A 57,671-nucleotide genomic window follows, 5' to 3' on the forward strand; every position below is an offset into this window, starting at 1 on the left:
CCGGTCGCCATGATCGCGACCGAAACGGTCTGGATGGTCAAATTGAATATGTTGCGCGGCGTCAGAAACCGGCCATCCGTGAACACATTGAAAACCAGACACAGGACGATGAACGCCCCGATCATGCCCAACAGCCGTGTGTCGAGCTGTAAGGCGGCAAAGATGTTTCGTGCTGCCGGGCTCTTTGGCCCAGACAGTGCGGTGTCGGACATCGGGGTTACTCCTGCTTGGAGACCATTTTGCGTAAACGCCGGGTGGCCTGCCCCTCGGGAGACGGCCACACCAGCCTCCCTGATCTAACGGCCCTGGTGAACCACCAGGGCCGCGTTTTTATCGTTATCGGGATCAGTTACAAGGAGCCGGGCCGTTTTCAACGCCCTGGCAAAGATCCGCTTGGGAGATCCAGCCAGCGTCAACGACGGCGGTGAGGTTGTCCTTCGTGACCGGGAGCGGTGCCAGGAACTTCGCCGTCAGTTCGGTGCCGGACGGGGATGTCCATGAACCAGCACCGTCAACGGCACTCATCTCATCGCCGTTCGCCAAAGCGACTGCAATTTCACCAGCTGCCTTACCGAGTTCACGGGCATCTTTCCAAACCGAAACAGTCTGAGTTCCCTTGGCAACACGGTTCAGGGCCGCATGGTCACCGTCCTGACCGGACACCGGAATACCTTCCATGCCCTGCGCTGTCAGCGCCGCAACAACACCGCCGGCAGTGCCGTCGTTGGAGGCGACAACGGCGTCGACATTGTTGTCATTGGCGGTCAGAATCTGTTCCATGTTCCGCTGCGCGTTAGCCGGCAACCAGCCGTCCGTATAGGCTTCACCAACGATCTTGATGTCACCAGAGTCGATGGCTGCCTGCAGGACTTCCTGCTGACCACCGCGCAGGAAGTCGGCATTCGGGTCGGTCGCAGACCCCTTGATCATCACATAGTTGCCTTTTGGCGCTGCCGCGAACACTTCGGCAGCCTGCATCCGGCCAACTTCAACGTTGTCGAACGTGAGATAGAACGCGCGCTCGTCATCGATCAGGCGGTCATAGCCAACAACGGGGATGCCTTCATCAGCAGCAGCTTGAACAGCCGGGCCGATTGCCTGGGCGTCCTGCGCCAGGATGATCAATGCGTTTGCGCCTTGAGCGATCAAGGCCTCAACATCGGACAGCTGTTTTGCAGACGAGGATTGAGCGTCAGCTGAAATATACTGGGCACCGGCTGCCTCAAGGGCGCCTTTGATGGCTGCCTCATCGGTCTTCCAGCGTTCTTCCTGGAAATTGGACCAGCTTACGCCAACAACAATGTCATCCGCATTGGCTGCTGTAAGCGCGGTTGCGGACAGCAGGGCGCCCGCCAGCAAAGTGGTAATCTTACGCATCGTGATGTTTCCTCCAATTGGCGAACCTCTTCTTTGAGTAGGTGCGCCGCAAAATGCGTCTATGTTGCAGGCGCTCACTCCTGCGCCTCGATTAGGACAACCATATTGTTATTTTTTTTGGATCCCGAAAAAAAGTTGCTCTAAAGCGCCGCTCCTGTCAACATGGTTTTATAAATCTCTGTCTCACAGACCGAAAAAACCGGCAATCAGGCAGGAAAACCGGGAGAAACCCGGTGCGGAGGAACCCATAGGAAGAGCTGAGCCAGCATGACACGCAAGGCAGACCGGGATCAGATCCGGCGGCAGAACAGAAGTATTGTTCTACAAGCGCTGCGACGCAAAGGCCCGATGGCGCGGATCGACTTGGGCCAGCTCACGAGACTGAGTCCGGCCACGGTCACGGCCATTACATCCGACCTTCTCGACCAGCGCCTGATCGTCAGTCTTGAAACAGACGAACCCAAAACACCGCAGACACGGGGACGGCCTCGGACCCTGCTGCAATTGAACCCTGATGCCGTTTACACGATCGGGATCCGCCTATCGGTCAATAACATCGACCTCTCCCTGGTCAATTTCGCCGGCGATGTCACCTACGGACAACGAACCCATTTTGACAGCGCAACGGAAAATGCAGCCACCTTTCCCGCTCTGCTGATCTCTGCCATCCAAGCTTTTCTTGAAGAAGCCGACATCGATGCGGAGCGGGTGCGCGAGATCGGCGTTGCAGCCCAGGGGGTTGTAGAGACCGAAACAGGACTGGTGTCTTGGAGCCCAGCTTTTGCCGGGCGGAAAATTCCAATCGTTTCCCCCCTTCAAAAGGCGTTTTCAGCAGAGTGTTATGTCTCCAACGACACCAACATGATCACCGAAGCTCTGCATTGGTCCGACCCGGCACGCTATAGCGGAACGTTTGCCGTAATCATGCTCGACTACGGCGTCGGGATGGGTCTTTACCTGAACAACAGGCTGTTTTCCGGAGCCAGCGGAACAGCCGCCGAATTCGGTCATGCCAACCACCTGCCCGGCGGCGCGCTTTGCCGTTGCGGCAAGCGTGGGTGTCTGGAAGCCTATCTGTCGGACTATGCCCTGGTCCGCGCCGCCTTGCATTTGCCGGATACCACTGATCCTGCCTCGATCAAAGCGGGTGTGGAAGGTCTGGCGCGCCTGATCGCGGCGGCCGGAAGCGGGGATGAAAATGCGCTGAAGGCTTTTTATGAAGCCGGCAGGGTTCTTGGGTACGGCCTTGCCCGTGTTGTTGCAATGATAGACCCCAAACGGGTCGTCTTGACCGGAGCTGCGATGCGCGCGTTCTCCTTCATGGAGAAGGGGATGTGGGAAGGTCTAGAAGAAGCGCTCGTGGAAGATCTGCGCAGCAATTTCTCCCTGGATGTCATGCCCTGGAACGAGGACTTCATCAGAACGGGCTTGATTGCCCAGTCGATGGAACGCCTTGACAAGGATTTCATGGGGCACGGCAGCGACGTGACCGAAAGGGCCGCACGCCCTGATGAAGCGGAGGAGCTATCCGCATGAACAACCAAACCTTGCTTTACTGCGTCGCTGGAGCCGTGTCCGGTCTGATGGTGACCACCGCCATTGCAAGCCCGGATCTTCCCCCCTGGAGCGAAAAGGCGATTGTTGAGGATGTCGATATCCAGGCGCTGGCTGCCTCTGGTGACGATCCGATTGCCGTGCTCCAGCCAATTGGAGAAGATCTCTTCACCGCCAAATTTACAGTTCTCGATGGGGCCGGGCGGCCCGATGCAACGGGAGCGATCCTGCCGACAAAAGTCCGCCGCCAATCCCATCTGACATTCCAAAGGCTCGCCGGTCTGGACGCGAATGCCTGCTCATCCTGCCACAATGAACCGGTTGTGGGCGGGGCGGGCTCCTTTACTGCGAATGTATTCGTGTCCGAAGGGTTCGAGAGCGCCGATTTTGATACGATCGATCCGCAGTTTTCCAATGAGCGCAACACCAATGCGCTTCAGGGCGCGGGCCTGATCGAGCTTCTCGCCCGTGAAATGACCGCTGACCTGCGAAAACAGCGCCAATCTGCGCTGGCCGGAGCGCGACAGTCCGGCGAACCGGAGACCGTTGCGCTGGTCACAAAGGGTGTGTCTTTCGGGCATTTGACAGCCTTTGCGGACGGGACCCTAGACGTGTCCCGGATTGAAGGTGTGGACCATGATCTGACGATCCGCCCCTTCAGCCAGAAAGGTGTTTTTACATCCCTGCGCCAATTCACTGTCAATGCAATGAACGCCCACCACGGCATTCAACCGGCGGAACGGTTTGGATCGGACTGGACTGGCACGGCCGATTTTGATGGAGATGGCTACCTCGACGAAATGAGCACTGGCCAAGTATCCGCCCTTGTCGCCTGGCAAGCAACGCTCCCTGCACCGGGCCGGAAGGACGATTTGCCGGAGGTCTGGCAAGACGCAGCGGACCACGGAGAGGATCTTTTCGCTGCAACCGGCTGCGCCTCCTGCCATCTGCCATCCTTGCCGCTGGACAGCCTAGTTTTCCTTGACCCCGGCCCATATGACACAGCGGGCACGCTGCGGCAGAGCGATGTGGAAACACCCTTGGTGCTCGATCTTGAGACGCTGGTTTGGGTCCAGTCCCTGCCACGTGACGAAAGCGGCCGCGTCCTCGTTCCCCTTTTCGGCGATTTGAAACGCCACAAGATCGCCGATGCAGCCAATGATACGCTTGGCAACGAGCTGCTGGCGCAGCGATTTGTTGCAAGGGATGTCTTCATCACCGCTGAGCTCTGGGGTGTCGGCAGTACGGCACCCTATGGACACCGCGGCGATCTGACGACCCTGCACGAGGTCATCATGGCGCATGGCGGCGATGCTGCGGACAGTCAAAAGGCCTATGCCGCGCTTGAAGAGGACGAACGCCAATATGTTCTGGCCTTTTTGCGCAGTCTGGAGATTTCCCAATGATTCGACGCACATTGGCGGCCGCGACGTGTCTCCTTCTCTCCGGATCACCCTCTTCACTCGCGGCAGACAGCTCGAAACCACCTGAGGCCCTGGCACCAATTCCATCTTTCACGGAGGAAGCGCAACAAGCCGACGTGACCCATGTCTACGACGGCGCGTGGGAGTTTTTTGTTGGCGGCGGCACGGCCATTTTCGACTGCAATGACGACCGCAGGCCTGACCTGTTTCTGGCTGGCGGCAGCAACCAGGCCCGGCTTTTTCAAAATGAAAGCATCACCGCTGGTCCGCTCAAGTTCAAAGAAGTCGATACAGGCGTTTCCGACCGCAGTCTCGGACGCGTGCTTGGTGCCTATCCGATTGATATTGATAACGACGATCATCTGGATCTCGTCGTGCTGCGTCTGGGTGAAAACCTCCTCCTCAAGGGTTTGGGAGATTGCCGCTTTGAAGTGATGAACCGAAGCCTTGCCTTTGAAGGCGGGCGGGAATGGACAACAGCGTTTTCGGCAACCTGGGAGGAAGGCAGCACCTATCCCACACTCGCTTTCGGAAATTATGTCGACAGGTCGGCGCCCGGATCACCGTGGGGGACCTGTCACAACAACTTTCTCTTCCGCCCGGACGCCGATAGTGAAGCGCTGCTCTATCGCGAACCAACACGCCTTTCGCCAGGGTACTGCAGCCTGTCGATCCTCTTCACCGACTGGAACCGTTCAGGCGAGGCTTCCCTGCGGATTTCCAATGACCGGCACTATTACCGGGGCGGCCAGGAGCAGCTCTGGGCCGTTCCGGCGAACCGGCCGCCGCGCCCCTATCGCCGTAGCGATGGCTGGCAGCATCTGAAAATCTGGGGCATGGGCATCGCCTCCATTGATCTCAATGTAGACGGCTTTCCCGAATATGCGCTGACAAGCATGGGCGATACGAAACTGCAGACCCTCGATCTGGAAAGCGATGATACGCTGCCGGTCTTCGAGGATATCGCCTTCAATCTGGGGGTCACCGCGCACCGCCCCTACACGGGTGACGACCTAAAACCCTCCACCGGATGGCACTCGGAGTTCCAGGACGTCAACAATGATGGGCTTTGGGATCTCTTCATTGCAAAAGGCAATGTCGAGGCCATGCCGGATTTTGCCGCCTATGACCCCGATAACCTCCTGCTCGGCCAATGGTCGCGGACTTTCGCCGAAGCTGGAAAAGATGCCGGAATTGCGCTCGACCGCCGGGGCCGCGGCGGTGGCCTTGCGGATTTCAACGCTGACGGGCTGCTCGACCTCATCGTTGTGAACCGCAGTTCCCCGGTCAGCCTCTTCCGTAACACCGGCGCAGGAACGGCCGCAGACCCGCGCCCGCTTGGCAATTGGCTCGCAATTGATGTGAGGCAGCCTGCGCGGTTTAACGGGCGGGCTGTTGGCGCAAAGATCAGTGTGAAAACGGGAAACCGTACCCTGGTCAAAGACATTCAGGTTGGCGGCGGCCACGCATCGGGACAACTGGGGTTTGTGCATTTCGGCCTTGGCGTGGCCGAACGGGCAAATGTTCGCATTAAATGGCCGGATGGCGACTGGAGCCACGGCTACCGGGTTTTCGCAAACAGCCATGTTGTCATTGAGCGGGGCACAGAGAAGGCCAAGCTCTGGTACCCGCCAGGGGCGTCCAACCCATAGATCCCCGGGCAGCACTTCGCTGCGATGAGGCCAATTGTGGCGGAAGAAACGGGCTGACAGCAGCACCCTTGGGACTGCGGCAAGCACCGAATAACCCTTGTTGGGCCAAGGCTGAACGCCCGCCCCGCGTAGGCACTGCCCGTTCAATTTTCTTCTAGAAAGCCACGTTCTATCCGGTGAATAGCGCCATTTTGGCTGATTGAGCCGTTACGCCAAAAATTTAAGCACGCCCAAAATATAGACTAAACCACTGATGTTTCAGCAATATTATTGCTGAGTTTTTCCCTCCAGTTTTTAATTGTTCTAAAAATATTTGACTAACTGTTCAAATTTTTGCCCAATACCGGCACGAGCACCCTCAAACAACGAAGGATGCCGTTCCCAAAAACGATCGCCAACCTTCCGGAGATCTTCATGACCCAGACCAAAGCCGGCCCGGATATTGCCGCCGGACGCTTGCCTCAGGAAGCCTACGCTGACAACTTCAGCGACCTGCATCCGCTCCTGGAACCGCACGAGGCACAGGTCGAGGCAGACCGGTGCTACTTCTGTTACGATGCGCCTTGCATGCAAGCATGCCCGACCAGCATCGACATCCCCCAGTTTATCCGCCAGATCTCGACGGGCAATCCGACCGGATCGGCGAAGACCATCTTTGACCAGAACATTCTCGGCGGCATGTGCGCCCGGGTTTGCCCAACAGAAACCTTATGCGAGCAGGTCTGCGTGCGCGAAGTCGCGGAAGGCAAACCGGTAAAAATCGGTCAGCTGCAGCGCTATGCGACCGATCATTACATGGCCGAAAATGAAACGCAGCCCTATCAGCGGGCAGCCAGCACAGGCAAGAAGGTTGCCGTGGCGGGCGCCGGCCCGGCTGGTCTCGCCTGCGCACACCGCCTCGCCATGCACGGTCATGACGTGACCCTGTTCGATGCGCGCGAAAAGCCGGGCGGCCTGAACGAGTTCGGCATTGCGTCCTATAAATCAGTCGACAATTTCGCAGCCCGTGAAGTCGAGTTCGTCCTCTCGATCGGCGGAATTGACCTTAAGACCGGCATGCGCCTTGGTGACAATCTGAACCTCGCCGATCTGCGCGCGTCCTACGATGCCGTGTTCCTCGGCATTGGCCTGGGCGGCGTGAATGCGCTTGGCCTCGACGGCGAAGACAAGGGCGGCTCTCTGGATGCTGTCGACTATATCGCCAACCTGCGCCAGGCCGACGATCTCGGGAAACTTCCGGTTGGCAGGCGTGTCGTCGTCATCGGCGGCGGAATGACCGCGGTTGATATTGCTGTTCAGACCAAACTTCTTGGCGCCGAAGACGTGACCATTGCCTATCGGCGCGGTCAGGACCGGATGAACGCATCCGAATATGAGCAACATCTCGCTCAGACAAATGGCGTCAAAATCATGACCTGGGCACAGCCGAAGGCACTTGTGGCTGCAAACGGCTCGGTCACGGGGATTGAACTGGAACGGACACGGGATCAAGATGGCTCCCTCACCGGAACCGGTGAAACCGTAACGCTCGAAGCTGACATGGTCTTCAAGGCCATCGGCCAGACCCTGGTGGACACGGATCTCGGTGGCGCCCTGACCCTCGAAAAGGGCCGGATTGTGGTGGACGCGGACCGCAAGACCAGCCTCGACGATGTGTGGGCGGGCGGCGACTGCGTTGCCGGCGGCGAAGACCTCACGGTCGCAGCCGTCGAAGACGGCAAGATCGCCGCGGAAGCCATCAACGCCGCGCTGAGCGCCTGAACGGCCGAGGGAGAGACACATGGCTGATCTGACGACAAATTTTATCGGCATCAAGTCGCCGAACCCGTTCTGGCTGGCCTCTGCGCCGCCAACAGACAAGGAATACAACGTTGTCCGCGCCTTTAAGGCCGGCTGGGGCGGCGTTGTCTGGAAGACGCTTGGCGATGGCGACCCGGTCGTCAATGTCAACGGCCCGCGCTACGGCGCCATTCACGGCAAGGACCGGCAGCTGATCGGACTCAACAACATCGAGCTGATCACCGACCGTCCGCTGGAGGTGAACCTTCGGGAGATCAAGCAGGTCAAGCGCGATTGGCCTGACCGTGCACTCGTCGTCTCGCTGATGGTCCCCTGCGAAGAGCAGAACTGGATTGACATCCTCAAGGCTGTTGAAGACACCGAAGCGGACGGGGTTGAGCTGAACTTCGGCTGCCCGCACGGCATGAGCGAACGCGGCATGGGTTCCGCTGTCGGCCAGGTGCCGGAATATATCGAGATGGTCACGCGGTGGGTGAAAAAGCACTCCCGAATGCCCTGTATCGTCAAACTGACGCCGAACATTACCGATATCCGCAAACCGGCTCAGGCCGCAAAAGCGGGCGGTGCGGACGCGGTTTCCTTGATCAATACAATCAACTCGATCGTCAGCGTCGATCTGGATGCCATGTCACCGGCCCCCATGGTCGACGGCAAGGGCGCTCATGGCGGCTACTGCGGCCCGGCCGTAAAACCAATCGCACTCAACATGGTTGCGGAAATCGCCCGGGATCCGGAAACACATGGCCTGCCGATCTCCGGTATTGGCGGCGTGACCACATGGCGCGATGCGGCCGAGTTCATGGCGCTTGGTGCCGGGTCCGTTCAGGTCTGCACCGCCGCGATGACCTACGGCTTCAAGGTGGTTGAGGACATGATTGAAGGCCTCAGCGACTGGATGGACCAAAAAGGCTATACGTCGGTTGACCAAATCGTCGGGCGGGCGGTTCCGAACGCGTCCGATTGGCAGCATTTGAACCTCAACTACATCGCCAAGGCCAAGATCAATCAGGATCTGTGTATTGAATGTGGCCGCTGCCACATTGCCTGCGAGGACACCTCGCACCAGGCAATTACCAATATGGTCGACGGCGTGCGCAAGTTCGAGGTGATCGACGAGGAATGCGTCGGCTGTAACCTTTGCGTCAACGTTTGCCCGGTCGAGAACTGCATCACCATGGAGCAGATGGCCCCCGGGACGGTTGACCCGCGCACCAACAAGGTCGTGGAAGAGAAATACGCCAACTGGACAACCCATCCAAACAATCCGATGGCGGTGCAGGAAGCAGCTGAGTAGGGACGTTTCCGTCTCAACCAACTTCGAAAAACCGCAGGTGGTCTCAGCACCTGCGGTTTTTTTGTTCAGCACCTTTTGCAATCGCAAACATGCCCGGTTAGCGTAAGCGAAAAGGGTTCACCGGGCAGGGTTTCATGCGCTCCAATTATTTGCTGTTAGGCTGCTCCATCAGCCTGTGTGCGGTCATCGGTATATGGGGCGTGGCCGATCCCCAAAGCCTTCAGGACACCGCGCAGCGCATTGTCGATCAGTATTTCGTCAGCCGCGGATGGTTCGTGATGCTGTCCGTCACGATCATGCTGCTTTTTTGCCTCGGTCTTGTGTTCACGCGGTTCGGGGATATCCGGCTCGGTGTGGATACCGACCGGCCCGAATACGCGACTCCCACCTGGATCGCCATGCTCTTTGCCGCGGGCATGGGAGTTGGGCTTTTGTTTTGGGCCGTTGCCGAACCCCTAACGCATTTCGCCTTTCTGGAGGGCAAGATATCGGTACCGGAGGCAGCCGACGCGGCGCTTCTGGCAACCAATTTTAATTGGGGCATCCACGCCTGGGCGATCTATGGAACGACTGCCCTTGCCATTGCCTATTTCAGTTATCGCAGGGGCACGCCGATGCTGGTAAGCGCTCCGTTGAAAAACCTGTTTCCCGGTGAGACATGGGCGTCTGTCGTCGGCTGGTTTTCCGACTTCATGGCCATTTCGGCCATCGCAATCGGCGTTGCGGGCTCCGTTGCCATGGGCGTGTTCCAGGTCGCGGATGGCCTGAGCGTCCTGGCCGGGGCAGAACAATCTGCACAGTGGCTGATCTGGGCTGTATTTGCTGTGATGATCGCGGCCTACATTCCCCCGCTGATGGTGGATCTCAGCACAGGAATGGCAAAGCTCTCAAACATTGCCATGAGCCTTGCCATTGCTCTCGTGGCCTACACCGTCATCATGGGTCCAACCGAATTCCTCATGAATTCGGTGATCGGCGGCATCGGCATGTATGTCGCCGATGTGATCCCCGCAGGTCTGCGCACTTTCACATTCTACGGAGATGAAATCGGACGATGGTTCCAGGACTGGACCCTGACCTACATGGTCTGGTGGATTGCCTGGGGGCCATTCGTCGGGGTCTTTGTCGCGCGGATCTCCAAAGGCCGCACGATCCGCGAGTTCGTGCTGGGCGTCTTGTTGGGCCCAACCCTGTTTTCAACCATCTGGTTCGGCGCCTTTGGCGGGGTCGGCATTTTCGAGACGCTTAATGGTCAGGGTACTTTGCTCGCAATGACCCAAACGAATGTCGAACGCATGACCTTTGCGCTCCTTGACCGGCTGCCCTTTGCCACACTCACAACGCTTGCAACGGTCTTCGCAGCGTTCCTGTTTATCGTCACAAGTGTGGTTAGTGCGGCGTTTGTGCTGGGCATGTTCTCAACGGGTGGCAACCAGAACCCGAGTGTGAAGATCAAGGTCGTCTGGGGATGCCTTCTTGGCGTTCTCGGAACGGCCATGATCCTGTCCGGCTCCATGCAGGCCGTACGCACGCTGATCGCACTCGGCGCACTGCCCTTCGTCTTCATTACTGTTCTTTTGCTCGCCTGCCTTATCCGGGCACTGCTCCAAGATACAAAGGAGACTGACACTCATGCTCATCGGTGACCCGGTCGACACGCTCATGAATCTGGGCACATTCGCCTTTATCGGATTTGTATTCTGGGTGCTTTTCCGCGCGGACAAACGGACATGAAAAAGGCCGCGGACGAAGCGCGGCCTAAATCACTCGATTGATCTGGCAGTTCAGACGGTCAGAGCTTGTCGGTCACCGCTGTTGAAGTGGCGCCTTCCGGCTCCTTAGTGATGACCGGATCAGAGCCGCCGGCCAGCAAGGACTTTACGGTGCGCTCATAAGCGTCCATGTCCAGCTTGCCATCGGACCCGTCGACGAGCTTGTTGATTTCACCCACCATCCGGATCTGATGCTTTTCGGTCTGAGCACCAGTTGCATCGTTTTCCAATACGATGTCAGCTGCTTCCTCCGGATTTTCGGCCGCGTAGGCCCAACCTTTCATGGAGGCCCGAACGAAACGCGCCAGCTTGTCGACCATGGCCGGGTCTTCCAGGCTTTCCTCAAGCACATAAAGACCGTCTTCCAGCGTTGCGACGCCCTGGTCCTCGTACTTGAAGACGATCAGGTCTTCAGCTGGAATGCCCGCATCGATGACCTGCCAGTACTCGTTGTAGGTCATCGTAGAAATGCAATCGGCCTGCTTTTGCAGAAGCGGATCAACGTTGAAGCCTTGCTTGAGTACGGTCACACCGTCCTCGCCACCATCTGTCGGGATTCCCAACTGGCTCATCCATGACAGGAACGGGTACTCGTTGCCGAAGAACCAGACGCCAAGCGTCTTGCCCTTGAAGTCTTCCGGCGATGTAATGCCGGTTTCCTTCAGGCAGGTCAGCATCATCCCGGATTTCTGAAACGGCTGGGCAATGTTCACCAGCGGAACACCCTTCTCGCGGGAAGCCAGCGCCGAGGGCATCCAGTCGATGATCACGTCCGCACCACCGCCGGCAATCACCTGCGGCGGAGCAATGTCCGGGCCGCCCGGTTTGATGGTGACGTCAAGATCCTCTTCTTCGTAAAACCCCTTGTCCTTGGCGACATAATAACCAGCGAACTGGCCTTGAGTGACCCACTTCAATTGCAATGTGAGTTCATCGGCCGCCTGTGCCGCACCTGAAGCAAGGCTTGCGCCCAACACGGTTGCAAGGGCGAGACCTTTTATTGCCTTCATTGCCATTCCCCTATTGGTTATGGGCCCGCCCTGGACCGGGCCCGGTTCTGGAAGTTTTTGATCGCGGCGGCACTTCCAAGTGCAGAGGGTCCCAACCCCTGCAGAAGCAACCACATGATCACGGTAAGGCCAAACGGACATATTGTCTTCTGAGAAAGCCCTGACCAATTGGTCAAGAAAAATCTAGGAAGTTGCCGCCTGTCTGGTCAAGGCTATTTTTTAATCAAGAGCGTCAATTTCTTGCTTGACCTGACTGGGTTTTCTTTGGGCCGTAGGTATTTTGCAGCATCGGTCGGCCGAAACGATCTTGCAAAACCATCAGTATTTCTCACAATAAATCTATTCGCCAATGCCTTCTGCTTTAAAGGAAGGAGCACAGACCACTCAAAGGGGAGAAAGACACATGATTGCCAAATCTCAGTTGAGCTACAAAGCACTCCCCATGACGGATCGCCGTTCCTTTTCCGAAGCGGACATGGAAGCGCGCGCCAGTGCATTTTATGAAGATGTCCGCACGCGCCACACCATTCGCGATTTTTCGGACCGTCCCGTACCCCAAAGCGTGATCGAGACCTGTGTCCGCGCCGCGGGAACCGCACCAAGTGGCGCGAACCACCAACCATGGCATTTTGTGGCTATCAGCGACCCGGTAATAAAAAAACAAATCAGGGCAGCGGCGGAGGAAGAAGAACGCAAATTCTACGAGGGCGGCGCAGGAGATGAATGGATCAAGGCATTGGAGCCAATTGGCACCACCGCCCACAAACCGCATCTGGAAATTGCGCCCTGGCTGATTGTGATATTTGCGCAGCGCTGGGGCACATTCGATGATGGCACCCGATACAAGCACTACTACGTCCCGGAAAGCGTCGGGATCGCCACAGGCCTCCTGATCACCGCACTCCATCACGCGGGTCTGAGCACGTTGACCCATACCCCCAATCCGATGAAATTTTTGAACGATATCCTGAGCAGGCCGGATGCAGAGAAACCTGTGATGATCCTGGCGGCCGGCCACGCGTCAGAAACAGCAACCGTGCCCGCCGCCGCCAAGATCAAAAAGCCTCTCAAGGACATCCTGAGCGTGTTTTAACGCATGCGTTTCAGACCGGGCCGAGGATGAGGTTACTGACCTTTTTTAAGAAGGGGCGAAGACGTCGAGGTCCCCTAGTCTCCAGCAGGTTTACCAACCTCAAACGGTCGGTCTCAGAGGCTGGTTTCAAGAAGCGGATGCAGAGAATGTAAACAAGCGCTCCCGCGACAACGGCGACCGGCAACACCGCGGCGCCGGGCACCAGTTGGAGGCTTGCAAAAGCTGCAAGCCCACACGAGATGCCTGCCGCCGCAATCTTCAAGACTGAACGATAGGGGAATGCCGGACCGGCCGCTTGGCGGACACAGTAGACAAGCGCAACGAGAAACAGCAGTTCAGCCAAAGCACGCCCAATTGCAGCACCAAACAGTCCGAATGTGGGTACGAGTGCGAATAGCAGGCCAATAGAGCCCACAGCGACCAGACACATAGTCCTCAGCAGAAGCTGGCTATGCGATTTCGCAGCCAGATAGCTCCACGGTATGACCGCAATCGCTGCCCAGCTTGAGGTAATCATCAAGATCATCGCAGCTGGAACCGCCGGTTCGAAATCGCTCCCGAACACCAGGGGCACAAAGACAGGCATCAAGGCCGCACCACCAAAGGCAATGGGAACAAGCAAGCCCGCGAGTGCCTTTACCGCCGCGGTGTAGCTTTCGGAGACCTCGGCTTGACCCTCATCGGATTGCTGCGATGAAAAGCCGACAATAAAGACGGAGGAAAGCTGCAGCGTAATCTGTCCAATAATTCCGAATAGAGCGATTGCAACGGCAAAATAGCCCGTTGTCTCGGCAGACCAGAAAACGCCAAGGACAACCAGCTCCAACCGGGAAAGAGCCAGAAGGTCGATCATATCCGTCAACCAAATCTGACGGCCGTAGGACCGCATGGCGGGAGACAATTGGATTTTTTTGCGCTTCCACGGCCACTCGAAATAGCCTGGCAACAAGCAGGACTGCGGCACGTACCGCAATGCCATTCCGAGGATCGCACCTGCTGGGCCGAAAAACACCGCACCGGCAATTGCCGCTGGCAGTTGAACAATAGCGCCGATGGCTGACGTAACCGTCGTCTGAGGAAACCGTCCAGCTCCTTGGGCCGCAGCTGTTGAAAACACGTACAAGAAATACACGATGAAGAATGCTGAGCCGGCAAAAACCACGGAAGCCTGCGGAAACCAGTCCGCATTTATGGTGAGAAAATGAACTCCCACAGCCCCCACAGCTGCTATACAGGCAATTGGAATAGCTTCGAAAAATGCAGCTGATGCTAGGCTCCGCCTGTGATCACTGACGAAATCGGGGGCGAATTTCAAAACAACCTGCGGACGGCCTAATCCGGTGATTGTAACCGCGGACATAGCCGCCCAGATCCCCAGAGCAACAGCGCCCGCGCCGGACGGCCCCAGTGTCCGGGCAACAAGAGCGGTCACCAAGAAACCGGACACCAAACCGATCATTGTGGTCGCTATGCTCAACAAGGAGTTTCGAAAGAGCTGTGCCATAGATCCGGTCTAGCGGAGAAGGAGTAACGGTAGATTAAGCCCTTGAGGATATTACGGAGGTTGTGTTGTGGGGGCTTAACGGTGCTTAATGTTCACTGGTTTTAAAACAGAAAAGTATTTGTTCGGTGACCCTAACAATAGCGGCAGTTTGGGGATGTTTGCCCGACGGGCCTTTTGGCGGCTTATCAAACCGCTTCCGGACCGGCTCTATATAATACTGAAATACCTGACAATTTTAGGCCGCGTCCCCAACTTGCGATCTCCGGCAAGGTTCACCGAAAAAATTCAAGTGCGGAAACTGGAAGACAGGGACCCGCGTCTTGGTCCTCTCGTTGACAAGCATGATGCCAAAAGGTTCGTTGCCGAAAAAATTGGCGCAAAATACGTCATCCCATCCTTCTGGGTTGGTGATGATCTAAGCAAGATCGATTGGGACACAATCACCTTTCCGGTCATCGTAAAACCGACGCATGCAAGTGCGCTTGGCAGGATCCTGAACGGCATTGAAGATGCAAAAGAGTTTGTGGAAGACAATCCTGTTCCCGTATGGCTTGCAACAGATCATGCATCGATCAACCGGGAATGGGCATATTCTCAAATCAAACCGCGAGTCCTGATCGAAAAACTCTTGGCACACGGCGAGGAATTGCCCCCGACCTATCGCTTCTATGTCTTTAAGGGCCAGGTAGCCTGTGTTGACGTCGATTTCCGGCAAAACGGAACGGACTATACCTCTTTCCGGCGTCCTGACTGGTCTCACATCCCTGTGGTCGATAGAGATTTTTACGGCAAAATGATCGAAGACCTTCCCACTCCGCCGCTCTTAGGTGAAATGTTGGATCTGGCAGCGACGCTGGGCGCGGACTTCGATTTTGTCCGCGTCGATCTTTATGCTTCGGATGACTGGATCAAATTCAGTGAATTGACGTTCTACCCGTCCGGCGGCTTCGCAGTATTCGATCCGCCGTCTTTTGATGAGGAGCTCGGCCGCCAGTGGACCGAAGCTTTGAATGAAAAAAAACAGCCCGGCACCCTTCCCGATCCCGGCGAAACAACAGCGCTCAAGAAAACCGGCTAGCATGCAGCCAGTGCTATGCGCGAGGGACGGCGCTAACCGCACCCACGGCAGCTTCTATTTCCTGAAATAGTCTTGAACGCTCGCTGCTGCCGTCTACGGCATAGTTCATGTTTTTGAAGCGGGATGTTTGTTCGGTAAAGAATTTGCGGACCGCATCCTTGCTGTCGAACGCAAACTCCGCGGTGGCGATCCGGTAGACCAGATCGAATGTTTCCTGCTGCCGGGCCAAAGGCGCGGACACGTCCACATCGTCAAACGCGTCCTGCTGCAGATAGACCATGTCGAGGAACAAAGCCTTTTGCTGAATGACAAAGTCTTCCGTTGAGACGCCCTCTTCGCCGGTTACCTGCATCATTCGGGTGATTTCATCCCCGTGACGCAGCAACTCGATCATTTCATCCACGCGGCCAACCCAATCTGGACCGATGTTTTCCCGGTACCAGCCGTCGAGCTGCGCATGATAACGTGACCAAGACAGAAGCGGGTCAACAGCTGGGTAAAACCGCTTATACGCCCGCTCCGAAGACAGACCCAAGAAGGTCTTCACGGTGCCGAGTGTTGACTGCGTAACCGGCTCTTCGAAGTTGCCGCCCGCTGGCGAAACCGTGCCAATCATCGTCAGACTGCCGGTCGCGCCGGACGCCGTTTTCAAAACACCGGCGCGTTCATATATCCCCTTGATCGAGCTATCGAGATAGGCCGGAAACGCTTCTTCGCCCGGGATCTCCTCAAGCCGTCCGGATGTTTCCCGCATGGCCTGAGCCCAGCGCGATGTGCTGTCGGCAATCAGGAGAACATCGTATCCCATTTGCCGGTAATACTCGCCAAGCGTGATGCCCGTATAAATCGAGGCTTCACGTGCGGCGACCGGCATGGACGACGTGTTGCAAATGATCACGGTCCTGTCCATCAGGGTACCGTCCCCGGACGGGTCCGGCTGATGCGGAAACTCGGTGATGGTCTCGACCACTTCACCGGCGCGCTCGCCGCAAGCAACCACGATCACGATATTGACTGCCGAGAACCGTGAGATCAGAGACTGCAGAACGGTTTTTCCAGCTCCGAACGGCCCTGGGATACAGCCCATGCCGCCCCGCGCGATTGGAAAAAACGTGTCGATCAGCCGCAGTGTGGTGATGAGCGGCTCACTCGGGTAAAGCCGCTCGCTTTGCCCGCCCTTGACAAGACCCTCCGGGATCGCGCGCCGGACGGGCCAATGCTGGACCATTGTCAGGTCGCGCGTTTCCCCGCGCGCGTTTTTCAAGGTAACGACCACCTCGTTCACCGTGAAGCTACCTTCCCGCACGCGCTCTACAGTCCATTCTCCTGAAAAGGAAAAAGGCACCATGATCTTGTGCTCGAAACGGCCTTCCGGAACGGTCCCAAGGGTGTCTCCCGCCTTTACGCCTTGTCCAGAAATGACTTTCGGATCAAAGGCCCATTTCCGGCTTTGGTCCAGCGCGTTTGTCAAAACCCCGCGCGGCAGGAAGAACCCGTGTTCTGCGGCAATATCGGCCAGCGGGTTCTGGAGCCCGTCGAAAACGGTACTGAGAAGGCCCGGGCCAAGGGCAACCGACAGCATCTCGCCGCTCTGGATAACCTTGTCGCCAACGCGGACACCGGCTGTGCTCTCAAACACCTGCGCTTCCGCCGACTGCCCCCGGACACGCAACACCTCAGCCTTTAGATATTCGGCAGGCTTTCCATCGCGCTCGGGTCCATGCGGAAGGATGTAGACTACCTCGTTCTTGATCAACGGCGCATCTGCAATCGGTGCCAGGGTCACAAGATCGTCCTGAACAGCGGTGATCTCCGCGGTCGGTTCCGGAAGCTGAACATGACTGGTCATGAATAGGCCCCTTCTGAAGGCAAAGGCGTTTCGGACATGGAAGCTGGATGGGTTGTGTGTGTGTCGTTCGCGTGCAGCGCGTCTTCGAGAAGGACTTGCAAGCGCTCCCGCGCGTCGGCCTCGTTGTACCTAGACCACCGTTCGACGATCACCCAGCGCAGGACGTAGATTGCAACGGCTTCGAAATCGAATTCGTGATGGTTTCCGTAGTGATCGAGTTCACGCATAACTTCGGTCAACGCCAGCCGTTCCATGGCGATATGGTCTCCGGAGCGCATAAAACGGTCGGCCTCGGCGATCCAGGGAAGAAAATGCGACAGACCGAAGCCGGGGTCCATCCAGTTATCCTTTATGAATGCCAGCCAGCGGCCATAACCCCACTCGCTGATTCTTCCCGCAGTCTCCTGCCCCTCTCTCCGCCGCCTTAATGCGGCAATCAAGGTCCGCGTCTCCATCCGTGCGGCAACCAGATGCTGGAGGTCGGGGTACTCCGCCAGATCGGCAATGACTTCCCTGGCACGCGATATCACGCTTGCATCGCTGTCGTACTTCGCAACGCCCGCCCAGGCCGTCACCTCCACCATTTCTCGCAAGTGCTTCTGATGGCCGGGTGACAGGACGCCAAGCCGCTGTTTCAACCGGAACTGTGAGATCGGCACCTCTTTCCGGGTGAACAATACGCCAAGATGCGGCAGGCTGGTGACCAGCGCGATGTACTGGTGCGGATTTGACATGATCAGCGCAGGACCCCCTCCATCACGGCCCGCAAACGCGGCTGCAAATGCCTTTGCAAAAGCGCGGCAATGGCCTCATCCGTGAGATCGACTGATACATTCTTTTCCGTCAGCTTCACCTTGATCCCGTTAAAACCCGGGGCGGTCGAGAACGTCACACCATCGCGCAAGACATCGCCAGCAAGGGCTATCACGAAGTGGGTCAAAGTTCCCGGCTCAACGGCTTCCGGCGATTGCTTCAGCTCCTCGAAGGTTACGACCTTCTCCGGCAACACGATTTCCATGGAATCGCCGTCACTTACTGAGGCGTTTTCCTTGGCACCCGCGGCCATGGCCAGAATCAGCTTTTGCAAGAATGCCTGGTCAGCCAACGTGGTCGCAACGAGTCTGCCCGCCTCTTGCTGAATGCGATCACCGAGCTCATTGCGCATGTTCAGCACCAGGTCCCGGGCCGCGACTTTCAAGCCGTCTTCCGTTGCAGCTTTTTCGCGGGCCGCCTCTTCCCGGGCTGCGGCCAAAAGAGCATCAGCCTTCGCCTTGGCCTCCGTTACCATTGCGTCGGCCTTCGACTTTGCCTGGGCCAGAATCTCGTACGCCTCTGCCTGACCTGCGGTAACACCTTCCGCCTTGAGCCGGTCAATGAGGGCTTGTACGCCTGCACCCGCGGCATTTTCCAACTGGTTTCCCGGATCCTGTTTGGACATCGCAGCCTCCTAACTCGGGATTGAACCGGCCAGCACAAGTGCAAACACCAGCGCAAAAACGGAAAAGCCCTCAAGCACGGCAGCTGGCGCAAGCGAAATTCCGAAAATTTCCGGCTTGGCTTTGGATGCATGTATGGCCGAGGCAAGCACCTCCCCCTGGCGGATGCCCGTGAACAGCATGGTAAAACCAGACAGAACGCCTATGCCGAACAAGGCTGCACCGTTGGCCGCGTCAACAGTTTGCTGCTGAAGGGAGAACATGATCACAATGCCATAGATCACCTGCGATGAGGGCATGAGCGATACGCCAATGAAACGGCCATATCCGCCGTCGCTGTCGAGCATTGCGCCAATGGCCGCGCTGCCGCCCAAGGCACACCCCCAGGCGCTGCCAATTGCGCCCAGGGCCACTGGCGCGAACAGCCCGAACCATCCAAGAGCCACCACAAATTCGTTCACAAGCGTGTCTCCTCTTTCCTGAACGGACGAAAGGCCTGACCCTCATCCGTCAAACTCCAATTGAAAAATTCAATGACATTCAGGCGCAGACCATGAACACAGCCAGCGATTAACCCAAGGCCAATGTTGATCGCATGTCCGATCACAAGGACAATGAGCGCGATCAATACGCCGATCCCCGGAACCGCCTCATTCAATTGTCCGGACAGGGAGTTGATCGTCTCTGCAAGGGATGCCGCCGCCAGCCCGAGAGCAAAAAGGCGCATGTAGCTCAAGACATCAGAAAAAATGTTCACGACGCGTGCCAAAGCGGCAAATCCGTCGAAAACCCGCAGACCGCCCGTTTTGACGGAATCGACCGGACGGTCACTGCCGAAATAGCCCACAGTCAGAAGACCCAAGACGCTGATCACGGGCCCTATCATCTGCAAGGTCGTGCCCGCCCCGAGATAGGCGGAAAGCCCGCCGATCGCCGCCAGACACCACCCGAGCGGTTGATACTTTCCGCTTGCCGTATGCGCGTTCCGTGATCGCATGAAATTCGCGAGCACGATGTGCAGAACACCAATCGTGAGTGTGATTTTCATCATCGTATCAACATCCTTCAGATGAAGGATCTTGACCTGAGCCAGCAGGCTGCCATCCGGGGGTGAAATGCCGAAATAGCTTCCGGTTGCAACACCAAATGCCGTTGTCGATACCATCAGCCAAACCGACATGCGGAACAGCCTTTGGCCCAGTTCTGATCCGGCAAACCGGCGCCGGAACAGATACAAAAGCCCCAGGAGCAGAAGGCCGTACCCGGCATCTGTCATGATCATGCCGAAGAAGACGACAAAAGAAACATAGACTATCGGCGATGGATCCCAGTCGCGGTATCCGGGCGTTTGGTAAAACTCCACCAGATCTTCGCCCGCGGCCAATGACGGCGGATTTTCAAGCAGTGTGGGCGGTCTATCCCCCTCACCAACATCTTCGAACACGGATGCGATCCGGCGCTCATCCGCCATTACGCGGATCTCTTTTTCCTGATCCTGGCGGGCCCAGGCCTGCAGAACAAAAATGTTGCCGGTGTCAGCTGTCTCCAAGGCCGCGCGCTGACGGGCTGACTGATCCCGCGCCGCAGCGAGATTACGGGCCAGCAGATAACGCCATTTTGTCAGGGCCTGACGCTCCAGATTGAGATCTTCTAGCGTGATTTCAGCGTCTTCATACCGCTGTTGCAGGACCGACAGCGATTCCGAGCCAATATGCGTCCGGGCAACAGGCATGGCGGAAGCCGGAGGTTCTTCCGCGGACAACAAAACAATGTAGGCGCGATACTTGTCCCGGTGAACAATTTCCATCGTCTTGCCGGCCGGATCAATGGCACCGAGCTTCGAAACGGGAACCACGTAGAACCACAGCCGGTTTCCGCCGACGGATTGAAGATCGGAAAAGCTGAACTCCCCCCAGGGCTGCACACTTTGAATTCTCTGGTGCAAATGCGCCAGTTGATCTTCACAGGCTTTCAACGCCTTGCGGTTGGCCAGAGACCTGTCGACCACATCGGACAGTTGAAAGTCATCGGGCTTTGTGACTGGGCGCCGCTGTAAGGGACTGTCCACCAGCCAGCGCAAAGCCTCAGAGGCCTCTCGGCCCTTGCCGTTCGGAACGGCTTCAAGTTCCTTTTGCGCTGACGTCAAAGGGATCAGGTGAAACGCACCAAACGCCTGTGCGGCTTCAAGAACCTGCTCCTTGTCATCCAGGAGGCCAATTAGGCTAACCTTTGTCAGAGGAACAATGCTCATAGGTCCGCCAGTCTCCCGTCGGCTGCCCGCGCCGCGGTCTTGCGTTTGGCAATCTTTGCCCGCACCACCGCATCCCGCTCAGCGTCCGCAAGCGCCATGCGAATTTTCTTGATGTTCTTCTCAGCTCTTGGGATCAGGACCTTTTCAAACAGATTGACCCGCCTGGAAATGACAGCTTCGGCCTCAATCAGCTTTGCGATTCGCTCACGGGCAACCTCCCGCTCCTGGTTGAGCCGCAGAAGCTCCTTCATACCTTCTACATAGGGGTCCACCCAATGAGGCCTCGCCAAGAGGGAATACGGCTCGACGGCAACATCGACGTTCTCCAGGACAGGCAACTTTGTGCCTGACAGGTTCTGCTCACCGTGCGAGACCGACTTAAGCCTTACCAATCCTTCAAGCGGCACATGCTGGTTTGCCAGCATTGGCAAGGACTGGGCTATGTCCGTAAACCGGTCCTCGTAGTCCCGTTCAAGGCGGGCTGCCTGCTCCTTGGCCCGAGCCCGCTCCGCCATGATCTGCAGGCGCTTGAGCTCCAGGGAGGGCAAAAACCGCTTGTACTCTGAAAGCTGCGCATTCTCCTTGGCCAGCGAGGATTTATTCAGCGCAAGCTTTGCCATCAGGCGGCCTCCCCGCCTGCGGCTTCAACGTTTTGACTGGTCTTTTTCGGGTAGTACTTGTCGATAAGCCCCTGCTTCATGAGCAGCTGGTCCGGCTCGAAACACTCCGCAAGCGTTTGCCAGCAAAGATCAAGTGCATCTTCCAAAGGGATTGACACGTCGATGTCCATGAACCGCTCCCGGAAGAGGGTCCCGAATTTCAGCAGCTGCTGGTCATAGTCGGACAATTCGAAGGCCATCGATTGTTTTTGTTCAGCATCACGCGCACCGGAATAGAACCGGATCATCGTGTTCATGATCTGGTTGTGATCCTCACGCGTCACTTTCCCGATCACGTGCTGCTTCAATCGTGACAATGAGCCGAAGGGATCAAGGACACCGCTGTGCAGATAAAACTGGCCCTCGGTGATGTAGCCCGTGTTGTCGGGAACCGGGTGGGTCACGTCATTGCCCGGCATTGTGGTGACGGTCAAAATTGTCACGGATCCCGATCCCTTGAAGTCGCAAGCTTTTTCATAGCGCCGGGCAAGCTGGGAATAGAGGTCCCCAGGATATCCCCGATTGGCCGGGACCCGCTCCATTGCGATGGAGACTTCTTTCATCGCGTCGGCAAACGCAGTCATGTCTGTCAGGAGAACGAGGACGCGCTTGCCTTCCTCGACCGCAAATTTTTCAGCAACCGCCAATGCCATGTCAGGCACCTGAAGCCGCTCGACAACAGGATCGGAAGCTTGGTTGATGAACATCACCGTGCGCGGGAAAACACCAGCATCTTCGAACTGTTTGCGGAAAAACGCGTAATCGTCGAAAATCAGGCCAAGTCCGCCAAAGACGACAATGTCGGCATCCGCTTGAATGCCGATCCGGGCCAGAAATGGATTGTACGGCTCTCCAGAGACCGAGAAAATCGGGATCTTCTGGCTCTCCACGAGACAATTGAAAATATCGATCATCGGCACATCCGTGCGGATCATTCGCGATGCCAATACACGTTTCATGGGATTTGCCGACGGTCCGCCAATCGGAATGGACGGATCGCTCGAAAGGTCCGGCCCCTGATCGATCGAGTGGCCCGCACCGTCAAAAACCCGTCCCAGAATATTGCCCGAGTAGGTGACTTTTGCCGGTTCGCCGAGGAACCTCACTGCAGCATTGTTGGCAAGTCCCTTGGTGCCGGAGTTCACCTGAAGGGACACCATTTCATGATCGATGTTTATGACCTGGGCAAGCGATGTCGTTCCATCGCCTTTCTCCACGACAGCCAAGTCACCAAGACATGGCCGCCCCTCCGATGTGCTCTTGGAGGCCGAAACGCGAATTCGAATGATATCGCCAACGATATCGACAATCCTGGTATGGGAGACCAGCATCGGTTGCCTCCTTATGTGATTCCCTTGGTCAAGATCACAATCATCGGGCATTGCGCCCGCAGTTTCGCCAAAGACATTGAGTGCCCAGCTTAGGCGTGCTTCTCACAATTATGCAACCATCTTGCGGAATTCGCCGGACCCCGGCGGACAAAATCCTCTCAACCGGATTGAAGTTAAGGGAGAGAGCATAACGAACGTATGACTTGGATCATTTGCGCAACGAAATTTGCCGCCGCCCGCACCAAAACTTGCTTCGTGGCAAGAGACACCGCTGAAGGCAGTCTTCATTGGGCCGCCCCCCATAATTACGGCCGCTGCGGGCCGGTCTTCGGAACACTGTAAATTATTCCTTCAAACTCGCCCGAAAATGTGTCAACCTAAATTGACACTCTGACTGGATGGTGCCCTATGTCAAAGCCCTTTCCCTTTTCGGCGATTGTAGCTCAGGACGACATGAAGAAAGCGCTGCTGATGGCGGCGATCGAACCGCTTCTTGGCGGCGTTCTGATATTTGGTGATCGCGGGACAGGCAAATCCACGGCCGTCCGCGCATTGGCGGAATTGCTGCCAAAAATTGAGACACGGGCTGGCTGCCGGTTCAACTGCGAACCTGAAAAGCCTCAGACTGCTTGTCCGGTTTGCACGGCCAGCAACAGCCACCGCCCGGGAAAAGTCATCAAGGTGCGCACGCCCATGGTCGACTTGCCACTTGGGGCCACCGAAGATCGTATTTGCGGCGCGCTTGACCTGGAAAAAGCGCTTGTTGCCGGCGAGAAGCAGTTCGAACCCGGTTTGCTTGCGACCGCCAACAGGGGTTTTCTTTACATTGATGAAGTCAACCTTCTGGAAGATCACCTGGTGGATCTGCTGCTTGATGCGGCCGCATCCGGTGTGAATGTGGTTGAGCGAGAGGGCTTGAGCGTCCGGCATGCGGCACGGTTTGCCCTTGTTGGCAGCGGCAATCCGGAAGAAGGCGACCTGCGTCCGCAACTGCTGGACCGCTTTGGGCTCGCAGTTGACGTCAAAACCATTGGCGACCTGAAACAACGGATCGAGGTCATCCGGCGGCGGGACGCTTATGAAGCCGACCCGGATGCCTTTTGTGAAACATGGGCGCGGAAGGATGCGGCAATCCGGCGAAAAGTCGTCAAAGCCCGAACGATCCTGCGCGATGTCGACATTCCGGACGACATCCTGTCCCGGATGTCCCTGCTCTGCATGCGTCTTGGTATTGATGGAATGCGCGGGGAGTTAACGCTGATGCGCGCCTGCCGTGCTTCGGCGGCACTCGCGGGCAGGCTATCGGTGACTTGGGACGATGTTTCGGAAATTTCCCCGATGGTGCTCTGCCATCGCCTGCGGCGCGATCCCCTTGATGATGCGGGCAGCGCCCCGCGCGTTGAGCGCGCCATAGAAGCCGTCAGCGCCGGAACCGGCCATGGATGATCTGAGCGCCATAAATACTTGTGATGCCGGCGCATCAGAGACCCAGCCGACCGCCTGGCAGGATGCGATCCTTGCAGCTCAAATCCTTAAGGCCGGCGGACCGCGTCTGGGCGGTTTGTGGCTGAAAGCCAGGGCTGGCGGTGTGCGGGACGCTTACCTTAGCTTTCTCAAGTCTTACCTCTCCGCGGACACCCCATGGGCTCGAATGCCTTGTTCGGTGACCTGGTCTGCCTTGCTTGGTAGCCCTGACTTCACAGCAACTGCTCATCAGGGCCGCCTTATGATGCAGCCCGGCCTGTTGGCACGTGCCGACAAGGGGGTTCTCCTATTGCCGATGGCTGAAAGGCTCGAGGCTGGACATGCAGCGGTTATCGGGCAAGCGATGGACACCGGCAAGGTTCCAACGCCCTCTCATGCGGCAGCACCCAATGCGATCCAGACCACACGCTTCATGGCACTTGCCGTTGATGAAAGTGCCGGTCCGGAGGAAGCGCTGCCCCCCATCCTTTCCGACCGGCTCGGATTGATTGTCGATCTGAATGCTGTGCCCTGGCATGATGTGTCCTTTCCACCCGAGAGGCCGTTGGAGCTCAACACAGTTCCGTTCCACGAGACTTTTATCGAAACTGAATTGGCCGGCTTTCTCGCTCAGGTCGCGGAAACGGCGGGCAATACGTCTCTGCGCTCGTTTCAACACCTCATGACCGTAAGCCGGCTCCGGGCCGCGCTCGACAGCCGGAAACGCGTGACGGAAACGGATGCCCTGGACGCGCTGCGGCTGTGCCTCGCGCTAACCTTGCGCATGCCAGAAACCGCTGAACCGCCGCCGCCTGAAACTCGACCGGACAATCCTGCCGACACAAGCGATGCGCCCTTGCCAACGGCATCCCAGCCCGAAAGCGCAGCGGGCGAACCGGACACGTCCGAAATCATAAACAGCGAAGCTCTTCTCGACATGCTGGCTGCCGTTCAAGCTGGAACGATTGCAGGACTTCCGGATATCGCCAATGGGCATCACAAAAACCCGGCCGGTACGCGCGCTGGAAAATCCGGTGCCCTGAAAAAAAATGCCCGGCGCGGCAGGCCTGTCGCGACCTCCAGAACGCCGCCTTATCCAGATGCAAGACCGAATGTGATTGCAACCTTGCGGGCAGCCGCACCTTGGCAAAAAATCCGCAAGGAAAAACGCGCTCTGCTGGCTGCTAGCGCTTCGAAAGACGACCAGGTCCGGTGCGCGCCTCCAAGGACCTTGATTGTGCGGGACGACTACCGGTATCAGCGCTTGCGGCACGAAACACCGTCGACCGCCATCTTCGTCGTTGACGCGTCCGGCTCCACCGCGCTGGAGCGGCTTGGAGAAACAAAAGGGGCAATTGAGCAGCTTCTTGCGCGCTGCTACGTGCGCCGGGACGAGGTGGCCATGATCGCTTTTCGAGGGAAAGGGGCGGACATCGTTCTTGAGCCAACCCGCTCGCTTGTCGCCGCAAAACGAAAATTGGCCGGCCTTCCGGGCGGTGGCGCAACACCGCTCGCCGCGGGTCTGCAACGGGGCGTCGAGATGGCCTTGAACATCCGCCGCCAAGGCAGCACACCGGTGCTGGTTCTGTTGACGGATGGGCGCGGCAACATCGCCCTGAACGGCGAGGCCAACCGGCTGCAAGCCGCGGAAGAACTGAGCGGGCTTGCCGCATGCTGCCGCCAGCAAGATCTCAAATCCATTTGCATCGATATTGCCAGACGCCCACGGGACACTGTGGCGGATCTGGCCGAAAGCATGGGTGCGGATCATCATTTTCTACGCCACGCAGATGCATATGCCCTGTCGGATGTCGTCAACACGTCCCTAGAGGAGGCCCGGAGGTGATGGCGGAGCGCGACTGGCTGGATTGGGACAGGGACGGGCAGGACTGGCCGTACCGGGACGCAAGTACGTTTGTGACCGTGAGCGGATACCGATGGCATGTGCAGCTTTTGGGGCCCAAAACAGCGCCCGTCTTTCTTCTGATCCACGGCACCGGGGCAGCCTCCTTTTCCTGGCACAATTTGATCCCGCTTCTAATGGACCAGTACCAGCTTGTCGTCCTCGACCTTCCCTGCCACGGCTTCACGCGCCCGACCGCAAGTCCTGATCTGTCCCTTGAGGGAATGACAACATCGATCCGCGGCTTGCTGCACCATCTCGGGCTGCGGCCGACGCTTCTGCTCGGACACTCTGCAGGCGCGGTAATTACTGTTTCGCTCATGAATGCAGCACGCATGGAAAAACAAGACGGCAACCATACGCATGTCTTCAGCGTGAATGGCGCCTTGAAACCCATCCGGGGAAACCGCCTGTTGTCTCCAATGGCCAAGGCCCTGTTCGCCAACCCGTTGTCAGCATCCATGTTTTCGCTGCTCGCAAAGACGACACCGCTCGGCAACAATCTGCTGTCCGCAACGGGGTCGCGCATCGATCCACTGGGCAATGCCCTCTACCAGCGGCTGCTGAGTTCATCCGGACATGTGCGCGGCGCTCTCGGCATGATGGCATCCTGGGATCTGTCTCATCTGAACGCCATGCTGAAACGGTTGGCAGTCCCGATTGATTTTTATGCTGCCGAGGACGATCCGATGGTCCCCGCTTCAAGCTCGAAGAAGGCAGCAGGTTATGCCCCGAACAGCCGTCTGACCCTGACATCGAACGGCGGACATTTGGTTCACGAAAGCCATCCGGAACTCGTGGCCGAGTGGATTGAGGCCGCGTTGCAGTCGCGAAACACAAACGGGGCAGACGCAGCATAAGGCCCTGGCGGTAGAACGCGAGGCGGCCGGAACCGGAGAATGGAGAGGTGCCGACGGAAAAGGTCCGAAAAACTGTTTTGCTAACACTTGGACGGCTTCCAAAGGCCTTGGAACTCGCCAGGGCCTTAGACAGTGCTGGCTGCAGGGTCCTGATAGCCGATCCATTCAATTGGCACTTGAGCCGGCCCTCCAATGCCGTCGACGCATGCTACCGGACGCCATCACCTGCGACCCATCAAACGGCTTATCTCGACTGCCTTTTGAACATCATCACGTCAGAGCAGGTGGACCTGGTTATTCCCGTTTCGGAAGAAGCCCTGCATGTCACACTGCTCGCGGAGCGGCTGCCGCCCAGCACACGGCTATTTTCAAATCAACACGGCACTCTTTGGGATCTGCACGACAAATACGGTTTCAATGCCATGGCAGCATCGGCCGGGCTCCCGGCGCCGGAAACGTTTTTGGCGACAGACCCACGGGCCCGGGCATTAGCCGGAACGGCCCCCAGCGTTTTCAAACCCCGCATCGGCTGCTCGGGGCAGAAAATGCAGATGTTGATGCCGGACGATGTCCCGGACAATCTTTTCAATGACCCCGAAGCGATCTTCCAAAAACGTATTTATGGACGGGAAGTCAGCACTCTCAGCCTTTGCCATGAGGGCAAGATCCTGGCGCATGTCACTTACGAGGGACTGGTTTTCTCCGGCACCGTCGCGGTGTGTTTTCAACAAATCGGGGACGTCCCGCAGGTGGCGCAATGGGTCGCCGATTTTGTCAAGGCGGGCAAATACTCCAACTTTCTCGCCTTTGATTTCATTGTCGATAAGGCGGGAACCCCATGGCCGCTTGAGTGCAACCCGCGCCTTACCAGCGGCATTCACTTCATGGAACATGGCGATCTTGCGCGTGCCATTCTGGATCTAAGCGATGCTTCACCGGTCCGGTTAAAATCCAAAAGACGGTATCAAGAAGGACATACAACCCTTCTCCAGGTCTATGGGAGCGTCTTTAAACCCAAGACAATGCTTCGGCGCGCCAAAGCCATGTTCAGTGCGCGCGACGTCTTGTGGTCAGCGCGCGATCCGCTTCCGTTTCCCCTGATGACGTTCTCATCCTGGCCTGTCCTGAAACAGGTTCTGTTCGCAGGAAAAACCTTCGGAGAAGCCGCAACACTGGATATTGCCTGGCCAAAAACCGGGCCCGAAGACACTACAAGCTCTATGCCCGGTCCTGCACAACAGGTGACTGCTCATGGGTCTTGAGGCGCACAAAAATCTGCTCCGCAGGCCGGGTAGTCAGCCTTGCAACCGGCCGGACATTTGCCGCGTCTTCCGGCAGAAAGTCGAATTCACGCGTCAGCCGTGCCAGGATCAGCGCGCTTTCAACAGCCGCAAAACCGGCGCCGACGCAGGTATGCGGCCCCGCACCAAATGGAATGTAAGCGCCCTGAATGATGTCCTGCTCCTGGGGCGGCAAGAAGCGTTCCGGATCGAACCGGTCCGGGTCCGGCCAATAACTCCCGTGGCGCTGCAACGTCCAGGGAGAAATCATCAAGAGGGCCCCCTTGCGAACCTTGTAGCGGCCGATCCGGGTCTTTTGCGTGGCAACGCGCGGCAAGAAGGTGATGGGCGGATAAAGGCGCAGCGTTTCGCGAAAAACCGCGCGCGTGTAGCCCAGCGCGCGGGTCGCCTCAAAGGTCAAATCCTGCCCCCCAGTCGTGTCATTCACTTCCGCGCGCAACCGCCGCAAAACATCCGGGCACATTGCCAGCAAGTAAAACGCCCAAGTCAGGGCACTGGCAGTCGTCTCATGGCCAGCCAGGAAAAAGACACCGAGCTGATCAATCAGCTCCTCCCGTGTGAATGGCTCACCGGTTTCGCTGTCCCGGGCGGCAATGACGGCACTGGCAATGTCATCAAACTGGCCGGCATCATCCCCCATATGGGTGTCGATCAGACTTCCCAGGTGATGGCGGATACGCTTGCAGGCCGCCAGAACATCATCGTTTTGCGGGACATCCGCCCAAGCAGGATCAGTAATCAGCCGCCAGATTTTCACCTGCGCAACACCGCGCTCAAAAACCGCAAAATCATCGAAAACATCACGCGAGATGCCGGTATCCAGCGAGGTGGAAAAGACAGTCCGGCAAATAATGTCCGCGGTCAGTTCGCTCATGACCCGGTCAAGAGACAGGACTTCGTTGCGGGCCGCGCTCTCACGCAGCCGCTTCACATAATCGTCCACCGCTTCGACCATCGCACCGAAGGCATGGGTCAGCCGCATCTTGGAAAAGGCCGGGTCGATCATGGCGCGCTGGCGCCGCCACTTGGCGCCGTCGGACACGAAAATGGAGTCCCCGATCAAGGGCTCCAAGGCACCGACCATGAGATCGCTCTTGGGAAAAATACCCTCCGGATCGAGCAAGATGCGGCGGACCAGCTCCGGATCGTTGAACAACTTGATCGAACGCCTCGAATACCCCAGCTCCCCGGCCGCCATCGAAAAGGCAGCTCCCGGCAGCAAGTTGAGCAGGTCGCCATCGCCATGCCAAACGGTGCGCAACAAAGCCAGGACCGGCGGCAGCCGCGAGGGGCGGGGCGGAACATATGTCTCAACCGCGGCCATGACTATGTCCTTCCATTTGTCCACCGGTTGTCCTTACAGAGGAGCCAGGCGCATGACCGAACATGACCTTTTTGTCGTTTTGATCGCCATTCACATCACGACGGGTGCCCCCGGGCTGATTGGTTTCTGGATCCCCGTGTTTGCGCAAAAAGGCGGCGAACGCCACCGATGGTGGGGCCGGCTGTTCTCCATTCTCATGCTGATCACCGGCACGGTTGCAATGATGATGGCAACGCTGACCCTGATCGCCCCCATGCCGACACATCCGCACCTTGTTGATCATCCGGATTTTTCCGATCCGGTGCTGGTGCGTGGTATTTTCGGATGGATGATGTTTTATCTCGGCCTGTTGACCATCAATCTCACCTGGTATGGCTGGCGCTGTGCGGTAAACAAACGGGACCAGCGAAAAAATCAGACGGCACTGAATTGGGGACTTCAGGCTGCCTTGTTCGCAGCGTCTGCCAATTGCGCGCTGCAAGGCTTTTTGATCGCTCAACCGATGATGATCGGCATTTCGATGGTTGGGTTCGCGACCGTTGCAACCAATGTCTGGTTTCTGACCAAGACAGCCCCTTCCCCCATCGAGTGGCTGCTGGAGCATATCAAGGCCATTATCGGCACGGGTATATCGGTTTACACCGCGTTTTTTGCCTTCGGCGCCGTTCGCTTGATGCCTGAGCTTGCCCTTGCTCCTGGTCTTTGGGCTGTTCCGCTCGTGACTGGCCTCGCACTGATCATTTACCATCGGCATAAGGTTTCCCGGCGCTTCACTCAACGGACGGCCAATCCTCGTACAAGGCCGTCGCTGGACCTGGATGCGGCGGAATAATCCGCCAAGGCCCTTCTCACTTGCGGAGAAAAGTGTAAACTAAATTTTACACAAGTGAAGCTCCAGACTTCACATAGTTGACAGCGGCGATCGACGGATGCGGCTGATCCAAACCAATCCGGCGGCATGATCCGCCCGAAGCTTTGAAAGCACAGGCCAGCAGCAACAGGAGTTCTGGCGTGAACGTAGTCCAGGGATTTGATTTTCCGGCCCCCAAGCCGATCAGTTCCACCAGGCCGCAGGCGGTTGTCGTTGGCGCTGGGGTTGGCGGCCTGGCGGTCGGCGCCTTACTTGGGGCGAAGGGATACGAAGTCACGATCTTCGACCCGCTCGACAAGCCAGGAGGGCGCGCTTACGCCTTTGAACAGGACGGTTTTACCTTTGATGCTGGTCCGACCATCATCACCGCGCCCTGGCTGTTTGAGCAACTCTGGGAAGCTTGCGGGGGGACCCTGTCCGACGACGTCGATATACGCCCGAACGAGCCTTTTTATAAAATCAGGTTTCAAGACGGTACATTCTTCACCTACTCCGCAGACAAAGACGCCATGGAAGCGGAAATTGCGAAGATTGAGCCGGAGGATGTCAAGGGCTACCGGAGCTTCATGGCGGAAAGCAAGGAAATATACGAGTACGCCTTTTTGGAACTCGCCGACCAGCCGTTTCACAGTCTTCCATTCACGCTCAGCACATTCGCAAAACTGATCCGGCTCGGCGGATACCGATCCGTCTACAACGTTGTTTCAAAGCACTTCAAGAACGACAGGCTCAGATCGGTTTTCTCGTTCCATCCGCTCTTGATTGGCGGCAATCCTTTCACCACCACATCCTTTTATTGTTTGATCGCCCATCTGGAGAGCAAGCACGGCGTACACTACGCCATGGGCGGAACAAATGCTCTGGCGCGCGGGATCGCCGGCCTAGTGGACAAAAATGGCGGAACGCTTCGATTCGGCGAAAAAGTCGACAGCATTCTCACATCCGGGCGCCGGGCGACCGGTGTCCGGCTGGCATCGGGAGAAACCGTTTCTGCGGACATCGTGGTCTCAAATGCAGACCCGGCAACGACTTATGCAAAACTCTTGAAAGACCATCCGCGCCGCCGTTGGTCGGATGGGAAACTTGAGCGGCAGGATTATTCCATGGGTCTGTTCGTTTGGTACTTCGGTACGGATCGTCAGTATGACGATGTCGGGCACCATACGATGCTGTTTGGGCCGCGTTATAAGGGATTGCTCCAGGACATCTTCAAAAACAAGGTTCTGGCAGAAGACTTTAGTCTCTATCTGCACCGCCCATCCGCCAATGATCCATCCGTCGCCCCTAAAGGATGTGATGCTTTTTACGTGCTCAGTCCCGTTCCCAATCTGAAAGGGAATGCCGATTGGGACACAACGGCTGAACGCTACCGGGCAAAGATCGAAGCCGAACTTGAAGCGACCCTTCTTCCGGATTTATCGAAACACATTGTCAGCTCGCGCGTGTCCACGCCGCTGGACTTCCGGGACAGGCTCCTGTCCTGGCAAGGGGCAGCGTTCTCCCTTGAGCCGAACCTGTTTCAAAGTGCCTGGTTCCGCCCGCACAACAAGAGCGAGGAACTGGACAACCTCTTCTTGTGCGGCGCAGGCACCCATCCCGGAGCAGGCCTGCCAGGCGTCGTCTGTTCGGCCAAGATTGTTGCTGAACTTGCCCCGGATCCAGCAGACTTAATGGCATCAAAATCAAACTCGGAGGCGCAGGTATGACCGGCGTATTACAAGGCACACTTGATGGGCACGGACCTTTTGCCGTCCATGCGGCCGCCTCCATTTCGCCAGCTGCACAACAGCAGGCATTGGCAAAACACCAAAGTGATTTGAAAGCCTGTGCAGCCGCCATCCGCAAAGGATCGAAATCATTCCATCTGGCTTCGCTGATTTTGCCCGGCGAAACCAGAAAAGCCGCAAGGGCTCTTTATGCGTTTTGCCGCCATTCGGATGATCTCATCGACGATCCACGCTCGGACGGCCGCGCGCTGGATCAATTGCGGGGCCGTTTGAACCTTATCTACGAGGGAAAGCCTGCAGACTATGCCTGCGACCGGGCCTTTCATAGAACCGTTGATGATTATGCGATCCCAAAGTGTATCCCGGATGCATTGCTCGATGGCTTCGCCCTCGATATCGGCGGAGCACGCTACACGACCATTGACGACGTTAAACATTATGCAACCTGCGTCGCGGCGACTGTTGGCCTGATGATGGCGCTGGTCATGCGGACCGGCGACCGCAATGCGCTTGCAAGGGCGGCTGATTTGGGCATTGCCATGCAGCTCACCAACATCGCCAGGGATGTCGGCGAGGACGCCCGGAATGGCCGGATTTACCTGCCGTCGGAGTGGATGCGTGACGAGGGGCTGGACGCCGACGAATTCCTCGCAAATCCCGAATTTTCCCCGGCGCTTGGGCGGGTTGTAAAAAGGTTGCTGAACGAGGCGGACCACCATTACCGGCTCGGCCATGCCGGTATTGAAGCCCTTCCCGCCAATTGCCGGCATGCTATCCGGACCGCCGCCCTTGTTTATGAGGAGATCGGCGCGGAAGTCCGCGCGAGCGGTTATGACAGCGTAACCCGGCGCGCCTTTACGACGAATGCGCGGAAGCTCGCGCTTCTGGTCAAGGCCCGGAGGGCGGCAATCGAACAGGCCAGCGCTGCCAGTGCAATGTTCCACTCCGATGCTGACCCATCGGCGGCGCGGCTTGTCAACGCCGGTGCGCGAGCCTTCAAGATCCGGAGGATTGCACAGCAACAGTGCCCCGAGACTGTGCCAGATGATACGAATCTGGAGCGTTTCCTGACAATCCTGATCCGGTTGCAAAAGGACAGTCAGCAGCAGCTCCGGCACCAGAAACTGGCGGCCCGCCAGCGCGCAGAAAACATTGCATGAAGATGGCGGTGCCGGTCGATAAGGCCACACACGGCATCTGCGCATCCCACTGATTACCTGAAGATCTGCCTGGGCATCCGGAAGGGCAGCATCAGGCGCACCAGCGGGTTTGCAAGACGCCTGCAATCAAGAGATTCATGCATCATGTTCAGGGTCTGCCCTTGCAACTTGGTCTCGACCAGAGACCGCGTATAGAAGGGTGTATCCTCCAGCTTTTTAAGCCGTTTGGGCTGATACCCTTCCTCACAGTGCACGCCGCCGCTCACCCCCCATAAGCCACGCGGTAATGCCGTATTTGGCGGAGGGTCAAACGATTCAATCCCTGCGTACGGCGAAAACGCGAATCCTAGGGTTGTCTGCGCCCCGGACCGGCTCAGCGCATCATAAACGATAAGCGTGGTATCATCTGGCGCGCGCCCACGGGCCCAATCCCAGCGGCTAAAGTCTTTTTCGAGCGGCTGCGTCCCAAAGTTTTGATCGTGATACCCTTCCCCCTGCCAGCCTCCGTCCGGCAGCAGATCGCATTCGAGGGCCGCCCGCGCCTGCGGCACAACAGGCCACCACAAATGTCGTCCTTCAGGATCAAGGACAATCTCCCGGTCATGCGTAACTTCCGGTGTCAGGCGGATCTGACCCGAAAAGGCCTTTGGTACAATCCGTTGTCCGGGCCAAGGCAGTGCCGTTTCCTTGAAATCGAGAACGAGCTCTCCACCCGACCAGGTCAGTCCGCTCGGGCCAATCCGCAAGGATGCCTGATCCCGGTGAAGGCTCGCCGTTCCCCGCTCTGTCATGGCCCAAATGTGCCCGGCCGCCTGATAAAGAGCCACATTGAACGCAATATGGTTTTCCGGCTGGCGGCGTCCGGACCAATGATAATAGGGTGAAAAGACAGATCCGATGAAGGCGATTACCGTGAGGGCGTGACGGCCGCAGTCGCTGATCGCGTCGACGTACCACCATTGATAGCCACCGGACGGGACCGGCCGGTCAAAGCCAAATCCGCGATGAGACACTCCGCTGCGATTTTGCCCGACAGGGCCGCCATGGGAGCTCCGGGCCCCGGATGCACGCTGCCCCCCGCCAGATACAGGCCCTTGAGCTTGCTCCGGTTGCCTGGGCGGGTGAACGATGCCATCCATCCGTGAGATGCCTGGCCGTAAAGGGCCCCGCCGGTCGCCGGAAACAGACTGTTGAAACGATCCGGAGGCGTCAGGACCTCCGCCTTGCGGTCGCCGTGCAGTAGGAGGCCGTTGGCCGCCAAACGGCGGTGCATTGCTGTTAGGCATTGGTCCAATTCACCGGATGTGTAGCTGTGCCGGTCCCCATCGGCCGGCAGATTCATGAGGCAATAGATGCGCTCAGCCTCGTTTGGCGGGGCGGTTCCATGAAGGTTTCCCTCGGCCGAACGGTCCTGCGCACAGATATAGACCGTCGGGTCTTCGGGGGCCGCCCGGTGTTTGAAGACCGCACGAAACTCGGCCTCATAGTCATTTGAAAAGAATACCGTGTGGTGGGCCAGCGGCACGCCATCGGGTACAGCGAGTCCGCAGGTTACCAATGCCGATTGGGAGCGCTTGGAGGGAGCTGTTTTCGGGTGATGCCGTTGGGCCGAGCCTTGAACAAGGTCCTGCAGGGCACTGACATCCCCATTGAAGAGTACATGGTCTGCCGGAATGGTTTCTCCGCTCGCAAGACGCACGGCTTTCGTATGCTTGCCGCCCTTATCCGTCAAAATGGCCTCGACGGGCGAGCCGTACATGAAATTGACGCCTTGCCTTCCGGCGAGATCCGCCAGGGCTGCGGCGACGGAATACATTCCTTTTTCCGGGATCCAGACACCTGCCTGCTCCACATGCGCGACCAGCATCAACGTGGCGGGTGCTGAAAAAGGCGACGATCCGCAATAGGTGGCATAACGCCCGAACAATTGGCGCAGCCGGGCGTCAGAAAAATAGTCGCCCAGCGCCGACCACAGCGTTGAAAACGGTTTCAAGGCAAGGAGATCTGCACTCTTATGAAAGCCGACACGGCTTGAGAGCGAAACAGGATTGGGTTTTGACGCATCAATAAACGTGTCCTTGAGAAGCTCAAAGATGCGTTTGCTGTCCGCGGCAAAGCGGATATAGCCGTCGGCATCCTTTTTGCCCGCAAACCGACCGATCGCGTCCGCCGTTTCAGCCACTTCGGCAAACAAATCCAGAGATTGCGCCTCTTGCCAGTAATGCCTGGCAAGAAGATCCGCCTTTTGAAGCCGGACCTCCCCCTCAAGGCTGGTTCCGAAGGCCGCCAGCAAGCCGTCAAATACCCATTTCATTGTCAGGACGGTTGGTCCTGCGTCGAGCCCGCGACCGCCGGAACGGACCTGTCTCATTTTCCCGCCCGGTGTTTGCCCTGCCTCGATCACCAGCACCGGTATGTCCGCTGCCGCCAACCGCAAGGCTGCGGCCAGCCCGCCCATACCCGCGCCAATCACGACGACTTGGTTTTTTGCATTCTCAGCCAGGAGACACGTCCTCAAAGTTGACATTGATACGCAATGTGTCACTCTAAGTTTACAGTATAGCGTCAAATCAATTAGACATCCATGTCGAATTGGGGAGTAACCTCATGGACCTGTCGGATCGCATCGAAACCGGAATGCAAACTGCAGTCCGCCACGCAACCGCAAATGGATGCCCTGACAAGCTATCCAAGGCGCTCCGCTATGCCGTGTTTCCTGGCGGCGCGCGGATACGGCCACGGCTGTGCCTGGCCGTCGCCCTTGCCTGCGGCGACCGGGACCCGAAAGCCGCAACGGCGGCCGCAACGGCCGTGGAACTGTTCCACTGCGCCTCCCTGGTTCATGATGATATGCCATGCTTCGACAACGCCAACACCCGGCGCGGGAAACCCTCGGTTCATGTCGAGTACGGTGAAGAAATCGCACTTCTTGTTGGGGACGGCCTGATCGTTTCCGCCTTTGAGACGATAGCGCGCGAAACCCAGCATGCGCCGGACCTGACCGCACCAATCATCTCGACTGTCGCCAATGCTGTTGGAACGCCTTACGGATTGGTGGCCGGTCAAGCCTGGGAAAGCGAGCCGGAAATCAACATTGCGGCCTATCACCGCGCCAAGACGGCATCCCTGTTTACAGGCGCCGTTTCCTGCGGCGCGATTGCAGCCCGCGGCAATCCGCTCGACTGGTTCGCGCTCGCAGATGCGCTGGGGGCGGCCTATCAAGTGGCCGACGACCTTTATGACGCCATGGGCGAGACCGGCAGCATGGGCAAACCCGCAGGCCAGGACCAGCTCAACGGTAAACCGAATGTTGCCCTGGAACTTGGCGTTGAAGGCGCCTTGAAGAGACTTCATGAGCTGGTCCATCAAGCCGCCGATGCTGTGCCGGATTGTGAAGGGGCAGACATGCTGCAGGCCATGATCCGGAAAGAAGCAACGCGGCTGATGCCAAAAAAGCTGGCCGCAAGCGCTGCCTGATACGGGAAGACGGAGACAGACGCTCGTGGCTTTCAGCGGCAAATCTTTAACGCGCGAATCCGGCCATTCTGCCCATCTGGAACTCTCACCGATCACTCCACCCCCGGTCGCGAGCAGCCTTGCGGGCTCGCTTGCGATCAAATTCCGCACTTGGCGCAATGCCCTGGTCGCCTCCGAAGAGGTCCGTGCCTGGATGATGCGAATTCCGGGGCTGAGAGCGTTTGCAAACCGCAAGGCCAATGCCCTGTTCCGGATAACGGGCGGCTTCATTTTCACGCAGGTTCTGAACACTTGCGTGAAAATGAATATTTTCCAGGCACTTATGGAAGGGCCCAAGACGAGCGCGGACCTTGCCGATGGCAGCCGGCTGGGGCTTGAGCGCATGCAACTGTTGCTGCGGCAAGCCGAGCGCCTCGAGTTCATTGTCGAGATTGAACCCGGCCTGTGGATGCTCAACGACGCCGGAGCTGTCGTTGCCTCCGATCCCGGCATTCAGGCAATGATACTTCACCATGACATTTTCTACCGTGATCTGGAGCAACCGGATCAGCTGCTTGCGGCCCCTGAAACCGAGACCCGTCTCAAATCCTACTGGGCTTATGTACGCCACACTCACCTGGACGAAATCGACACTGAAACGGCGGCGGATTATTCGTCACTGATGCATCACAGCCAGGCCATGCTGGCTGATTGCGTGCTGGCGGCTTACGATTTCGGATGGCATAGGTCGCTGCTCGATATTGGCGGCGGCGATGGCAGTTTTCTGGCCCACTGCGCAAAAAAGCACCCGGACCTAAATCTTCACTTGTTTGATCTGCCTGTTGTTGCAGACCTTGCCAGGGACAATCTTGAACGGCGCGGTCTCAGCGGGAGAAGTACGGTGCATGGCGGTGATTTCACCGCTGATCGAATTCCGGACGAGACTGAATGTGTCAGCCTTGTCCGTATCCTGTGCGATCATGACGACGACCGCGTCCGGCAGATCCTGTCCAATCTCCACCGCTCTCTTAAGCCGGGCACGCGGCTTGTGATCGCGGAGGCAATGGCCGGCCCCTCTGAAGGCGCCCGTTTGGCCGCCGTTTATTTCAGCATGTATTTTCTCGCCATGGGTTCCGGCCGATGCCGGAGCGATACGGAAATTCGGTTGCTTCTAACCGAAGCGGGCTTCCGCCGCCCGAAAACCATCAAAACAACCAACCCTTTACTGGCCACTCTTGTCACTGCGGAACGGTAAAAACAACAAGAACCCGGCCGCGTAAGTGTAAATAATAATTGACACTCAAATGCGTCAATCTAAAATGACACTACTAAGCGCGGGATCCGCTGTGCGGGAGGCACTAGAATGGACACCACTGCAATCGTATTCGAACAACCCGGCAGGCTGACTGTAAAACGTTTGGCGCTGACTGCGCCGCAAGCTGCTGATGTGGTGGTCGAAACAGTGGTCAGCGGGATCTCAACCGGCACCGAGAAAATGCTTTTCGACGGCTCCATGCCGCGATTTCCCGGTATGACCTATCCGCTTGTACCAGGCTACGAATCCGTCGCACGGGTTATCAAGGCAGGCCCGGTTTCCGGCCGCAAGGTCGGTGACACGGTCTTCGTTCCTGGCGCATCCTGCTTTGAAGGGGCTGCGGGATTGTTCGGGGCAACGGCTGACCGCTTGGTCATTCCCGGCGCGCGCACGATCTTGGTACCGGAGTTGTATCTGGAAGACGCCCCCCTGCTTGCGTTGGCCGCAACGGCGCATCATGCCCTTATCCGGGCCGAACGCCCTGTGGACCTGATTATCGGACACGGCGTTCTCGGCCGGTTGATGGCACGGCTTGCCTGCGCGCTCGGACAGGAACCCCCGCAGGTTCTGGAGACTCTTCCCGAGCGCCGGCATGGCGCAGATGGCTACGAGGTTCTTGACCCGGGTGCTGCCGATCACTCGGTGCCCCGACACACCATTATTGATGCGAGCGGCAGCCTTTCAGCGCTGGATTCTGCAATCGGATGGCTTGCAAAAGGCGGAACCCTGGTGCTGGCCGGTTTTTACGGCGAGCGCGTCGATTTTGCCTTCCCGCCAGCATTCATGCGGGAAATCTCCGTGCTCCTGTCTTCTGAATTTAAACCTGACGACCTTCAGGCCGTCCTCGATCTGGTGACGGCTGGCCGTTTGTCTCTTGGCGGGCTTGTGACCCACTCCGCCGCCCCGACCGACGCCGAAGCAGCCTATCAGACCGCTTTTGAAGATCCGGCCTGCCTGAAAATGGTCATCGACTGGAGGAAAGCCGCATGATCCTGGAAAATCCAACAAGCCGGAATTACCAGATGCAAGACTTCCTCCGGGACGAGGCGGCCATTGAACCGGATGCCCCTGCGACCGGTCCGGTCACCAAGGAAACGCAGATCATCGCCATCTATGGGAAGGGCGGCATCGGCAAGAGTTTCACGCTCGCCAATCTGTCCTACATGCTCGCCCAGCTCGGCAAGAAGGTTCTTCTGATCGGCTGTGACCCGAAAAGCGACACAACATCGCTTTTGTTCGGAGGGCGCGCCTGCCCGACCATCATCCAGACTGCATCCGCTGCCAAGGAAGCGGGAAGCGAAGTCACCGTCTCGGATGTGTGCTTCAAGCGCGACGGCGTCTTTGCCATGGAACTTGGCGGCCCTGAAGTCGGCCGTGGCTGCGGCGGACGCGGCATAATTCATGGCTTCGAGACCCTGGAGAAACTCGGCTTCCACGATTGGGATTTTGATTACGTCCTTCTCGACTTTCTGGGGGACGTTGTTTGCGGCGGCTTCGGCCTGCCGATTGCCCGCGACATGTGCCAGAAGGTGGTCGTGGTCGGCTCCAACGACCTGCAATCGCTTTACGTTGCGAACAATGTTTGTTCTGCCGTTCAGTACTTCCGCAAGCTCGGCGGCAATGTCGGTGTGGCTGGCCTTGTCGTGAACAAGGACGATGGAACCGGCGAAGCACAGGCCTTTGCAAAATCCGTCGGCATTCCGGTTCTGGCCTCCATCCCTCAGGACGAGGACATCCGCCGGAAAAGCGCAAATTATCAGATTATTGGCAAGCCCGGCGGTGCTTGGGCGCCGCTCTTTGAAGCCCTTTCGATAAATCTTGCAGAAGCGCCGCCAGTCCTTCCCGCGCCGCTGGATCAGGATGGCCTGCTTGGCCTGTTCGATGCCAGCGAAACCGGTGCCGACTTCGTTCTGACCCCAGCCACTCCAGAGGACATGTGCGCAGCCGGGGCGGCTGCAAAACCATCCTTGGAAGTGATTTACGACACCGTTTGAGGACCAGACCGGACCATGGACACTTATCCCAAATCGCTGGACACCGAAGCCGTTGGAACCGATCCGGTTTCCAGCCAGCCGGTGATTGATTTGGCAGATAGCACCTCGGCGCCCGCCGCCGGCTGCCATGGCGGCCAGGAATTGTCCAAGGCTGCGGCCCGCAGTGCCGGCAATGATGCGTTGATGGACCGGCTGGAGGCAGACTATCCCAAAGGGCCGCACGATCAGCCGCAGTCCATGTGCCCGGCCTTCGGATCCTTGCGCGTCGGCCTGCGCATGCGCCGCACAGCCACAATCCTTTCCGGATCGGCTTGTTGTGTCTATGGCCTAACCTTCACGTCCCATTTTTATGGCGCAAAACGTTCTGTCGGCTATGTACCGTTCAATTCAGAGACTTTGGTCACCGGCAAACTCTTTGAAGATATCGTCGAAGCCGTTCAACTGATGGCGGACCCGGCGAAATTCGATGCAGTTGTCGTGACCAACCTTTGTGTCCCGACCGCCTCCGGTGTCCCGTTGCAAATGCTGCCGCGGGAAATCGATGGTGTGCGTATTGTCGGAATTGATGTTCCAGGCTTCGGCGTGCCGACCCACGCCGAGGCGAAGGACGTGCTGTCTGGCGCCATGCTGGCCTATGCCCGTCAGGAAGCTGCCGAAGGGCCGGTCTTGGCACCGCGCGACGGCGTGAAAGACAAGCCGACCGTAACCCTTGTCGGGGAAATGTTCCCAGCTGACCCGGTTGTCATAGGCAACATGCTGGAGCCCATGGGTCTTGCGGCCGGACCAACCGTTCCGGTGCGGGAGTGGCGTGAACTCTATGCAGCGCTCGATTGCGCAGCCGTTGCAGCCATCCATCCATTCTACACCGCCTCTTTCCGGGAGTTTCAGGCTGCGGGCCGGAGTATTGTCGGATCGGCTCCGGTCGGACTTGAAGGCACCGATGCCTGGCTGGCTGCCATTGGCGAGAGCTGCGGTGTAGCGGCTGCCAAGACCGATATCAGCCGCAACGCCATGCGCGGCGCTATCACCGCCATGTTGCGCGAGAACCGGATCGACGGCCGGATTACGCTTTCAGGCTATGAGGGGTCGGAGCTTCTGGTTGGCCGTCTCCTTGTCGAACTGGGAGCTGATCTCCGCTATGTGGGAACGGCCTGTCCGAAGACACCCTTTAGCGCCGCTGATGCAGAATGGCTTGAAGCCCATGGTGTCACCGTCCAGTTCCGGGCATCCCTGGAGCAGGATCTTGCAGCTTTTGAGGAGTTTGACCCTGACCTTGCGATCGGGACGACTCCGGTTGTTCAAAAGGCTAAGGAAAAGGCCACACCCGCCCTTTACTTCACCAACCTGATTTCTGCCCGCCCATTAATGGGACCGGCTGGAACCGCCTCGTTGCCTGGCGTCATCTCGACAGCGATGGCTAATAAGGACCGGTTCCTGAAAATGCAGGACTTCTTCAGCGGTGTCGGTCACGGCGATACGGCCGGTATCTGGCAGGACGTCCCAGACGACCATAGCAGCTATCGCACGAAATACGCCAAGTCTGTCGCGAAGTCCCGCAATGCGGTTGATAACGGGGAGAGCGTTGGATGCTGATCCTCGATCACGATAGGGCCGGTGGCTACTGGGGAAGTGTTTACGCATTCACGGCAATCAAGGGCCTGCAGGTGATCATCGACGGCCCTGTCGGTTGCGAAAACCTGCCCGTGACCTCGGTTCTCCATTACACCGATGCCTTGCCGCCACATGAATTACCGATTGTGGTCAGCGGCCTTGCCGAGGAAGAGCTGGGGCAGCACGGCACGGAAGGCGCCATGAAGCGCGCCCGCGAAGCTCTTGATCCGGACCTGCCGGCCGTTGTCGTCACCGGATCCATCGCCGAGATGATCGGCGGCGGCGTCACGCCTGAAGGCTCCAACATCAAGCGGTTCCTGCCAAGAACCATCGATGAAGATCAATGGCAGAGCGCTGACCGCGCCCTGAAATGGCTTTGGACGGAGTTCGGCCCGAAACGCGTGCCCAAGCCCCGGAAACGCAAAGAGGGCGAAAAGCCGCGGGTCAACATTATTGGCCCCATTTACGGCACCTACAACATGCCGTCCGACCTCCATGAGATCCGGCGCCTTGTCGAGGGTCTTGGAGCGGAAATCAACATGATCTTCCCGCTCAGCAGCCATGTGGAAGACATTCGCAAGCTTGCGGATGCGGATGCAAACATCTGTCTTTACCGGGAATTCGGGCGACTGTTGTGCGAAACTCTCGACCGCCCCTATCTGCAGGCCCCGATCGGCATCCATTCAACCACGGCTTTCCTGCGCAAACTCGGCGAAATCCTGAACCTTGATCCGGAGCCGTTCATTGAGCGGGAAAAACATACGACGCTGAAACCACTTTGGGATCTGTGGCGGTCTGTAACCCAGGATTTCTTTGCCACAGCCAATTTCGCAGTGGTTGCCAACGAAACATACGTGCGCGGTCTTCAGAACTTCCTTGAAGAGGAAATGGGTCTGCCGTGTGCCTTCGCGGTTGCCCGGAAGGCGGGTTCCAAAACAGATAACGCCGAAGTTGCCGAGCTAACAGCCAGCAAACCACCCATGGTGATGTTCGGCTCGTTCAATGAGCGCATGTACATGGCCGAGGCCGGCGCCCGCGGCAAATTTATCCAGCTTTCCTACCCCGGCGCCATCGTCCGCCGGCACACGGGCACCCCGGTAATGGGCTATTCCGGCGCCTGCTGGCTGATTCAGGAAATCTGCAACGCTCTGTTCGACATGCTTTTCGAAATCCTGCCGAAGGCAAGCGAACTGGATGCGATCGAGGCGACAAACGCCCGCCCGCATTCTCAAATGCCGTGGCACGCAGACGCACAATCCGCTCTTGAGGCACTGGTCAATCAGGAACCGGTTCTGGTTCGCATTTCCGCGGCGAAACGGCTTCGTGAAGCCGCTGAACGGCAGGCCCGCCAGGACAATTCTGCGGAAGTCACGCTCGATCAGCTCAACCGGGTCACCCGCAAGGAGGGGGCACCGGCATGACCGCTCAGATTCTCAAAACCCCATCGGCCACCAGGGAGGAAGACAGATGATTTCCACCACACATACCGGACCGGGAGGCAGCCGCCGCCAGCAGGAGCGGGAATCCCAGCGGCTCTTGATGAAGCGCCTGTTTTTGTTGGTGTTCCCCTTCTGCCTGGCCTCAACAATCCTCGGCCGTATCGGCCGGATTTTCGGCCCTCACGAGGGAACCACGCAATCCGCATACGCCGAAGCCAAGGCTTCGGCATACGCCGCACTGGGATATGCGTTTCACGCTTAATCCCGCTGCCGTTCGCCGGTGCTCCTGTATTGGCGAATGCTTGGTGAGCCCCTCCAACCGGCTTGACCAAGACCCCGCCGCGAGGGTTCTGCGCGGTAACCGCCGAAAGGCAAGAAGTGGAGGTCATGCAAATGGCTTCGGACCAGGAGACCCTTACCGGTCTTACACGTGAGGAAGCACAGGAGTTTCACCGGCTCTTTGTGAAAGGTGCGATCGCAATGTCGCTCGCTCCCTTCCTCGCTCACATTTCGATGTGGCTCTACAAACCGTGGCTCTGACGAGCTCACTCCAAACAAGGATCTGAAGACATGTGGAAAATGTGGCTTTTGTTCGATCCGCGCCGGGTGCTCGTCCTTCTTACGGTCTTCCTGTTCAGCCTAGCAGTCTTGATTCATTTCATTCTGCTCAGCACCGAAAGGTACAACTGGCTGGAACAACCCGGACCGTGGGGCGGCGGCAACGCGCAAATCGAAGTGGTCAATCCAACCGAGCCGTCTGCTCTCGTATAGCAGGCTTGCCCGGTTCAACATCATCGGTGGCGGAGGCCGCATAAGGACCCGCGCTTGCGTTCAGTCTGGCGCTCTCCGTCACCAAGCCTTGCTTTCAATGATTAGCCGCAGCCAACGCAGAGGTTTATCGCGGCTAAGGAGGATTCTATGGCTTTGCTCAGCTTCGAGAGGAAGTACCGCGTACGCGGGGGCACACTAATCGGCGGTGACTTGTTCGATTTCTGGGTGGGCCCATTTTACGTCGGCTTCTTTGGCATCACGACAGTATTCTTTTCAATCCTGGGAACCGGGCTCATCTTGTATGGCGCGGCGCTCGGACCAACTTGGAACATCTGGCAGATAAGCATCGACCCGCCGCCACTGGAATACGGGCTCGCACTCGCCCCGATGATGGAAGGCGGCCTTTGGCAGATCATAACCATCTGCGCAATCGGCGCATTTGGCAGCTGGACCTTGCGAGAGGTCGAAATCTGCCGAAAACTGGGCATCGGCTACCATGTACCGATCGCCTTTGCGACAGCCGTCTTTGCGTATGTGACCCTGGTCGTTTTCCGCCCGCTGCTTATGGGGGCCTGGGGCCACGGATTTCCCTACGGCATCTTCACCCATTTGGATTGGGTATATGCCGTTGGATACCAATATGGCAACTTTCACTACAACCCGGCCCATATGATTGCGATCACGTTCTTCTTTACGACGACGCTCGCATTGGCGCTGCATGGCGGCCTCATCCTGTCGGCGGTCAATCCCGGACGCTCACTCGAAGGCGGAAACAAGCAGGCAGAAGTCAAGGCGCCGGAATATGAAGATACGTTCTTCCGCGACATCATCGGCTATTCCGTGGGAACGCTCGGCATTCACCGCCTCGGCCTTTTCCTGGCCTTGAACGCGGGGTTCTGGAGTGCTGTCTGCATTGTGATCAGCGGACCCCTTTGGGATGACAGCTGGGTCGTTTGGTGGGACTGGTGGCTGGAACTGCCGTTCTTCGCGCAGGAAGATCTCGTCCGCGAGATTGGCGACATCCAGTTCGGACTGTGAGGAGAAAACCATGGCAACATATTACAATATGGTCACAGTCGTCCAAGTGGATGGCCCGATCGAGGAAGGCATGGACCTTCCTCACGGAGACAATGACCGGACGACGGGGGCTACCGTCAGCCGGTTGGTCGGACGGTTCGGCAATGCGCAATTCGGCCCGATCTATATCGGTTTTACCGCCATTGTCGCCCTGGCCTCCGGAACGATCGCGTTCATGATCATTGGCCTGAACTTCTGGGCTCAGGTCGGCTGGGATCCAAACCAGTTCGTGCGCCAGCTGTTCTGGCTGTCTCTTGAGCCGCCGAATGCTGAATTCGGTATGGGCCTTGCTCCTCTGGACCGGGGCGGCTGGCATACAATCGCCGGCCTGTTCCTGACGGTCTCGGTCCTGACCTGGTGGCTTCACCTCTTCCGCCGGGCAAGGGCGCTGGAACTTGGCATGCATGTTCCGATTGCCTTTGGGGCGGCCATCTGGCTCTTCCTTGTCCTTGGCTTTATCAGGCCGCTCATGCTGGGCTCGTGGTCGGAGGCGGTTCCCTACGGCATCTTCAGCCACCTGGATTGGACGAACCTGTTTTCGCTCACTTACGGAAACCTGTTCTACAACCCCTTCCATGCGCTCTCGATCGTCTTTCTGTATGGCTCTGCATTGTTGTTCGCCATGCACGGGGCAACCATTCTAGCGGTCGGCCGATATGGCGGTGAGCGCGAGATTGAGCAGATCTATGACCGGGGCACCGCGTCGGAGCGGGCAGCACTCTTCTGGCGCTGGACCATGGGCTTCAACGCAACTATGGAATCCGTTCACAGATGGGCCTGGTGGTTTGCGGTCTTGTGCCCGATCACAGGCGGGATCGGGATCCTGCTGACAGGCACCGTGGTTGATGACTGGTTTGCCTGGGGCATCAAGCACGGGCTGGCACCGGAGTAAGACCGGCAAGCATCTGAACCATTTCAAGATTTTCGGCGGCGGCCAGGTTTCAAAAACCTGGTCGCCGTTGTTTCTTCGGCACCGGGCCCGGCCAAAAACATGCCGGTAGGACCCCCGGCAGTTTTTAGTGCAGCGCCTAGTCGGCAAACACATGCAGCTGCAAGGTGCTACATCCCAGGTTTAGGTCGGCTTCCAAAACACGAAACGCTTACCGCGCAAAGTTGATCCATCTTTATAGCGGCGTCTATCTTTTGAATTGAAAGAATGCCCGGTTTGATTGCGGAGAACCATCGCCCGCCAAACCGTTCCGCTGATGGCCTTCTGGGCCGGGATCTCGATGTTTCCCAGGCCTCCCTGGCTTTTCAGCCGCTGAGCAAAATATCCCAGCCATCAAAATTGCAGGCGGCTCTGACTGCGCGGAGATGCACCCTACCGGACTTGGAAACACCGGCTACGCGCTAGCGGTTTGGTTTGGCTTTAACGTTTGGAAATAAGGTGGGAAGTGGGTTTCGCGGCCATCAGACCAAGGAGGCTAGCTCCGTTTAACAGCCCGAGCAGTAATAGGGTCCGCCGTTTTTCCGGTGTCATTGCCCACGTTCTCCCATGGCGGTTAAACCCGCAGAAAACCGAAGATTCCTCAGAAAAAATGAGATGCACGCTGCTACCGGACATCAGAATAACTGTTAGGCCATGGGCGTGATCCAATGGCTTTCTTTGGCTCATAAAATGCCAAGAAAGCACCGGAGTTGGACCATCCTTTTCCCAAGGCGCCTTAAAGAAGAGACGCAAAGGATGCAGCGTTGTCTTTCCCAAACGCATTCAAGTAGAAGCGTTTTTTCACAGCAGTGTCTTCAAGCGTCAGGCCACCGCTTTCCCACTGAACAAGCCTGTAGGGTTCATCTTGCGGAACGTCGTTCACAAGGCGGAGCCGCTTCAGCGCTGGCATGGCGCCGCGGACAAATCCACCCTTCTTGTCATTGAAGACAGCGATCTTGGCACCCGTTTGCGCATCGAAGATATCGATCACACCCATGCCTTTCTGGCTAATTACTATTTCCCGTTCCTGCACGGCTTCACCAAGAGCCAGCCGGTCCTGGAAGTGCGTCCCAGGTGACGTGTTGAACACGACAATCGTGACACTTGCGATCAGAAGTGCACCGACCAAAAGAAGAAAGCTTTTTGGAAAGATCGGACGGCTGTTTTGAGATTGCTTTGCCAATGCCATGACGGCCTCCTTACCGCGTTTTACCGTGCCCGGTCGTTAGAGCATCGGGCGTTTAGTCCGGAAGCGCCCCAAGATGCTCGACCCGTCAATAATCAATCAGCTTTGGGCGGCAGACCGGTCCCGATTTACCGCTTGCTGATTCAGGAAATCAAATTCCGGAAACCGCTGCAGATAGATGCGGAACCAGGGCGTGAAATCCTCTGGATTGTCCGCGACCTCGGCGTGCAGCTCACCAGCCGTGATCCACCGCACCTCTTCGACTTCCTCGGGGTTTGGTTTCACAGCAAGCGCTGTCCGGTCTGTTCGCGCACTAAACAAGGTTACACGTTCATGCTCCTTGAGCCCTTCGCCAACACTTGCTTCGTACTCAACTGTCTGATGCCGGACCAGCGGCAGCGTAAAGCCAAGTTCTTCGGTTAGACGGCGCTCGGCACAGCTCTCGATGGATTCATCCCAGTGAGGATGGCTACAGCATGTGTTCGCCCATTGTCCGCCGCAATGGTACTTGCCGGCCGCGCGCTTTTGGATCAGCAGGTGGTCGCCGTCAAAGACGAAAACCGAAACCGCCAGATGGAGCACTCCGTCCATATGCGCTTGCAATTTTTCGACCGGATAATACGATCCGTCGGCCGCCACTGCAGGAATTATCAAGGGCTTGTTCATCGCTTTACGGGGCCCGTGCCCCTTATCTTGAGTTCAAACTGTCCTTTCCGGAAATCGTACCGGTCAGGCCACGGCCCGGGCAAGAGCACATTGCGACCACAAGGAACACAAGGCTTCGGTCAGGTGCCGGATATCGGATTCAGTGTGCAAGGGCGTCGGCGTAATCCGCAACCGCTCTGTCCCGACCGGAACAGTCGGATAATTGATCGGCTGCACGTATATGCCGAAATCGCTCAGGAGCACATCGGAAATCCATTTGCATTTGGATGCATTGCCGACCATGACCGGCACGATATGACTGGGATTGTCCATATGCGGAATACCCCTGGAATTCAGGGCACTGCGGACCTTGGCGACATTTGCCTTGTGGGCTTGACGCTCAAGTTCGTGGTCCTTCAAGTAGCGGATTGAGGCCGTTGCCCCCGCTGCCAGCGCGGGCGGCAAAGCGGTCGTGAAGATGAACCCGGAGGCAAAAGAGCGCACAAAATCAATAAGCACTTCGGGGCCTGTTATATAGCCGCCCATCACGCCAAAAGCCTTGCCCAGCGTTCCCTCGATCACCGTGAGGCGATCCATCAGGCCCTCGCGCTCGGCAACGCCGCCGCCGCGCGGACCATACATTCCGACCGCATGCACTTCGTCGAGGTAGGTAATCGCACCGAACCTGTCCGCAACGTCGCAAATTGCCTCGATCGGAGCAATGTCGCCATCCATCGAATAAACGCTCTCAAATGCGACCAGTTTCGGCGCTGCCGGATCGTCGGCGGCCATCAACTCAGCCAAATGCTCCGGATCATTGTGGCGGAACAGGCGCTTTGTGCATCTGGAATGGCGGATGCCCTCGATCATCGAGGCATGGTTGAGCGCATCCGAGTAGACGATGATCCCCGGAATCTTCGACAAAAGCGTTCCCAGCGCAGCCCAGTTCGACACATAGCCCGATGTGAAGATCAGTGCGGCTTCCTTGGCATGCAGATCGGCCAGCTCACGCTCCAGGAGAACGTGATAATGATTGGTGCCCGAGATATTGCGGGTTCCACCGGCACCGGCACCGCATTTCCGGATAACTTCGGTCATCCGGTCGGTCACGATTGGGTTTTGTCCCATCCCGAGATAGTCGTTGGAACACCAGACCGTCACTTCCCGTGTGTCACCCGAAGCCTCATAAAACGTTGCCTTCGGGAATTCGTTGCAATGGCGCTCCAGTTCGGCGAACACCCGGTAGTTTCCAGCTTCGTGCAGATCGGAGAGAGCAGTCTCCATATGTTTCAAGATGTCCATGACGTAAGTCCCTCTCCCTACTCAATTCCAGCTCACCGGGCGTCCAAGCGGCGCTTTGCGCCGACACCGGTGGGCAAAAAATCATGACGCGATGATGCTTCCGAATTGCTCTTGCCATTGCCTTTTGGCACAGCCCAGCGCCAGAGGGCCGTATCCGAAACCGGCAGAACCAGGATTAGATGTTCGATGATGGCCAGGGCCATGAACGAGGCGAGCAGAATATGGCCAACAACGGAATAGTCGGTATGGGCGGCGAACGCCCCAGCGACCAGAACCGTGAACAATCCAACCGCGATTGCCAGCAAAAGCGGGAAAAATGGCGTGGTACTGCCCGTGTTGAAGTACGTCTGCAAATGCGAGATGCCCGGCGGCATCAAAGCGCTGATTGCGTGGCGGGCCCCCAGAAAGATCAGCAGTTTCGCTGAAATGCGCATACCCCACAACAGGCCGAATGTGGCAAGTCCAAAGGTGTTGGGAGCGCCGGACAGGACAAACCAGAGAAAGACCGCGGTCAGAAGGATCGCAATCTCGTGGTCGCAGACAGCCCTCCATGCAGCGCGAAACCTCGCATAACCTTTCACATCTGGCGGACAAACACCCTTGTTCCGTCCGGTCACCATACCGGTCAAGAAGGTGGTCTCGTGCCAGGCCCAAACCAGAAGAGCCCCAAAAAACCCCATGTAAGAGCCCATCGGGGTCGGCCGGGTGCTACCTTCAACCATCAGCAAAAATCCGGCGATGCCCACGAGCGTGACCAAAGGCAAGAGCTGCCAGGGTTCCAGCTTCTTGCGGATTGCCCAATGCACAATCACGAGCACAAGCCCAGTTGACAGCCACCAGACGCATGTGGCGATCAGAACAGCAATGACCGGGTTTGCAAGCCACATCAGCGCTGCCCTACCATACCGGCTGCAGGCGTGAGGTCTCCGGCAAAGTATTTTTCTTTGTCGGGATCATATACATTCGCGCGAAATTGACCCCGGCAGCTGCGCCCCACCAGGCTCTTCCCAGCTGACCGAACAGACCACCTTTTTCGGTTGCGGCCTGCATCTTGCGGCTTATCCGCTCCATGCGCCGGAAACCTTCCAGGAGTTTGGGATTGTCGAGATCAAGTTCGAGCGGGAAACACTGACGCGAGATCTCCGATGTCAGCCGAAACACCCGCATGTCATAGTCTTCGATATTGATCCCAAGCGCCTTGTGAAAGGCTGGCCGCATATGGTCGCGGACATACATGGTGGCAAACACGGCAAGCAGGAAGAATTTGATCCAGAGCTTGTTCCGTCCCTGAAGCAACCGCTTGTCTGACCGGATGATCAGAGAAAATGCCTCGCCATGGGAAAACTCGTCGTTGCACCATTCCTTGAACCATTTGAAAATGGGGTGGAACCGGTGTTCGGGATGTTTTTCCAGATGCCGATAGATGGTGATGTACCGGGCGTAGCCGATCTTCTCCGACAAATAGGTCGCGTAATAGATGAATTTCGGTTTGAAGTAGGTGTATTTCTTCGCCTTGGCGAGAAAGCCCATATTCACACCGATCCCGAAGTCCTTCAGCGCATCATTGATGAAACCTGCATGGCGGGACTCATCCCGGCTCATGAAACCGAACAATTCGCAGATTTCCTCGTTCTTGCCGCGGCGTTTCATTTCCTTGTAGAGAACGCAACCTGAGAATTCCGAGGTCAGGGACGACACCAAGAAGTCGATGAGTTCCTCCCGCAGATCTGCCGGCATGGTGTCCAGATCAACGGTGTCCCACTCTTCGCTGCGCTTGAAGTGTCCCCGGTTCGGGTCGGAACGCATCTGCGAAATCAACGCATCCCATTCCTCTCGGACCGGCTCGACATTGATCTTGTCCATTTCATCGAAGTCGGTCGTATAAAACCGCGGCGTCAACATCGTGGAAACCAGCGCGCTCTTGGTCGTGTCATTCACCGCAGCCCGGCGTTTTTCCAAGGTCGGCTCGTTCGCGGCCAATTCGGCTGATGATACTATCTGGTTCATGACAAAGCCCTTTCGGTAAAGCTGAACTCGCACAGCTCCATCATTTCAAGGTCACCAGTTGCGCGCGTCCACGCACGCTCAAGCGGACCGGCCCGCCGGATAGTAGCTTCCCTCCGGAAACTCTGGCTTTCGCCATAGGGAATCGAAACGGGTGCCCCATGGACCAGCACTTCGTCACCAGGATGCACCACCACCCCATTTTCGAAGCGCAGATGCGCGCCGAGCTGGTCGAAAGTGTTGTTGATCTCGACCGTGCAGCCGACCGTTTCCTTACGGCTCAAAAAAGCAAACAACGCGTTCATCTCACGTTCCTTTCCGGAGCGATTCCGTTTTCATGTCATGCCCGTCCCGCGGACATAATGTCCTGGCCCGGACCCGCCGCAGTGTCTCTCGCCTCAGGCGAAGGCTTACGGCTTGTTCGTGCAGCAGCTTGCCCCTGACGCCCGCTGCCGCGCTGCGCCTCCGGCCGGCGGGTAATGCGTGCGTGGCCTGAACTGGCGGCCGTGTATTGGGAGAAGGCCATGACAACGAGATCCGCCACTTTCTGAGCGTCGGGCAAGCCAATAAGGCTTGGCTCGGCGCGGGCAAACCGCCATCCGCGGACATGTGGCCACTGCATCAACCACGAGACCCGCTGTTCCGGTTTGAGCCCGAAGGCAAGATTACCGGCCGCCCCGTCGAGCTTCCCGTAGGCAATGGTCTCGATCTGCTTGAACGGCAGGTTCAATGCCATCGACAAGGCAACGCCGAACCGTATCACCACCCGCTTGTTGGTGATCGTGTAAACGGTGGTTTTCTGAACCGCCCATGCATAGAGCGAAACCAGTGCGAAAACGGCAAGCGTCAATACGGTCATGATCGCGACCGATACCGCCATGCTGGCCACCGTCTCGCCGTCACTCACCCCTGATAAAATCGACCAGAGGGCAATGATTGCGAAATAGGCCGCAATCCAGCGGGTTTTCAGAACGTGCCGGGCAATCAGCTTCCAGGACGGGCTGCCTTGCCAGAGCACCTTTTCATCATCCGGAAGGCGCCCGGGGAGACCGGGAACAGGTTCGATCTCGTGCTCTCTTACGACAAACTGCCTCACACCAATGCCTCCTGCCGGCTGCGCATCGCATAGAGCATCCCACCACCGTAGTAGGCGGTGATTTTATCCTCTTCCAAACGGGTAATGGCATCCAGCTTTGCAGTGGCGGGAACGTCGGCGAATTGGTCGGAGCGGATCGCCTCGACAAAAATGTATTTTTTCTTGGCGCGGCCGACTTTGATCACCGCGAAGTTGTTGGGAAGAAGGACAGTCTTGCCGTCTTCCATCGCCACTTCGTAATAGCGGATCAATTGTTCGGAGCGGTCAACCCAGACATCCTGGATGGTGCCGGCCTTTTTCTTGTCGCACCCGAAGACCGGCAAACCGCGCGGCTCCGTCTCGCCGGCCGCAATTCCGAACTCCTCGTCCGCCCGCAAAGGCACAATCCGCAAGCCGCCATGCGCGGTCAGATCCGGAATATCCTGGCGCTGAACCCACGAGGCGGGACCAACACCCGACAAAAGCGGATTTCCTTCCGGCTCGGACGGGTATCCGGGGGCAGGAGACATCCGCTTTGCATTCACCGGACGGCCATCCCGCTTAAAGTCCGGAACTTGAACGGTTCCACGGCCGTGAGGCAGGATGAATGTCTTCTTCGGAGGCACAAAGAGCCAGGGATCCTTGTTGAATTTTCCGGAGACGTCATCTTCCAGCGGATAGCCTTCCCGCCGGTCCTCCTGACGGATGTAAAAGATCAGTCCCGCAAAAAAGAGCCAAAAGACATAGAGCACCACCTGGGCGACATCTATGCTACCAACAACTTCGGTCATGGTCTCTGCTCCCTACTTTTTGGCCACGCCGGGATTACCCGGGCATCTCAGCCAGTCCAAAACGTGTGTCAGTTTCCTGCGCTTGCTTGTAGTGATGCCCCGCCAGCGGGCCCAAAACCGCCAGACAGACAAAAAGAAGCGCAATTTCAATATGATAGACAGCCAGATAACCGGCTGCTTCAGTGTTCATGGCAACGCCGAGAACGCCGTCCAGGGCCAGACTGTTAACGGCGTTTTTGATCAAGCCCCCGAGCAGCAAACTCAGCCCGATTGCAGTGGCTTGGACGGCACCCCAGGCCCCGACCAGGATGCCGCTATCTGCCCGTTTGGAGATGCTCATAGCCGCGAGCATCGTGCAGACGGCAAACAGACCACCGCCCAGGCCGACGCCTGCCGCACCTGCATAAAAGAGGCCGTCTGCGTTCATGGGCGCTGCGAACACCACTGCGGAAAACGCTGCAATACCGATCAAGAGACCCCGGGCCGCAACGCGGTACATGTGACCGCCCCGGTTAAGACTGTAAGCAGCCCATGCGAAACCTGCCATTGTGCCGCCCGCCCAGAGGCCGGTCAGAAGGGTTGTCTGCCCAACCGTCATGCCCAGTATCTCGCCGCCATAGGGCTCTAGCAGGATGTCCTGCATCGAAAAGGCTGCGGATCCGATGGCAACGGCCACCAGAAGCCGGATAGCGCCGGGTTCGCGCCGGTAATCGGCCAAGGCCTCAAAGAAGCCAGCAACTTTCCGGTCCGGTGCCGTGCGTTTCGGGTTGCGGGCTTCCTGCTTCCACATGGCAATGACATTGAGCACGATGGTCAGAAGCGCGGTTGTCTGGATGACCTGGATCAGCCTCTTGGGCGAAAAGTCTGCAAGAAACACGCTGTAAAAGACCGATGCAGCGATCATGCCTGCGAGCAACATCACGTAGAGCAGTGCCACCACCCGGGGGCGTTTTTCCTGCGGCACGATATCCGTCGCCAAAGCCAAGCCGGCCGTTTGAGCCATATGCAGCCCGAAGCCTGTAAACAGAAAAGCCAGGCTTGCCAGCGCTGCGCCGGACCATTCCGGCCCCAATGTCCGGGATTCAAGCAGCAGCAGGGCGAATGGCATGAAAGCCAGCCCGCCGAACTGCAAGATACTGCCGAACCACAGGTAAGGAACGCGCCTCCAGCCAAGAACGGACTTGTAGGTGTCGGACCTGTAGCCAAAGAAAAGCCGCAGCGGCGCCGCCAGAACCGGGATTGCAACGACAGCGGACACGAGCGCCACCGAAACGCCAAGCTCGACAATCAGGACCCGGTTCAGCGTGCCAGTCAAAAGAACCAGGACACAGCCAGCGGAAACCTGAAACAGGGCCAGCCGCAACAGGCGCGACAGCGGCACCTCTTTGGTGGCCGCGTCCGCAAACGGCATGAAATGGATCCCGGCAGTTTGCCAGAAGCCAATCATCCTGTTTGATGCGGACTTGAGGATCATGACCGGCACACCTCCATCGCCTGGGAGGTATAGAACCCAACGGACACTCTGTGGGACCGGCCGGCTTTCCAGCCTGTCATGTGCGGCTGGTGGACCAATTGGTCGACAAGCCGTTCAGGATTGGCGGGATAAATCGCAGGCGCCCGGTCCGCACGTGGGAAAGCCTTGCCGATCATCAGCTTGGCTTTCAGCAGGCGCGAACTCGGCGCCAGCGTGAAAATCAGGCTTTTGCGGGTGCGCTCCGCGAATTGCTCCAGCACTTTCTTTGCATCTTCCGGAGCGTAGTGAATGAGGACGTCCATGGCTATGACCGCATCAAACCGGCCAAGATACGGGTCCAGCATGTCTCCGCTCTTGAACGTCACGGTACCGGCCGGACTGGTGTTTGTCCGTCCGATCTGTTCTGCCGCCCGCTGACGTGCGAAGGACACCATTTGTGCTGACAGATCGATACCGACGACATCGGCGCCGCGTCCCATAAGCTCCATTGACAGCACACCTGACCCGCAGCCGGCGTCCAGAATGCGCCAGCCGGACAGATCCTGCGGCAGCCAGCTTGCAAGGGTTGAGCGCATGGCCTCGCGGCCTTGACGCACGGTTGCCCGGATGCCGCTCACCGGCTGATCTCCGGTCAGCTTCTTCCAGGCGTCCAGCGCCGTGCGATCGAAGTAGTGTTCGATCTCGCCGATCCGCTGGTGGTAGCTGGCTCGTGTCATGGCCGTCTCAAACCTTCTTATTCGAAGCCGAGGAATTCAAAGATTTCCCGGTCTTTCATGGGTTCTGCCTGAAGTGCATCCGTGCCGGCCCAAAGCTGTTCGGCAAGCTGCAGATATTCGTTCTGGATCGCGGTGATTTCCGGCGTGTCGCCCATCTCAAAAAGCGTGCTCTTTTTCAGGCGGCTTAAACGGACGTGATCTGAATCGGGCACATGGGCGAGGCGCTTCAGACCAACGCTTTCATTGTAGCGATCGATCTGATCCGTCTCGCGGGACCGGTTGGCGATGACGCCACCCAGGCGCACTTCATAGTTTTTCGCCTTTGCCTTGATCGCCGCAACGATCCGGTTCATCGCGAAAATGGAATCAAAGTCGTTGGCCGCGACAACAACCGCGCGCTCTGCGTGCTGCAACGGAGACGCAAAGCCGCCACACACCACATCCCCAAGGACATCGAAGATGACGACATCCGTGTCGTCCAGAAGGTGATGCTCTTTCAAAAGCTTTACGGTCTGACCGACAACATAGCCCCCGCACCCGGTGCCTGCCGGCGGGCCGCCGGCCTCGATGCACTGCACCCCGTTGAACCCTTCGACCATATAGTCTTCCGGGCGCAGCTCCTCCGTATGGAAATCGACCTGCTCCAAAATATCGATCACGGTCGGGATCAGGCTTTTGGTGAGCGTAAACGTGCTGTCGTGCTTCGGATCACAACCGATCTGCAGAACCCGCTTTCCGATTTTGGAAAACGCGACGGACAGATTGGACGAGGTCGTCGACTTGCCGATGCCACCCTTCCCGTAGATGGCAAAAACCTTGGCCCCATCAATCTCCATGGTCGGATCCAGATGAACCTGGACACTGCCGTCGCCATCTGCCCGCTCCCGCAGTTTCTGGGCAGTCCGGGCCTCTTGTTCAGCCGTTTTCGGGTGGGTGTAGATGTTCATTCGGCAGCCTCCGTCACCAGGCCTTCCAGCCGGTCTTCCAGTTCTTCACCTGCCCGGCGCAATGCCTCGAGCGTTTCCTCATTCGGTTGCCAGTAATCGCGCTCCTGCGCCTCCAGCAACCGGGCCGCAACCCGGGCAGCAGAAGCCGGATTAAGATCGGCAAGCCGGCGCCGCATGGCTTCGTCCAGAACGAACGTTTCCGTAATATTCTGATAAACCCAGGGTTCGACCCCGCCCGTGGTGGCCGACCAGCCAAACGTGTTGGTCACGTTGGCCTCGATGTGCCGAACGCCCTCATAGCCATGCTGCAGCATGCCTTCGTACCATTTCGGATTCAGCGTCCGGGTCCGGGTTTCCAGAGCAACCTGCTCGTCGATCGACCGCACTTTTGCATCACCTTGCGTCTGATCCGAGATGAATACCGGCAGTTCCGCTCCGCCCTTGGCCTTCGAAACAGCCTTGGACAGGCCGCCAAGCGTGTCGAAATAGTGCTCGATGGTGGTCACACCGATTTCGACAGATTCCAGGTTCTGGTAGGCCATATCGACATCTGCAAGGACCGCGTCCAGCAACTCGGTTTGCCGGCTGGTCTTGCCCTTGCGGCTGATCGCAAAGCTCTTGCGGCTGGTATAGGTTTCCGCGATTTCCTCATCATCTGACCAGGCAGACGAAGCAATCAGCATGTTGACATTGGAGCCGTAGGTTCCGTCCGCATTGGAGAACACCCGGTAGGCAGCTGCTTCCAGATCACAGCCATTGGCCTCACAATAGGCAAGCGCATGTTTGCGGATGAAGTTCTGCTCGACCGGCTCTTCGGCGGTGGCCGCGAGATAGCTTGCCTCAGCCAGCATGCTCGCCTGGATCGGAAGCAGGTCACGGAATATACCGGAGAGCGTCATCACTGCGTCGATCCGCGGCCGGTTCAGCTCTTCAAGCGGGATCAGCTCTGCGCCACACACCCGGTTGTAGGAGTCGAGCCGCGGACGGGCGCCCATAAGAGCCATTGCCTGGGCAAGCGGAGCGCCCCCGGTTTTAAGATTGTCGGTCCCCCAAAGCACCATTGCGACGGTTTCCGGCAGCTTGCCGTCGTTCTCCATGTAACGCTCAAGGATCAAGGCGGCCTGACGGGCACCGTCTTCCAACGCAAACTTGCTCGGTATTCCGAACGGATCAAATCCGTGAATGTTGCGGCCGGTCGGCAACAGCTCCGGTGTGCGCAAGAGATCGCCCGATGGGGCTGGCGGCA

Annotated in this window: 52 protein-coding genes (2 of these 52 only partly in view); 26 read left to right on the forward strand and 26 right to left on the reverse strand. The window is 57.8% G+C overall.

The genetic code is table 11. The annotated features are described in order from the left end of the window. Together E1180_RS16095 and xylF are read right to left on the reverse strand one after the other, a co-directional pair. Positions 1-212, reverse strand: the 5' end (the start) of a protein-coding gene (locus E1180_RS16095; protein WP_155192489.1) for a sugar ABC transporter permease. It extends 1,078 nt beyond the left edge of the window; the window shows 212 of its 1,290 coding nt (coding positions 1-212); it begins with the start codon at positions 210-212; its stop codon lies off the left edge, out of view. Positions 213-345: 133 nt separating this feature from the next. After that, positions 346-1,377 carry a D-xylose ABC transporter substrate-binding protein gene (gene xylF, locus E1180_RS16100; RefSeq protein WP_155192492.1) on the reverse strand — a complete coding sequence of 344 codons (1,032 nt, stop codon included), beginning with the start codon at positions 1,375-1,377 and terminating at the stop codon, positions 346-348. A 267-nt stretch (positions 1,378-1,644) separates the two neighbouring features. Between xylF and E1180_RS16105 the strand changes: the two genes are divergently transcribed. The 6 genes from E1180_RS16105 (at position 1,645) to E1180_RS16130 (ending at position 10,747) form a co-directional block, all read left to right on the forward strand. Beyond that, positions 1,645-2,913 carry an ROK family protein gene (locus E1180_RS16105; RefSeq protein ID WP_155192495.1) on the forward strand — a complete coding sequence of 423 codons (1,269 nt, stop codon included), beginning with the start codon at positions 1,645-1,647 and terminating at the stop codon, positions 2,911-2,913. Then, on the forward strand, positions 2,910-4,337 hold the full coding sequence (locus tag E1180_RS16110) for a di-heme oxidoredictase family protein (RefSeq protein WP_155192498.1): 1,428 nt from the start codon (positions 2,910-2,912) through the stop codon (positions 4,335-4,337). Before E1180_RS16105 ends, E1180_RS16110 begins: the two co-directional genes overlap by 4 nt. Next, positions 4,334-6,007, forward strand: a complete 1,674-nt coding sequence (locus tag E1180_RS16115; RefSeq protein WP_155192500.1) for a CRTAC1 family protein — start codon at positions 4,334-4,336, stop codon at positions 6,005-6,007. The genes E1180_RS16110 and E1180_RS16115 overlap by 4 nt, the downstream gene beginning before the upstream one ends. 414 nt (positions 6,008-6,421) lie before the next feature. After that, on the forward strand, positions 6,422-7,768 hold the full coding sequence (locus E1180_RS16120; protein WP_155192502.1) for an NAD(P)-dependent oxidoreductase: 1,347 nt from the start codon (positions 6,422-6,424) through the stop codon (positions 7,766-7,768). Positions 7,769-7,787: 19 nt separating this feature from the next. Further along, on the forward strand, positions 7,788-9,101 hold the full coding sequence (preA, locus tag E1180_RS16125) for an NAD-dependent dihydropyrimidine dehydrogenase subunit PreA (protein WP_155192505.1): 1,314 nt from the start codon (positions 7,788-7,790) through the stop codon (positions 9,099-9,101). Positions 9,102-9,235: 134 nt separating this feature from the next. Next, the gene (locus E1180_RS16130) at positions 9,236-10,747 is read left to right on the forward strand and encodes a BCCT family transporter (protein WP_155192508.1); all 1,512 of its coding nucleotides are present in this window, start codon (positions 9,236-9,238) and stop codon (positions 10,745-10,747) included. A 146-nt stretch (positions 10,748-10,893) separates the two neighbouring features. Here the strand turns inward: E1180_RS16130 and E1180_RS16135 are convergent, their stop codons facing one another. Further along, positions 10,894-11,889, reverse strand: a complete 996-nt coding sequence (locus E1180_RS16135; protein ID WP_196220615.1) for an ABC transporter substrate-binding protein — start codon at positions 11,887-11,889, stop codon at positions 10,894-10,896. Between the two features lie 397 nt (positions 11,890-12,286). Between E1180_RS16135 and E1180_RS16140 the strand changes: the two genes are divergently transcribed. Continuing rightward, positions 12,287-12,976: a nitroreductase family protein gene (locus tag E1180_RS16140; protein WP_155192512.1), complete on the forward strand. Its 690-nt coding sequence runs from the start codon at positions 12,287-12,289 to the stop codon at positions 12,974-12,976. A gap of 10 nt (positions 12,977-12,986) precedes the next feature. On the opposite strand, the gene E1180_RS16145 is transcribed toward E1180_RS16140, so the two are convergent. Next, positions 12,987-14,453: a lipopolysaccharide biosynthesis protein gene (locus E1180_RS16145; RefSeq protein ID WP_196220616.1), complete on the reverse strand. Its 1,467-nt coding sequence runs from the start codon at positions 14,451-14,453 to the stop codon at positions 12,987-12,989. 316 nt (positions 14,454-14,769) lie between these two features. Here E1180_RS16145 and E1180_RS16150 point away from each other — a divergent pair, with 316 nt between their 5' ends. Continuing rightward, a complete protein-coding gene (locus E1180_RS16150) occupies positions 14,770-15,558 on the forward strand; it encodes an ATP-grasp fold amidoligase family protein (protein WP_196220617.1) in 789 nt (262 codons plus the stop codon). 13 nt (positions 15,559-15,571) lie between these two features. On the opposite strand, the gene E1180_RS16155 is transcribed toward E1180_RS16150, so the two are convergent. Genes E1180_RS16155 through E1180_RS16185 form a run of 7 tightly spaced genes read right to left on the reverse strand, consistent with a single transcriptional unit; the run spans position 15,572 to position 23,084 of the window. Then, positions 15,572-17,407, reverse strand: a complete 1,836-nt coding sequence (locus tag E1180_RS16155) for a V-type ATP synthase subunit A (RefSeq protein ID WP_155192520.1) — start codon at positions 17,405-17,407, stop codon at positions 15,572-15,574. Next, positions 17,404-18,141, reverse strand: a complete 738-nt coding sequence (locus E1180_RS16160) for a hypothetical protein (protein ID WP_155192523.1) — start codon at positions 18,139-18,141, stop codon at positions 17,404-17,406. Before E1180_RS16160 ends, E1180_RS16155 begins: the two co-directional genes overlap by 4 nt. A 2-nt stretch (positions 18,142-18,143) precedes the next feature. Then, positions 18,144-18,845 carry a hypothetical protein gene (locus tag E1180_RS16165; protein WP_155192529.1) on the reverse strand — a complete coding sequence of 234 codons (702 nt, stop codon included), beginning with the start codon at positions 18,843-18,845 and terminating at the stop codon, positions 18,144-18,146. Positions 18,846-18,854: 9 nt separating this feature from the next. Further along, positions 18,855-19,304 (reverse strand): ATP synthase subunit C, encoded by a 450-nt coding sequence (locus tag E1180_RS16170; protein WP_208997185.1) that lies wholly within the window; start codon positions 19,302-19,304, stop codon positions 18,855-18,857. Further along, on the reverse strand, positions 19,301-21,094 hold the full coding sequence (locus tag E1180_RS16175) for a V-type ATP synthase subunit I (protein WP_155192531.1): 1,794 nt from the start codon (positions 21,092-21,094) through the stop codon (positions 19,301-19,303). The genes E1180_RS16170 and E1180_RS16175 overlap by 4 nt, the downstream gene beginning before the upstream one ends. Further along, positions 21,091-21,714 (reverse strand): V-type ATP synthase subunit D, encoded by a 624-nt coding sequence (locus E1180_RS16180; protein WP_155192533.1) that lies wholly within the window; start codon positions 21,712-21,714, stop codon positions 21,091-21,093. Before E1180_RS16180 ends, E1180_RS16175 begins: the two co-directional genes overlap by 4 nt. Further along, complete coding sequence (locus E1180_RS16185) at positions 21,714-23,084, reverse strand: V-type ATP synthase subunit B (protein ID WP_155192536.1); 1,371 nt, start codon at positions 23,082-23,084, stop codon at positions 21,714-21,716. Before E1180_RS16185 ends, E1180_RS16180 begins: the two co-directional genes overlap by 1 nt. A gap of 408 nt (positions 23,085-23,492) precedes the next feature. On the opposite strand from E1180_RS16185, the gene bchI reads away from it, so the two are divergent. From bchI to E1180_RS16205, 4 genes are read left to right on the forward strand one after another with little or no spacing between them, the layout of a single operon-like run. Continuing rightward, on the forward strand, positions 23,493-24,530 hold the full coding sequence (gene bchI, locus E1180_RS16190) for a magnesium chelatase ATPase subunit I (RefSeq protein WP_155192538.1): 1,038 nt from the start codon (positions 23,493-23,495) through the stop codon (positions 24,528-24,530). Further along, complete coding sequence (locus tag E1180_RS16195; RefSeq protein ID WP_155192540.1) at positions 24,523-26,394, forward strand: VWA domain-containing protein; 1,872 nt, start codon at positions 24,523-24,525, stop codon at positions 26,392-26,394. Before bchI ends, E1180_RS16195 begins: the two co-directional genes overlap by 8 nt. Further along, positions 26,394-27,311: an alpha/beta fold hydrolase BchO gene (gene bchO / locus E1180_RS16200; protein ID WP_155192542.1), complete on the forward strand. Its 918-nt coding sequence runs from the start codon at positions 26,394-26,396 to the stop codon at positions 27,309-27,311. Before E1180_RS16195 ends, bchO begins: the two co-directional genes overlap by 1 nt. Positions 27,312-27,358: 47 nt before the next feature. Next, the gene (locus E1180_RS16205; protein WP_155192544.1) at positions 27,359-28,573 is read left to right on the forward strand and encodes an ATP-grasp domain-containing protein; all 1,215 of its coding nucleotides are present in this window, start codon (positions 27,359-27,361) and stop codon (positions 28,571-28,573) included. Here E1180_RS16205 and E1180_RS16210 read toward each other — a convergent pair. After that, positions 28,530-29,936, reverse strand: a complete 1,407-nt coding sequence (locus tag E1180_RS16210) for a cytochrome P450 (RefSeq protein WP_155192547.1) — start codon at positions 29,934-29,936, stop codon at positions 28,530-28,532. The two genes, E1180_RS16205 and E1180_RS16210, sit on opposite strands and share 44 nt — an antisense overlap. 52 nt (positions 29,937-29,988) lie before the next feature. On the opposite strand from E1180_RS16210, the gene E1180_RS16215 reads away from it, so the two are divergent. From E1180_RS16215 to E1180_RS16225, 3 genes are all read left to right on the forward strand, one after another. Next, entirely contained in the window at positions 29,989-30,768 is a 780-nt protein-coding gene (locus tag E1180_RS16215) for a hypothetical protein (protein WP_155192549.1), read from the forward strand. 179 nt (positions 30,769-30,947) lie between these two features. Beyond that, positions 30,948-32,513, forward strand: a complete 1,566-nt coding sequence (locus E1180_RS16220) for a phytoene desaturase (protein WP_283404646.1) — start codon at positions 30,948-30,950, stop codon at positions 32,511-32,513. Beyond that, on the forward strand, positions 32,510-33,694 hold the full coding sequence (locus tag E1180_RS16225; RefSeq protein WP_155192554.1) for a phytoene/squalene synthase family protein: 1,185 nt from the start codon (positions 32,510-32,512) through the stop codon (positions 33,692-33,694). Before E1180_RS16220 ends, E1180_RS16225 begins: the two co-directional genes overlap by 4 nt. 53 nt (positions 33,695-33,747) lie before the next feature. Here the strand turns inward: E1180_RS16225 and E1180_RS16230 are convergent, their stop codons facing one another. Beyond that, a complete protein-coding gene (locus tag E1180_RS16230; RefSeq protein WP_208997186.1) occupies positions 33,748-34,707 on the reverse strand; it encodes a carotenoid 1,2-hydratase in 960 nt (319 codons plus the stop codon). Continuing rightward, positions 34,602-36,221: a 1-hydroxycarotenoid 3,4-desaturase CrtD gene (gene crtD, locus E1180_RS16235; protein ID WP_196220618.1), complete on the reverse strand. Its 1,620-nt coding sequence runs from the start codon at positions 36,219-36,221 to the stop codon at positions 34,602-34,604. Before crtD ends, E1180_RS16230 begins: the two co-directional genes overlap by 106 nt. 80 nt (positions 36,222-36,301) lie before the next feature. Between crtD and E1180_RS16240 the strand changes: the two genes are divergently transcribed. The 11 genes from E1180_RS16240 to pufM all read left to right on the forward strand — a co-directional run bounded on the left by E1180_RS16240 (position 36,302) and on the right by pufM (position 46,249). Further along, positions 36,302-37,171 (forward strand): polyprenyl synthetase family protein, encoded by an 870-nt coding sequence (locus E1180_RS16240; RefSeq protein WP_155192557.1) that lies wholly within the window; start codon positions 36,302-36,304, stop codon positions 37,169-37,171. Positions 37,172-37,196: 25 nt separating this feature from the next. Next, positions 37,197-38,405: a methyltransferase gene (locus E1180_RS16245; protein ID WP_208997187.1), complete on the forward strand. Its 1,209-nt coding sequence runs from the start codon at positions 37,197-37,199 to the stop codon at positions 38,403-38,405. A 108-nt stretch (positions 38,406-38,513) separates the two neighbouring features. Beyond that, entirely contained in the window at positions 38,514-39,455 is a 942-nt protein-coding gene (bchC, locus tag E1180_RS16250) for a chlorophyll synthesis pathway protein BchC (RefSeq protein WP_155192558.1), read from the forward strand. Beyond that, complete coding sequence (locus E1180_RS16255; protein ID WP_196220619.1) at positions 39,452-40,459, forward strand: chlorophyllide a reductase iron protein subunit X; 1,008 nt, start codon at positions 39,452-39,454, stop codon at positions 40,457-40,459. Before bchC ends, E1180_RS16255 begins: the two co-directional genes overlap by 4 nt. Before the next feature lie 15 nt (positions 40,460-40,474). After that, complete coding sequence (gene bchY, locus E1180_RS16260) at positions 40,475-42,052, forward strand: chlorophyllide a reductase subunit Y (protein ID WP_155192560.1); 1,578 nt, start codon at positions 40,475-40,477, stop codon at positions 42,050-42,052. After that, entirely contained in the window at positions 42,046-43,491 is a 1,446-nt protein-coding gene (gene bchZ, locus E1180_RS16265) for a chlorophyllide a reductase subunit Z (RefSeq protein WP_155192562.1), read from the forward strand. The genes bchY and bchZ overlap by 7 nt, the downstream gene beginning before the upstream one ends. A 46-nt stretch (positions 43,492-43,537) precedes the next feature. Further along, entirely contained in the window at positions 43,538-43,771 is a 234-nt protein-coding gene (locus E1180_RS16270) for a hypothetical protein (protein ID WP_155192564.1), read from the forward strand. Positions 43,772-43,902: 131 nt separating this feature from the next. Further along, on the forward strand, positions 43,903-44,049 hold the full coding sequence (locus tag E1180_RS16275; RefSeq protein ID WP_196220620.1) for a light-harvesting protein: 147 nt from the start codon (positions 43,903-43,905) through the stop codon (positions 44,047-44,049). A 30-nt stretch (positions 44,050-44,079) separates the two neighbouring features. Further along, complete coding sequence (gene pufA, locus E1180_RS16280; RefSeq protein WP_155192567.1) at positions 44,080-44,280, forward strand: light-harvesting antenna LH1, alpha subunit; 201 nt, start codon at positions 44,080-44,082, stop codon at positions 44,278-44,280. A 147-nt stretch (positions 44,281-44,427) separates the two neighbouring features. Next, on the forward strand, positions 44,428-45,318 hold the full coding sequence (pufL, locus tag E1180_RS16285; protein ID WP_155192570.1) for a photosynthetic reaction center subunit L: 891 nt from the start codon (positions 44,428-44,430) through the stop codon (positions 45,316-45,318). A 10-nt stretch (positions 45,319-45,328) separates the two neighbouring features. Then, positions 45,329-46,249 carry a photosynthetic reaction center subunit M gene (pufM, locus tag E1180_RS16290; protein ID WP_155192571.1) on the forward strand — a complete coding sequence of 307 codons (921 nt, stop codon included), beginning with the start codon at positions 45,329-45,331 and terminating at the stop codon, positions 46,247-46,249. A 772-nt stretch (positions 46,250-47,021) separates the two neighbouring features. Here pufM and puhC read toward each other — a convergent pair. The 12 genes from puhC to E1180_RS16350 all read right to left on the reverse strand — a co-directional run. Continuing rightward, entirely contained in the window at positions 47,022-47,474 is a 453-nt protein-coding gene (gene puhC, locus E1180_RS16295) for a photosynthetic complex assembly protein PuhC (RefSeq protein WP_155192574.1), read from the reverse strand. A 96-nt stretch (positions 47,475-47,570) separates the two neighbouring features. Next, positions 47,571-48,125 carry an isopentenyl-diphosphate delta-isomerase gene (idi, locus tag E1180_RS16300; RefSeq protein WP_244314090.1) on the reverse strand — a complete coding sequence of 185 codons (555 nt, stop codon included), beginning with the start codon at positions 48,123-48,125 and terminating at the stop codon, positions 47,571-47,573. A gap of 75 nt (positions 48,126-48,200) precedes the next feature. Next, positions 48,201-49,418: a 5-aminolevulinate synthase gene (gene hemA / locus E1180_RS16305; protein ID WP_155192577.1), complete on the reverse strand. Its 1,218-nt coding sequence runs from the start codon at positions 49,416-49,418 to the stop codon at positions 48,201-48,203. Between the two features lie 32 nt (positions 49,419-49,450). After that, positions 49,451-50,305: a putative photosynthetic complex assembly protein PuhE gene (gene puhE / locus E1180_RS16310; RefSeq protein ID WP_155192579.1), complete on the reverse strand. Its 855-nt coding sequence runs from the start codon at positions 50,303-50,305 to the stop codon at positions 49,451-49,453. A gap of 10 nt (positions 50,306-50,315) precedes the next feature. After that, complete coding sequence (acsF, locus tag E1180_RS16315; RefSeq protein ID WP_208997188.1) at positions 50,316-51,425, reverse strand: magnesium-protoporphyrin IX monomethyl ester (oxidative) cyclase; 1,110 nt, start codon at positions 51,423-51,425, stop codon at positions 50,316-50,318. Next, complete coding sequence (locus tag E1180_RS16320) at positions 51,422-51,727, reverse strand: hypothetical protein (protein WP_155192581.1); 306 nt, start codon at positions 51,725-51,727, stop codon at positions 51,422-51,424. The genes acsF and E1180_RS16320 overlap by 4 nt, the downstream gene beginning before the upstream one ends. 35 nt (positions 51,728-51,762) lie before the next feature. Beyond that, positions 51,763-52,518 (reverse strand): photosynthetic complex putative assembly protein PuhB, encoded by a 756-nt coding sequence (gene puhB / locus E1180_RS16325; RefSeq protein ID WP_208997189.1) that lies wholly within the window; start codon positions 52,516-52,518, stop codon positions 51,763-51,765. Further along, positions 52,515-53,288: a photosynthetic reaction center subunit H gene (gene puhA, locus E1180_RS16330; RefSeq protein WP_155192583.1), complete on the reverse strand. Its 774-nt coding sequence runs from the start codon at positions 53,286-53,288 to the stop codon at positions 52,515-52,517. Before puhA ends, puhB begins: the two co-directional genes overlap by 4 nt. A 34-nt stretch (positions 53,289-53,322) precedes the next feature. After that, positions 53,323-54,762: a BCD family MFS transporter gene (locus tag E1180_RS16335; RefSeq protein WP_155192585.1), complete on the reverse strand. Its 1,440-nt coding sequence runs from the start codon at positions 54,760-54,762 to the stop codon at positions 53,323-53,325. Next, on the reverse strand, positions 54,759-55,478 hold the full coding sequence (gene bchM / locus E1180_RS16340; protein ID WP_155192587.1) for a magnesium protoporphyrin IX methyltransferase: 720 nt from the start codon (positions 55,476-55,478) through the stop codon (positions 54,759-54,761). Before bchM ends, E1180_RS16335 begins: the two co-directional genes overlap by 4 nt. A 17-nt stretch (positions 55,479-55,495) precedes the next feature. After that, positions 55,496-56,425, reverse strand: a complete 930-nt coding sequence (gene bchL / locus E1180_RS16345; RefSeq protein WP_155192589.1) for a ferredoxin:protochlorophyllide reductase (ATP-dependent) iron-sulfur ATP-binding protein — start codon at positions 56,423-56,425, stop codon at positions 55,496-55,498. Further along, positions 56,422-57,671, reverse strand: the 3' portion of a protein-coding gene (locus E1180_RS16350; RefSeq protein WP_155192592.1) for a magnesium chelatase subunit H. The gene runs 2,512 nt beyond the window's last position; only the last 1,250 of its 3,762 coding nucleotides appear in the window; the start codon falls outside the window, past its right edge — the gene reads right to left on this strand; it ends in the stop codon at positions 56,422-56,424. Before E1180_RS16350 ends, bchL begins: the two co-directional genes overlap by 4 nt.

The organism is Roseibium denhamense, assembly GCF_009711415.1.
GTDB classification, from domain to species: domain Bacteria; phylum Pseudomonadota; class Alphaproteobacteria; order Rhizobiales; family Stappiaceae; genus Roseibium; species Roseibium denhamense.

Coding starts and splice junctions, on each gene's coding strand:
- xylF (WP_155192492.1), bottom strand. CDS start 1,377: ATGCGTAAGATTACCACTTTGCTGGCGGGCGCCCTGCTGTCCGCAACC.
- E1180_RS16105 (WP_155192495.1), top strand. CDS start 1,645: ATGACACGCAAGGCAGACCGGGATCAGATCCGGCGGCAGAACAGAAGT.
- E1180_RS16110 (WP_155192498.1), top strand. CDS start 2,910: ATGAACAACCAAACCTTGCTTTACTGCGTCGCTGGAGCCGTGTCCGGT.
- E1180_RS16115 (WP_155192500.1), top strand. CDS start 4,334: ATGATTCGACGCACATTGGCGGCCGCGACGTGTCTCCTTCTCTCCGGA.
- E1180_RS16120 (WP_155192502.1), top strand. CDS start 6,422: ATGACCCAGACCAAAGCCGGCCCGGATATTGCCGCCGGACGCTTGCCT.
- preA (WP_155192505.1), top strand. CDS start 7,788: ATGGCTGATCTGACGACAAATTTTATCGGCATCAAGTCGCCGAACCCG.
- E1180_RS16130 (WP_155192508.1), top strand. CDS start 9,236: ATGCGCTCCAATTATTTGCTGTTAGGCTGCTCCATCAGCCTGTGTGCG.
- E1180_RS16135 (WP_196220615.1), bottom strand. CDS start 11,889: ATGGCAATGAAGGCAATAAAAGGTCTCGCCCTTGCAACCGTGTTGGGC.
- E1180_RS16140 (WP_155192512.1), top strand. CDS start 12,287: ATGATTGCCAAATCTCAGTTGAGCTACAAAGCACTCCCCATGACGGAT.
- E1180_RS16155 (WP_155192520.1), bottom strand. CDS start 17,407: ATGACCAGTCATGTTCAGCTTCCGGAACCGACCGCGGAGATCACCGCT.
- E1180_RS16160 (WP_155192523.1), bottom strand. CDS start 18,141: ATGTCAAATCCGCACCAGTACATCGCGCTGGTCACCAGCCTGCCGCAT.
- E1180_RS16165 (WP_155192529.1), bottom strand. CDS start 18,845: ATGTCCAAACAGGATCCGGGAAACCAGTTGGAAAATGCCGCGGGTGCA.
- E1180_RS16175 (WP_155192531.1), bottom strand. CDS start 21,094: ATGAGCATTGTTCCTCTGACAAAGGTTAGCCTAATTGGCCTCCTGGAT.
- E1180_RS16180 (WP_155192533.1), bottom strand. CDS start 21,714: ATGGCAAAGCTTGCGCTGAATAAATCCTCGCTGGCCAAGGAGAATGCG.
- E1180_RS16185 (WP_155192536.1), bottom strand. CDS start 23,084: ATGCTGGTCTCCCATACCAGGATTGTCGATATCGTTGGCGATATCATT.
- bchI (WP_155192538.1), top strand. CDS start 23,493: ATGTCAAAGCCCTTTCCCTTTTCGGCGATTGTAGCTCAGGACGACATG.
- E1180_RS16195 (WP_155192540.1), top strand. CDS start 24,523: ATGGATGATCTGAGCGCCATAAATACTTGTGATGCCGGCGCATCAGAG.
- bchO (WP_155192542.1), top strand. CDS start 26,394: ATGGCGGAGCGCGACTGGCTGGATTGGGACAGGGACGGGCAGGACTGG.
- E1180_RS16210 (WP_155192547.1), bottom strand. CDS start 29,936: ATGGCCGCGGTTGAGACATATGTTCCGCCCCGCCCCTCGCGGCTGCCG.
- E1180_RS16215 (WP_155192549.1), top strand. CDS start 29,989: ATGACCGAACATGACCTTTTTGTCGTTTTGATCGCCATTCACATCACG.
- E1180_RS16225 (WP_155192554.1), top strand. CDS start 32,510: ATGACCGGCGTATTACAAGGCACACTTGATGGGCACGGACCTTTTGCC.
- crtD (WP_196220618.1), bottom strand. CDS start 36,221: ATGTCAACTTTGAGGACGTGTCTCCTGGCTGAGAATGCAAAAAACCAA.
- E1180_RS16240 (WP_155192557.1), top strand. CDS start 36,302: ATGGACCTGTCGGATCGCATCGAAACCGGAATGCAAACTGCAGTCCGC.
- bchC (WP_155192558.1), top strand. CDS start 38,514: ATGGACACCACTGCAATCGTATTCGAACAACCCGGCAGGCTGACTGTA.
- E1180_RS16255 (WP_196220619.1), top strand. CDS start 39,452: ATGATCCTGGAAAATCCAACAAGCCGGAATTACCAGATGCAAGACTTC.
- bchY (WP_155192560.1), top strand. CDS start 40,475: ATGGACACTTATCCCAAATCGCTGGACACCGAAGCCGTTGGAACCGAT.
- bchZ (WP_155192562.1), top strand. CDS start 42,046: ATGCTGATCCTCGATCACGATAGGGCCGGTGGCTACTGGGGAAGTGTT.
- E1180_RS16270 (WP_155192564.1), top strand. CDS start 43,538: ATGATTTCCACCACACATACCGGACCGGGAGGCAGCCGCCGCCAGCAG.
- E1180_RS16275 (WP_196220620.1), top strand. CDS start 43,903: ATGGCTTCGGACCAGGAGACCCTTACCGGTCTTACACGTGAGGAAGCA.
- pufA (WP_155192567.1), top strand. CDS start 44,080: ATGTGGAAAATGTGGCTTTTGTTCGATCCGCGCCGGGTGCTCGTCCTT.
- pufL (WP_155192570.1), top strand. CDS start 44,428: ATGGCTTTGCTCAGCTTCGAGAGGAAGTACCGCGTACGCGGGGGCACA.
- pufM (WP_155192571.1), top strand. CDS start 45,329: ATGGCAACATATTACAATATGGTCACAGTCGTCCAAGTGGATGGCCCG.
- puhC (WP_155192574.1), bottom strand. CDS start 47,474: ATGGCATTGGCAAAGCAATCTCAAAACAGCCGTCCGATCTTTCCAAAA.
- hemA (WP_155192577.1), bottom strand. CDS start 49,418: ATGGACATCTTGAAACATATGGAGACTGCTCTCTCCGATCTGCACGAA.
- puhE (WP_155192579.1), bottom strand. CDS start 50,305: ATGTGGCTTGCAAACCCGGTCATTGCTGTTCTGATCGCCACATGCGTC.
- acsF (WP_208997188.1), bottom strand. CDS start 51,425: ATGAACCAGATAGTATCATCAGCCGAATTGGCCGCGAACGAGCCGACC.
- E1180_RS16320 (WP_155192581.1), bottom strand. CDS start 51,727: ATGAACGCGTTGTTTGCTTTTTTGAGCCGTAAGGAAACGGTCGGCTGC.
- puhA (WP_155192583.1), bottom strand. CDS start 53,288: ATGACCGAAGTTGTTGGTAGCATAGATGTCGCCCAGGTGGTGCTCTAT.
- E1180_RS16335 (WP_155192585.1), bottom strand. CDS start 54,762: ATGATCCTCAAGTCCGCATCAAACAGGATGATTGGCTTCTGGCAAACT.
- bchM (WP_155192587.1), bottom strand. CDS start 55,478: ATGACACGAGCCAGCTACCACCAGCGGATCGGCGAGATCGAACACTAC.
- bchL (WP_155192589.1), bottom strand. CDS start 56,425: ATGAACATCTACACCCACCCGAAAACGGCTGAACAAGAGGCCCGGACT.